The sequence below is a fragment of the Streptomyces lushanensis genome (assembly GCF_001700515.1).
Classification (GTDB): domain Bacteria; phylum Actinomycetota; class Actinomycetes; order Streptomycetales; family Streptomycetaceae; genus Streptomyces; species Streptomyces lushanensis.
Window position 1 is genome coordinate 1 of record NZ_MAUD01000134.1, and the last position, 56,865, is coordinate 56,865.

Here is a 56,865-nt window from a genome sequence, read left to right on the forward strand (position 1 = left end):
CCACGCCAGCAAAACCATCGACGCGATGATGATGGTCATTCACGACGGCAAGGAACGCACCCAGGCGGAGTTCGAGGATGTCCTGGGCAAGGGCGGCTTCAAGGTCACCCGGATCCTGCCCACCCCGTCCCTCATGTCCATCGTCGAGTGCGTGCCCGCGTGAGCGCGTGCTCCGACACGGGAGGAGGCTGCGGAGATGAGTGAAGAGGCAATCGTCGATCTGGCCGCGCTGGGACAGGACTTCGCGCGCGACCCGCATCCGACGTACGCGGAGCTTCGCGAACGCGGGCCCGTGCACCGGGTGTTGCTGCCAGAGGGTTTCACCGCCTGGCTGGTCGTGGGCTACGAGGAGGCCAGGGCGGCGCTGTCCGACCCGCGCCTGTCGAACGACTGGCGCAATTCTCCCGGTGCCGCGGACACGGAGGACGATCCGTGGTCCAGCCCGCACATGCTGATCTCCGATCCGCCCCGGCACACGAGACTGCGCAAGCTGGTGGTCAGGGAGTTCACCCCCCGGCGCGTCCACGCGCTCCAGCCCCGGGTGCAGGAGGTCACCGACGAGCTGATCGCGGCCATGCTCGCCGACCCGGACGGCCGTGCCGACCTCGTCCAGGACTTCGCGTTCCCGCTGCCCGCGGCGATCATCTGCGAGCTGCTGGGAGTTCCGTTCAGCGACCGCGACAAGTTCCACCGGTGGACCACACAGGTGACCAAGCAGTGGAACGGGGCCGAGGCGGAGGCGGCGCTCGCGGAACTGGACGGCTATCTCACGGCGTTGCTGGAGGACAAGCGCGCGGCCCCGGGCGACGACCTGCTCAGCGGACTCGTCCGCCGGCGCGAGGAGGACGAGGACGCCCTGTCCGACACCGAGATGGTGGGCCTCGCCGTGCTGCTCCTCGTGGCGGGCCACGAGACCACCACCGGGCTCCTGTCCAACGGCATGCTCGCGCTGCTTCGGCATCCGGACCAACTGAGCGCGCTGCGCGCCGACTTCTCGCTCCTGGACGGAGCCGTGGAGGAGATGCTGCGGCACAGCGGCCCGACCGGATCCTCACTGCACCGTTTCACCACCGAGCCCGTACGGATCGGGGACACGACCATCCCGGGCGGGGGCGAACTCATCCTCATCGGGAACACGCCCGCCAACCGCGATCCGAGCCGTTTTCCCGACCCCGACCGCTTCGACATCCGCCGTGAGACCGGCGGCCATCTGGCCTTCGGGCATGGCATCCACGCCTGTTTCGGTGCCCCTCTGGCCAGGCTGGAGGCGAAAACCGCGGTCCGTTCCCTGCTGGAACGCTGTCCGGACCTGGCACTCGACACCGATCCCGCCGAGCTGACCTGGTACCCGAGCGTGATGATGCGGGGCCTGCCCCGCCTCCCGGTCCGTGTGCGGTCCGCGGACCGTACCGGTTCATGACCTGCCCGAGCACCTGTCCCGCCGCACATTCGCCGACATCCGGAGGTACGCGATGACATCCGCCCTGCCCGACACCAGTGAGCTGAGCGCGCAGTTGTCGGAACACATGAACGGCTATCTCTACACCGCCTGCCTCTACACCGTGACCAAGGCGGGCATCGCCGACCACCTCACCCAAGGACCCCGCACCGCCGCCCAACTCGCCGAGGAGACCGGCCTCAGCGCCCCCCACCTCCACCGCGTCCTGCGCTACCTCGCCACCCGCGAAGTCTTCCGCGAGGACGACCACAACCGCTTCACCCTCACCCCCATGGCCGAACTCCTGCGCACCGACACACCCGGCTCCCTCCACGACCCCTTCCTCATGCTCGGCGAAGACCTCTACTGGAAGCCTCTTGCCCGCATGTACGACACCGTGCGGCAGGGACACACCGCCTTCGACGAGATCTTCGGCGCCGGATTCTTCGCCCATCTCCAGACCGTCCCCGACACGGCCTCCGTCTTCAACGCCGGTACCGCGGGGTTCTCACGGCTGTGGAACCAGCACATCGCCACCAGCTACACCTTCCCCGACGGCGCCAAGATCACCGACATCGGCGGCGGCACCGGCAGCCTCCTCCGCGAAATCCTCACCACCCACCCCCACACCACCGGCACCCTCTACGACCAGCAGTCCGTCATCGACCAACACCAACTCGACACCCCCCACACCACCGGACGCTGGACCGTCCAAGCCGGCGACTTCTTCGAAAACGTCCCCACCGGAGCAGACCACTACATCCTCAAATCCGTCCTCCACGACTGGAGCGACACCGACTGCCTCCGCATCCTCAAAACCGTCCGCGAAGCAGTCCACGACAACACCAAACTCCTCGTCGTCGACCCCGTCATCCCACCCGGCAACCAACCCCACGCCAGCAAAACCATCGATGTGTCCATGCTCGCGGTGGTGGACGGCAAGGAGCGTACGCAGGCGGAGTTCGAGGACATTCTCGGCAAGGGCGGCTTCAAGGTCACCCGGATCCTGCCCACCCCGTCCCTCATGTCCATCGTCGAGTGCGTGCCCGCCTGACCGAACCGCCGGCCCGTCGGCGCAACCGCGTCCGCCCCGAGGAGACCCCCCATGCGCGTCATGATCGTCGTGTGGCCCCTGCCGGCCCATCTCTATCCCGCACTCCCGCTGGCCTGGGCGCTCCAGGGCGCGGGGCACGAGGTCCGCGTCGCCTCGCACCCCGATCTGGCCGGTGTCATCACCGCGTCGGGGTTCGACGCGGTGGCGCTCGGTACACCGCAGACCATGCCCTCGCCCTCGGCGGTGGGCGACCTGCTCCTCTCCGAGGAGCACCGCGGGCGCCTCGCCGACGCGCTCTCCCTGTCGCCGGACGACCATGTGTGGGCGACCTTCAGTACCTACACCTACGCCTCCTCGCGGATCTTCCACCCGGAGGACGGCGCGCCGGAGGAGCTCTGGGCAGGTGTGGACGCCCTGGTCTCGACGGCGCGTCACTGGCGTCCGGACCTGATGCTGTGGGATCCGAACTGGCCCTCCGGGGCGGTTGCGGCGCGGGACATCGGCGCGGCGCACGCGCGGATGCTCTGGGGTCACGACTTCGTCGGCTGGGCCGCCCACCGGACCGCTCGGGGCCGGGAGGCGCTGAGGTCGGCCGGCCTGGCCGATCCCGTGGCAGAGCTGGTGCGGCCGAGCGCCGAACGCTACGGTGTCACGGTCGACGACGAGCTGCTGTTCGGGCAGTTCACCGTCGACCCGATGCTGCCGGACATGCAACTGCGGGCACCGTGCCGCAGGGTTCCGGTCCGTCGTATCCCCTACGGAGGGCCCGACGTGGTCCCGGACTGGCTGCACACTCCGCCCGAACGGCCGCGGCTGGCCATGTCGCTGGGCACGACACAGCGCGCGTACGACAACGACCGGGGCCTGGTCGCGGACCTGCTGGAAGTGGTGTCGGGCCTGGACGTCGACGTGGTGGCGACCGTCGACGCGTCGCAGCTGGCGGGCAGTGCGCTGCCGGACAACGTGCGCACGGTCAGCTATCTCCCCCTCGGCCTGCTGCTGCCGACCTGCTCGGCGCTCGTCCACCACGGCGGCATCGGGACCCTGATGACGGCGGTCGCACACGGAGTGCCCCAGTTCGTGGTGGCGGACGCGACGGCGGCGTACGCGGGCAACGCGCGCTACGTGCACGACTACGGAGCCGGCCTGACGGTCGGTCCGCGGACGCCCGCGACCGAGATGCGCAAGGACCTGGAGCGGGTGCTGACGGAGCCCGCGTTCCAGGACGCCGCCGAACAACTGCGCCGCGACTGGCTCGCCGTGCCGAGCCCCGACGACCTCGTGCCTGTCCTGGAAGGGCTCGTGTCGTCGCTGCGTCAGGGTCGCCGGCCCTGACGTCCGGACTGGATGCAAAGGAGACGCCATGACAGCGTCGGCGACCACGATCGAGCGGTCCCGGTTACCCTCTCTCACCGGTGCCAGGTTCCTGGCCGCCTGCATGGTGGTGGTCTGTCATGTGGGCATCGCCCTGATACCCCGGCTCGGGAGCACCGGGGCGACCGACTCCCTGCGCTACTTCGAGGCCTCGGGGAACGTCGGCGTGTCGTTCTTCTTCGTACTGAGCGGTTTCATCCTCACCTGGGTGAGCCGGCCGGACGACGCCCCGAGGCGGTTCTGGCGCAGGCGTCTCGTGAAGATCTTCCCCAACCACCTCGTCACCCTGTCGGCCGCGCTGCTGCTGATGCTGACCGCGGGTGTGTCGATCACCGCCGTCAACACGGTGCCGACGGTCTTCCTTGTGCAGAGCTGGATCCCCTACCAGGACGCGGTCATCAACTACGGTGCCAACGCGCCCAGTTGGTCGCTCTCCTGCGAGTTGCTCTTCTATCTGTCGTTCCCCCTGGTGCTGCGGCTCACACGAGGCATCCGTCCGGGGCATCTGTGGCGGTGGCTGGTGGGTGTGGCCGTCGCGATCGCCCTCGTGCCGTTGCCGGCCCCGCTGCTGCCCGATCAGCCGCGGATGCTCCTGACGAACGAGCCGTGGTGGGAGGTGTGGTTCACCTACTACTTCCCCGTCACCCGTCTCCTCGAATTCGTCCTCGGCATCCTGGTGGCGCTGATCGTCGTCCATGGGCGCAGGCTCCCCCTCGGACCCGTTCCGGCGCTGCTGCTGGCGGTGGCGGCCTTCGTCGGCGGCGCGCATCTGCCCGGCGTGTACGACCGGGTGTCCGCGACCGCGCTCCCCATCGCCCTGCTGATCGCCGCCCTCGCCAAGGCCGATGTGCTCGGCCGGAGCAAGGTGCTGGGCAGCCGCCCCATGATCGTCCTCGGCGAGATCTCGTACAGTCTCTACCTGATCCACTACCTCGTCGTCTCCTACGGACCGATCGGTGCCGTCCACCCGGAGAACTGGGCGAAGCCGGTGAGTATGGCCGGGGCGCTGGGGTACGGGTTGCTGACGCTGGCGATCAGTCTGGTCCTGGCGTGGCTGCTGTACACGTTCGTGGAGGCCCCGGCCATGCGGCGCTTCAGCCGCCGGAGACCGCCGAAGGTCTCTCCGCGTCCGGCGGAACCCACCACGGAGAGGTCGGCCCCCAGCCCTTAGGCCCTGCGGATCCTGCCGGGCCGACGCGTCCCCGCAGCTCCGGAAACCGGGCCTTCCGAGGCGCCGGGACCGGTGACCGCCCATGTCGTGGCCCGAAGTCTCCTCCAGGCGGATGGAACGAAGCTCTCTCACCACGCCGTCACGGCAGTCCGGTCACCCCGAGATCGTCAGCGCCCTGTGCGGCGCGCACGCGCAGGTCCTGTCGGCGGCCGAACTGTCGGTGGCACTGCGGGTCGAGGGCGCCACCCGGAGCGACGTCCGCGCGGCGTTATGGGAGCGGCGGCAGTTGGTGAAGATGTACGGCCCGCGCGGCACCGTTCATCTGCTGACCACCGCCGACCTGCCCATGTGGATAGGGGCGTTCAGCTCGATACCGCAGTCCCCCAGTCCGTTTCCCAAGGACGTCCAGATGACCGAGGACCAGACGGAGCAGGTCGTCGCGGCCATCGGGAAGTCGCTGGAGGACGCCGAGCTGACGATCGACGAACTCACCGACGCCGTGGTGGAGGCCACCGGCCCCTGGGCGGGAGACCTGGTCATGGAGGCCTTCCAGGGCAAGTGGCCGCGCTGGCGGCAGGCCATGACCCTGGCGGCACACCGAGGCGTCCTGTGCTTCGCCCCGAACCGGGGCCGCAAGGTCACCTACACCAACCCGCTGCGCTACCTCAGCGACGTCAGCCCGCTCGACGGGCCCACCGCCCAGCGCCGGCTCGTCCAGCGGTATCTGCACGCCTACGGACCGGCCACCCCGCAGAACTTCGCCCAGTGGCTCAACGCGCCCCGGGGGTGGGCCGGCAGCCTCTTCCGCTCCCTCGCCGGGGACATCGAGGAAGTGGACTTCGAGGGCACCACCGCCTGGGTCAACTCCGGTGATACGGCGGCCGTCTCGGCCGAGCCGCCCCGGGGCGTCCGGCTGCTGCCGTACTTCGACGCCTATGTGGTGGCCGCTCAGCCACGCGGGCTCCTCTACCCCGGACTCGCGGCCGGGCGCGCCCTCACACCGTCGGGGCAGGCCGGCAACTATCCGGTGCTCCTGGTCGACGGCACGGTGAAGGGCGTATGGCACCAGCGCCGGTCCGGGCGCAAGATCCATGTCACGGTGGAGCCGCTGGAGCCGCTGTCCACCGCGCACCTCGCCGAACTGGACGAGCAGGTCGAGCGCGTGGGAGCCGTTCTGGAGGGCAAGCCCACGCTGACCGTCGGCACCGTGACCGTGGGCGCGCACGCCTGAGCGGTCCGGTCCGCGGCCTGCGGAGGGACAGGGCGTTCGCGGTGCATCCGCCCTCAAGCCTGCGTTGAGCGCCTTCCCGCACGCTGTTGCTCCATCGTCATGACGAAGGAGTGGAGACAGCGGATGAGCAGCGCTCTGGAACAGGACAGCAGCCTGCGCCTGCTGGCGCTCGGTGACGGCTTCATCTACGCGCGGGCGCTCCATCTCGCGGCGGAGATGGGGGTGGCGGATCTCCTGTCGGACGGCCCGCGGTCCACGGAGGATCTGGCACACCTGACCGCCACCGATCCGGGCACCCTGCACAGCATGCTGCGGGCCCTGGCCGGCTGCGGGGTGTTCACGGAGCCGTCGCCGGGTCGCTTCGCGCTCACCGCGGTCGGTGAGTGCCTGCGGTCGGACCACCCCCGGTCGGTACGGACCACGATCGCGCAGTCGGGGCGGATCACGGCCCGGGCCTTCCAGCACGCGGACCACGCGCTGCGCACCGGCGACGGAGCCTTCGCCGCGGCCTTCGGCCAGCCCTTCTGGGAGTTCCTGCGGGACAACCCGGAGGAGGGCGCCGCCTTCGACACGGCCATGCAGGAGCACAGCCGGGTCGAAGGCGAGGCGATCGTCGAGGCGTACGACTTCCCGGAGACGGGCCGGATCGTCGATGTGGGCGGCGGGGACGGCACGCTGCTCGCCGCAGTGCTCCAGGCCCGCGTCCGGACGACCGGTGTGCTGTTCGACCTGCCGCACGTGGTGGAGCGGAACCACATCGGGAAGGCGGGACTCACCGAGCGCTGCGAGGTCGTGGGCGGCGACATCTTCGGTGAACTCCCCCCGGACGGTGACCTGTACCTGATGAAGTCGGTGCTGCACGGCTGGACCGACGCCGACGTGGTCACCATCCTGCGCGGCTGCAGGAAGGCGATGAAGCCGGACAGCAGGCTGCTGCTCATCGAGCGGGTGATCCCCCCGGGCGACGCCCCGCACACGAGCAAGGCGTTCGACTTCGCCATGCACGTCATGGCGGGCGGCCAGGAGCGGACCGGAGACGAGTACACGCGCCTGCTCACCGAGGCCGGGTTCGCCGTCGCCCGGCTGATCCCGACGGGCTCGGTGCAGAGCATCGTGGAAGCGGTCCTTCCCGGCTCGGGGCGCTGACGGCGTACGCGCCGGTGCCGGCGTGCGTGAGCGACACACCAGAGGGACACGAGGCGCCGCTGCGATGCTCCCCCCATGGCTGTCAACCGGAAGATCGCCCTGATCACGGGCGCCAACAAGGGAATCGGGTTCGAGACCGCACGGCGTCTGGGCGCACTGGGCGCCGTGGTGCTGGCCGGGGCTCGTGACAAGGCCCGCGGTGAAGCCGCCGTGGAGCGGCTGCGCGGTGAAGGAGCCGACGCGCATTTCCTTCATCTGGACGTGACGGACCCGGTTCTGATCGAGCAGGCCGCCCGGCGGATCGACGAGCGCCACGGCCGCCTGGACATCCTCGTCAACAACGCCGGAATCAATGTCGAGTGGCCGTCCAACGCCCCGAGCCGGGTCGGCGCCGACCAGCTCAGGACCACGTTCGAGACGAACGTGCACGGCGTGGCGGCGGTGACGAACGCCGTCCTTCCGCTGCTCCGCAGGTCGGAGGCGGGCCGGATCGTCAACGTCTCCAGCGAGATGGGACTGCCCGCGTGGCTGCACGGGTCCGAGATGCCGGCCATCACGGCGTACAGCGTGTCCAAGGCGGCGCTGAACATGCTGACGCTGCTGTACGCCAACGAGCTGCGCGACACCCCGATCAAGGTGAACGCCTGCTCACCGGGGTTCGTGGCCACGGACATCAACGACGGCGTCGGCGAGCGCACGGCCGCGGAGGGCGCCGCCGTGGAGGTCGCTCTCGCCACGCTCGACGCGGACGGTCCCACGGGCCGCTTCGTCACGGACGCGGGCGTCCTGCCCTGGTGACCGCCCGACGGCCCCACGGCCGGAACAGCACAGCTTTCCGACGATCCGACCCCAGGCACCGAACGCCCTGGTGAGAGTCCCGAGGAGTTCTGTTATGCGCGTCCTGTTCGTCGTCTGGCCCATGGCGGCGCATCTCTACCCGATCGTCCCCCTGGCCCGCGCGTTCCAGGCCGCGGGCCACGAGACCCGCGTCGCCTCGCACCCCGCCCTGCTCGACGAGATCACCGGCGCCGGCCTCACCGCGGTCTCGGTGGGCACCCCGGACACGATGCCGCCGCTGTCGGAAGTGGGTGACTACGTCCTGCCCGAGGAGGAGCGGAACCGGCTGGCGAAGGCGTTCGACGTCACCGGCGCCGACGAGCACGCCTGGTTCATGTTCAGCTACTTCGCGCTCGCCGGGACCCGGATCTTCCACTCGCCCGGCGGCGCGCCCGGCGGAGCCATTCCCGGCACGGACCATCTGGTCGACATCGCCCAAGCCTGGGGACCCGATCTCGTCCTGTGGGACATGTGGCCCGCCGCGGCCGTCGCCGCGCGGGTCACCGGAGCGGCGCACGCCCGGTATCTGTGGGGACCCGACTACTGCGGCTGGGCCCGGCAGCGGTACCGGAAGCTGGGCGGGGCGGAGGGGACGGGGCACCAGGAGCCGCTGGCGGAGGCGGTGACGGAGGCGGCCCGGCGTCATGGTGTCACCGTCGACGACGAACTCCTCCTCGGCCAGGTGACCCTGGACCCGACTCCGCCGGTGCTGCGCCTCGCCACCCCGGCCCCGGCCGTCTCGATGCGCCGGCTGCCCTACACCGGGGCGGATGCCGTGCCGGACTGGCTCCACGCGCGTCCGGGGCGCCCCCGCGTGGCCGTGACCCTGGGCATGTCGGGCCGGGAGTACGCGACCGACGGGGCGCTGGTCGCCAAGCTGCTGAAGATGGTGGACGGTCTGGACATCGAGGTCGTCGCCACCTTCAACGACGTCCAGCTGGCCGGGCAGCGGGTCCCGGACAATGTGCGGGCCCTGGACTACGTCCCCTTCAACCAGCTGCTGCCCACCTGTTCCGCGGTCGTGCACCACGGCGGCAGCGGCACGGTCATGGCGGCCGTGGCCCACCGGGTGCCGCAGCTCATCGTGGAGAAGGGGCTGGAGTCGGCGACGTACGCGCCCTATGTGATGCGGCACGGCGCCGGGCTGACCTTCGATCACGAGCGGCAGTCCGCCGAGGTGATGCGCGATCGGCTGCTGCGGCTGCTGCACGAGCCCTCGTTCCGTACGGGGGCGCAGGCCCTGCACGCCGAGTGGCTGACCATGCCGTCGCCGCGTGAGGTCGTACCGGTCCTGGAGGAGCTGACACGCCATCACCGCCTGCGTGTCTGAGGCCGGTCGGCCGGGGGCCGGGCCCCGACCGGCCGGCCGGGCGCCGACGCAGCGAGCCGCACACGTGCTGCGTGTGCGGCTCGCTCGCGCGCTCCGGGGGTATCGGGTCCGCCGGCCTCAGACGCGGGTCGACCTGCCCTCGGCACGCACACTGGCCAGCAGCCGGTCGTCCGCGTCGTAGACGTGGGAGATACCGCCGCAGGTGAACGTGTCACCGCTCAGCACTCCCGCCTGGTCGATGTCCACCCAGCCGGAGAAGACCCCGTGCTCGTCGAACTCCAGCTCCACGATCCGGAACGAGAACGTGTCCGGCCCTGTCCTGTTCCAGTACCCCGCCCCGACGGAGCCGGGGCGCGGCCCGGCCAGGATCATGGCCCGTCCGTTCTCCGTGAAGCGCAGGGTGCTGGTGTACGACCGCCCCTCCACCACGAGGTGTTCGGTCCACGTGCCGGCCGGCGTCATGGTTCCCAGGGTGCCCTCCATGCCATTCCCTCTCTCGGCTGCGCTGCGCTGACGGTTCACGGTGCGCCCTCCGGCTCGACGGGCGCTTGAGCAGGACCGGGTGGCGGGCCCGCCGCCGGTCGCCGAACGCCGTCCGGTCGACCTGATATCCAGTGGGGTTGGAGGGGGCTCGGGCACCGTTGGCGGTGTCCCGTACATCGTCGAGGGGAGTCGTCCGTGTCCCAGCCCCAGCACCTCACCGTCCCTCAGGTCACAGGGGATCTCTACGCGGAGGTCCAGACGTTCTACGCCCGGCAGATGCGGCGGGCCGACGCCCTCGACATCGAGGGCTTCGCCGAGACGTTCACCGACGACGGCGAGGTGGTGCACGCCGACGGCGGGCGGACCCGCGGCCGGGCCGAGATGACCGAGGCGATGCGGGCCAGGCTGCCCCGTTACAAGGGCGTGTCGACCCAGCACTGGTTCGGTCAGTTGCTCATCGAACCGCTGGCCGACGGAGCCCTGGGCGTCTCCTACTACACCCTCGTCGCCATGGTGGACGGGGACGGACTGTCCTTCCAGCCGACCTACACCGTGGACGACGTGCTGGTGCGCGAGCCCGGCGGCGATCTACGGACGCGCTCCAGGATCATCCGCCGGAGCGGTCCCGGCCGGCGGTGAGGACGCGGCCCGCGGGTTCATGAGAGGACTGCCCGGCACCGTGCCCGCCGCGTCAGGCGCGGCACTCGGGCAGACCTCCGTGGAACTCGCACATCTCCTTGAACGACCCGGCGACGTCGATCCGGGCCCCCGGTGGCAGTCCCTCCAGCTCGGCGTAGGCGCGGTGGAGGTTGCCGACGAGGCGTTCCGGGTCGACCAGGTCCGCGTACGGGCCCGGCCGGGCCCGCCGGGCGGCCTCGAGCGGGGAGAGCCCGGCGGACAGGCCCTCCTCCGCGATCCGCCGGCACCACCGCAGATACTCCTCGGTGAGGTCCAGCAGCTCCGGTCCGCCGACCGCGCCGTGCCCCGGCACCACCACCCGCGGTCGCAGCGCGCGCATCCGGGCGACGGCCCGCAGCGAGCCCTCCACCGAACCCATGAGCACATACGGTGTGACACCCGACCAGAGCAGGTCCCCGGCGAACAGCACATCCGGGCCGGGAACCCAGACGGCCACGTCGGTCGCGGTGTGAGCGGGTCCGAGGTGGAGCAGCTCCGCCCGGGGCCCGGTCGTGCCCAGACGCAGCGTGAGCTCGGTGCGGAAGGTCAGCGTCGGCAGCACGAGCCGGGTGTCGCCCCAGGCGACCCGCGGCCACAGGCCGCGCAGGCCCAGCCCCGCCTCCTCCATGTCGGCGCGGGTCCCCTCGTGCGCGACGACGGTCGCCCGCGGCGCGAAGAGACCGTTGCCGAAGACGTGGTCGCCGTGGAAGTGGGTGTTGACGACGATGTCCGGCCCGCTCCCGACGACCGCCCCGACCTGGCGCGCCAGGTGCCTGGCCCGGCTCTCGGTGGCGGCGGTGTCCACCAGCACCGAGGTGTCGGCGCCGACGACGAGTCCGGCGTTGTTGAGGCACCAGCCGCCCGGGGCCTGGACATAGGCGTACACGCCCTCGGCGACCCGGGTCAGCCGTCCGGGCGGGGCGACGGCGCCGGTCATGTGCCCGCCCCGGACGTGCCGGGCAGGTCCGTGTACCCGCCGCGGTGGAAGACGAGCGGCTGCCTGCCCGCGCCACCGCCGGACACGGCGAGCACCCGGCCGACGAGCAGCGCGTGATCACCGGCCTCGAACTCGCGGTGCAGCTCGCACTCCAGCCAGGCCGCCGCCGAGGGCACCACGGCGTTCCCCGTGACCCCGGGGACCGCGCCGAGGAGGCTCATCGCCGGGGCGCCCTCGGGGCGGTCCGGCAGGCAGAACTCCCGGGACAGGTCGCCCTGGTCGCTGCTGAGCACATTGACCGCGTAGCCGCCGTGCGCCCGTACGCGGGGCCGCATCCGGCCGTCCGCCTTGACGGACACCAGGACCAGCAGCGGATCCAGGGACACGGAGGTCAGGCTGTTCAGGGTCATGACGGTCAGGTCGTCGTCGCGCCCGCAGGTGAGCAGTGTCACCCCGGTGGGAAAACAGCCCATCGTCGCGCGGAAGTCGGCCACGTCGGGACGTGTCCGGGTGGTGCCTGCCTGGTTCGTCATCGTCTCGCTTCGGGTGGTGGGGATCATCAGTAGTTGCCGAGTCCACCGCAGACGTTGAGGGCCTGGGCCGTGATCGACGCGGCGGTGTCCGTCGTCAGGTAGCCCACGAGTCCGGCGACCTCCTCGGGCGACACGTAGCGCCCCATGGGGATCCGTGCCTCGAACCGGCGGCGGATCTCCTCCTCGCTGACGCCGTGGTACGCGGCGTGCCCCTGGCGGACGCGCTCGGCCATGGGGGTCTCGACGAAGCCGGGGCAGACGGCGTTCACCGTGACGCCCGTACGGGCCAGTTCCAGGCCGACGGCCTTGGTGAAGCCGACCACGCCGTGCTTGGACGCCGAGTAGGGGGCGGCCAGCGCCACCCCCTGCTTGCCGCCCGTGGACGCGATGTTGATCACGCGGCCCCAGCCGGCTTCGAGCATGCCGCCCCTGGCCAGCACCTCGCGGGTGACCCTGAAGACGCCGTGCAGATTGGTGTCGATCACATCCAGCCAGGTGGCGTCGTCGAGGTGCGCGGTCTCGCCGCCGCCGTTGCGGCCCGCGCTGTTGACCAGGACGCCGATCGGCCCGTAGGCGTCGACCGCGTCCGCCACGGCCGCCCGCACCTGCTCCGTCGAGGTCACGTCGCAGGCCGTGCCCGAGACGTCCAGTCCCTCCTCGCGCAGCCTCTTCACAAGGGCACGCACGTTCTCGGCGCCACGCGCGCAGCCGAAGACCGCCATGCCCTGGCGGGCCAGCAGCTCGGTCACCGCGAGGCCGATCCCGCTGGTCGCGCCGGTGACGAGGGCCACCCGCCGTTCAGTGCCTGTCATGCCACTCTCCCGTCCTGGGCGATCCTTCGCGCACGACCGTGGCAACCCGCGCTTGCGCGGGTCTCGAAACGGGCTGGAGGCGGCCGGTCGAGCACGGTTCGACGGTGCGTCAAGGCCCCGGCCCAAGGCTGGGTGCGTCCGCACGTGCGGGCACCACGCCGTCCGGAGCCGAGGAGTGTCCGATGCCCGAAGAGATCCCCGACGTCAGGAAGTCGGTCGTTGTGGCCGCGTCCGTGGAGCACTGCTTCGAGACCTTCACCGAGCGTCCCGCCGACTGGTGGCCGCCCTCGCACGTCCTGGTGAAGAAGGAGCGTGCGGGCCTGGCCTTCGAGCCCGTCGTCGGCGGCCGGTACTACGAGTGGGACGTGGACGGCAACGAGATCACCTGGGGCCGCGTCCTCGAATGGGACCCGCCCTACCGGCTCGCCATGACCTGGCGGATCGACGGCCACTGGCAGTCCGTTCCCGACGACGACCGGGCGAGCGAGATCGAGGTCGACTTCACCGCCACCGGCGGCGGGGACACCCGTGTGGACCTGGCGCACGTCAAGCTGCATCGGCACGGTGACGGGGCGTGGAGCATCCACAAGGCGCTGGACGGCCCGAGCCCGGGCGAGACACTGGCCCGTTTCGCGAACGCCCTCTGACCCGGACGGCCGACAGGAAGGGCACGACATGCACGAGGACACCCGACGGGCCGCCGAACCGGCCCTTCCCGTCGAGAAGTTGTGTGAGCTGGCCGCGCGGCAGGCCGGGACCGCCGACCGTGCCGGCCGACTCGCCCCGGAGGTCGTCGACTCCCTCCGGGACGTGGGATTCGCCCGGCATTTCGTGGCCGCCCGGTGGGGCGGCTCGGAGGGCTCCTTCGCCGAACTGACCCGGGCCGTCGTCGCGTTGGGTCAGGCGTGTCCGGCCACCGCCTGGTGCGCCTCGCTGAGCGCCTACTCGGCGCGGTTCGCCTGCCACCTTCCGTACGAGGGACAGCGGGCGCTGTGGGAGGGTGGTCAGGACGTCGTGATCGCCACCGGGCTGATGCCCGGCGGGCGGGCCGAGGCGGTCGGGGACGGCTGGCGGCTGCGGGGGCGGTGGAGCTACGTCAGCGGCATCGGCTTCGCCGACTGGGTCCTGCTCTGCGCCGCCGTGGACTCCGGGGAGGGTCCGCCCTCGCTGCGGTTCTTCGCGCTTCCCCGGGGAGCGTGCGAGGTTCACGAGGACTGGGACAGTGTCGGTATGCGGGCCACCGCCAGTCACACCGTCGTCGTGGAATCCGCCACCGTACCGGACCATCTGACGTTCGACCGGAGTGTCATGATCACCGGTCACAACGCGCACTCCGACGTCCCCTCCCACAACGTGCCGTTCCAGGCGGTGGGCGGACTGACCTTCATCGCTCCGGTGATCGGCGCGGGGACCGGCGCGCTGAGCGCCTTCGCCGGCCATCTCACCGGGCGCCGGCGCACCGCGCCCAACGAGTCGGCTCTGGTGCGCGCCTCGGGCCGCGTCGACGCCGCGCTCCACCTGGTCGAGGAGAACACCCGCGTGCTCGACGAACGGCTCTTCACGCCCGGCCACATGGCGCGCAACGAGCGCAACGCGACCTTCGCGGCGGAATCCGTCCGGGAGGCGGCCGGTCTCCTGGTCGCCGCGGCGGGCACCGCCGGTCTCGCGGCCCGGCATCCGCTCCAGCGGTTGTGGCGGGACATCACCACGGCGACGAGCCATGTGGCGCTCCAGTACGACACGGCGGCCAGGAAGAACTACTCGGCGGTACTGGCGGGACCGGCGGACTGAGCGCCGCACCTGCTCCGGCAGGCGGCAGGCGGCAGGCGGCAGGCTGCAGGCGGCAGGCTGCAGGCGGCAGGCGGCAGGCGGCAGGCGTGCGTACCGGGCGTCGCGGGCCGGGCGGGACTTTCGACACACGCCCTAGCGCCGTTCCAGGTCAGGTCCAGCCGCCGGCGCGAGGGTGAGGGCGGCAGCACGTCGCAGGGACCGGCACAGGCCCGAGACCACGAGGAGACCAGTGATGCACGCACCGCAGCGGACCCGGCGGGTCGACGCGGAACTCTACGTCGACGTCCTCCAGTTCTACGCCCGGCAGATGCCGCTGCTGGAGGAGCGGCGGCTGGAGGAGTTCCTGGAGACCATGACCGAGGACGGCTCCATCGAGCACGTGCCCAACGGGTGGCGGATCGAGGGCAGGAGCGCCCTGCTCACCGAGATGCGTGCCCGCCGGGGCGATCCCGACCGCCCGCTGGTCGGCGAGGTGTCGGCGCGTCAGGCACGGGCGGACGACGTGGCCTACTACGACGGGATCGTCTACCGGTACTGGTTCGACAGGATGCGCATCGAGCCGGAGTCCGACGACCTCCTGAGGGTCTCCTACCAGGCGATGGTCAGCATGACGGACGTCTCCGGCAAGGTGAGCTTCGAGCCGACCACCACGGTCGAGGACGTACTGGTCCGCCGGGACGGCGAGTGGTACACGCGGTCGCGCCGGGTCACCCACGACTCGCCCCACTGGGCCGACAAGATCCACAACCCCTCGTGACCAGGCGCCCAGCGCTCTCTTCGACGTCCCCGGCCGCCCTCCCGGCGGCGGCCGACACCAGTGGAGGTGTCCCGATCGTGCCATCGACCCAAGACTCCGAGACCTTCCCCTTCGACGGCTCCTCCTACCGGGGACCGGATCCCCGGTACACCGGGTGGCGGGCCGAGGAGCCGGTGAAACGTGTCCGTACGGCGGGCGGGGTGGACGCCTGGCTCGTCACGCGGTACGAGGACGTGCGGGCGGCCCAGGCCGACCCCCGCCTCAGCAGGGCCCTGGCCTGCGGCCCCGGCGCGCCGCGGATCGGCGGCACCATGTACACGACCCCCGAGATGATCATTTCCATGGACTCGCCCGAGCACTCCCGCCTGCGCAAGCTGGTGGCCGGTGCCTTCACGGCCCGCCGGGTGGAACGGCTGCGGCCGAGGGTGCAGTCGGTGCTGGACGGGCTGCTCGACGACATCGAGGCCAAGGGGTCGCCCGTGGACCTCGTACCGCAGCTCACCCTGCCCTTTCCGCTCACGGTGATCGGCGAACTGCTCGGCGTCCCGTCCGAGGATCTGCGGAAGTTCGAGAGGTGGGCCCGTGCCTTCGCCACCGTGGACGACCGGGCGGGCGGCGAGGCGTCGCTGGAGGGCCTGGCGAAGCTCAGCGAGTACATCGTCGGCCTGATCGCCGACAAACGCGCCCGGCCGACGGACGACATGCTGTCGGAGCTGATCACGGCCCGCGACCAGGACGACCGGCTCAGCGAGCCGGAACTCGTGACGTTCGGCTTCACCCTCATCGGCGCCGGTTTCGACACCACCGCGAACCAGCTCGCCAACTCGGTGCTGGCGCTGATCTCGCGTCACCGGGACCAGTGGGAGGCGCTGGTCGAGGATCCCTCCCGTATCCCCGTCGCGGTGGACGAGCTCCTCCGCCATGTCAACCTGTTCGCCACCGACACCTCCGGCTTCCCGCGCGTCGCGGCGCAGGACCTGGAGATCGGCGGTGTCAGGATCTCCGCCGGTGACGCCGTCCTCCTGTCGCTGGCCTCGGCGAACCGGGACGGGACCGTCTTCGAGGACCCGGACCGCCTGGACCTGGGCCGGGCGCACAACCCGCATCTGTCCTTCGGCCACGGGATCCATCACTGCCTCGGCAAGCACCTCGGCCGGATGGAGATGGAGATCGCGCTGACCGGCCTGGTCACGCGGCTGCCCGACCTGCGGCTCGCGGTGGACGAGGGAGAACTGCCCTGGCACGTGGGCGAGATCAACCACACCCTGACCTCCCTGCCGGTCGCCTGGGGGCCGTGATCCCGTGGCCGGGTGGCGGCCGGTGGTACGGTGCCGGGCGCGCCGCGGGCCCACCCGCGCACAGCTGGGATCCTGGACACCATGAGCGAGACCTCAGCGCGATTACTGAAGTTGCTGTCCCTGTTGCAGACCCCGCGCGAGTGGCCCGGGAGCGAACTCGCCGAACGGCTGGACGTCAGTCCCCGCACCATCCGCCGGGACATAGACCGCCTGCGCGACCTCGGGTATCCCGTGCACGGCACGCGGGGCGCCGTGGGCGGCTACCGGCTGGTCGCGGGGGCGGCGATGCCCCCGCTCCTGCTGGACGACGACGAGGCGGTCGCCATCACCGTCGGGCTGCGCACGGCGGCCCACGCGGTGGACGGCATCGAGGAGGCCGCCGTGCGGGCGCTGGCGAAACTGGAACAGGTCCTGCCGTCGCGTCTGCGGCACCGGGTGAGCGCCCTGGGCGCCGCGACCGTACCGCTGCCGGGTTACGCGCCCGGGGTCGCCGTCGAGCATCTGACCGTGCTGGCGGCGGCCGTCGCCGGCCGGGAGCAACTGCGGTTCGCCTACCGGTCGGCGTACGGCAGACCCGGGCCGGAGCAGGGCGGGCCGCAGGAGGCCGAGCGGCTCGTGGAACCGCACCGGCTGGTGCCGACCGGCCGCCGCTGGTACCTCGTGGCGTACGACAACGAACGCGAGGACTGGCGGACGTTCCGTGTCGACCGCATCCGGGGTCCGCGGCCGACGGGCGTACGCGCGCCGTTCCGGTCCCTGCCGGTCGAGGACGCCGCCGCGTACGTCACCCGTCAGCTCTCGGAACTCGCGCCCCTCCACCGGGCCGTGGCCACCCTGCACGCCCCGGCGAGCGAGGTCGAGGACCGCCTCGTGGGCACCGGCGACGAGCTCGAGGAACTGTCCGAACACAGCTGCCGGCTGCGCACGCAGGCGGACTCCCTCGGGTGGCTGGCGTTTCGGCTGGTGAGTATCGGATGCCCCTTTGACGTGCACGAACCGCCTGCTCTGGTGGCCTACATGCGGGACCTGGGGGCCAGGGCCAGTCAGTCGGTCGAGGGCTCCGCCGGGCCCCCGGCGGGCCGGACCAACACGGACGTCTCCTGACCTATATGAGGTCTAGCGTCTGGGCATCCGCGGACAACACCCCGAACCCTCTAGAACGTCAGGAGCGAGGACCATGAAACCTGCACAGGAGGCCCCGCCGGCCTCCGCCGAGGACCGGCGCCGATGGATCGCGCTGGCGGTGGTGCTGACCGCGTCCCTGCTCGACCTGGTCGACGCGACCATCGTCAACGTCGCGATCCCCACCATCCAGCGGGACATCGGCGCCTCGTACAGCGCGATCCAGTGGATCACGGGCGGCTACACCCTGGCGTTCGCCGTGGGTCTGATCACCGGCGGACGGCTCGGCGACATCTGGGGCCGCAAGCGGGTCTTCCAGCTCTCCGTGCTGGGCTTCACCGTGGCCTCCGCCCTCTCCGGTCTGGCGACGGACCCCGAGATGCTGATCGTCGCGCGCATCCTCCAGGGCCTCATGGCCGCCATGATGGTGCCGCAGGTGCTGTCGATCATCCATGTGACGTTCAGCCCCGAGGAGAGCGGCCGGGTCTACGGGCTGTTCGGCGCGATCAGCGGCATCGGCGCGGTGTCCGGACCGGTCATCGGCGCGCTGCTCGTCGAGTGGGACCTGTTCGGTCTCGCCTGGCGGCCGATCTTCCTCATCAACCTCCCCATCGGTGTGGCCGGCCTGATCCTGGGCCACTACTACCTCACCGAATCGAAGGCGCCCCACGCGGTCCGCCTCGATCTCGTCGGTGTCGCCCTGGCGTCGCTGAGCCTGCTGCTGCTGGTCTACCCGCTCACCCAGGGCAGGGAGGCGGACTGGCCGGTCTGGAGCTTCGCGGCGATGGCCGCGAGCATTCCCGCCTTCGTCGTCTTCGTGCTGCATCAGCGGGCCAGGATCCGTGCCGAGCGCACACCGCTCGTCGAGTTGTCGCTCTTCAAGATCAAGAGCTTCGCGGCCGGCATCGCCGTCCAGCTCACCTTCGGCACCACGTTCGGGCTCTTCTCGCTCACCGGCGCCCTGTACATGCAGATCGGGCTCGGCTGGAGCGCGATCCACGCCGCTCTCACGAGCCTGCTGTTCGGCGCCACGATGGCGCTGTCGACCAACGTCGCGATGCGGAAGCTGATGCCGAAGTACGGGCGCGCCGTGCTCCAGGCCGGTGCCCTGCTGATGATCGTCGGGCTGCTCGGCTACTACTGGGTCGCCGACAGCAAGGGAACCAGCGCGACGACCTGGGAACTGGCGCCGGTCCTGATCGTGGCGGGCTGGGCTCTTGGCATGATCATGGCACCTCTGATGAGCGCGGTCCTGTCCAACGTGCCGTTCCAGCACGCCGGATCCGCCTCCGGGCTGACCAACACCGTGAACCAGATGGGCATGGCGATCGGTCTCGGGCTGGCCTCGGTGGCCTATTTCACCGTCGTCGACGACGCCACGAAGGCGGACCAGGCCAGCGGCGCCGCCTTCGTCGACGGATTCGCGAACACACTGTGGTGGGTGATCGGCGGCATGGTGCTCGCCTTCCTCCTCATGTTCGCGCTGCCCTCGCTGAGGCCGGACCCGAAGGCGAGCGAGCCGGAGCCGGCGTCCGACGACGTCTCCGAGCCCGCGCACTGAGGACCACGGGCCGATGGGCGGAACCCGGTCGAGCGCCGGGACCCGTCCACCGGCCCGAAGCCGTACCGGCCGGACGGACCGGCCGGTCCCGCGGTGCTCCGCGGAATCAGGTACGGGACGCCGCCGCGCGCACGTCGTCGAGCAGCCGGGCCTGTTCCGGGCACACACCGTCGGCCGTGCCCCCGGCACGCGCCGCCGCCGCGAACGTCATCACGGTGTTGTACGCCTGATCCTCGGGAGGATGACGGAGGTCCCTGGGGCCCGATCCGTCGTTCAGCCGGATATGCGTCCACAGGTCGGCCGGGGGTGTGAAGGCATGGCCCACCGTGATGCTGCCGCCCGTCCCCCACAGGGCGTACACGCTGCGATAGGCGTGATCCAGGCCGAAGGAGACATGCGCGCCGGTACCGTCGGAGGCGACGAGCAACGCCGACCCGGACGAGTCGACCCGGTGTTCCGCGCCCCGCACCAGGGAGGCGCCGACGACCTGGAGTCCCGGTCCCAGGAAGTACCGGGCGGCTCGCAGCGGATACACACCCGTGTCCCACAGGGCTCCGCCGCCCAGTTCGGGCTGACGGCGGATGTCGTCCTCGGCGCGCCGGGGCACCGTGAAGTGCGCCTCGAAGCCGCGCAGTTCACCGATGGCTCCGTCCGCGAGGAGTTTCCGCACGACGGCATGCCGGCCGTGGTGAACGAACATGACGTTCTCCATCAGGGCCAGGCTCCGGTCCCTGGCCAGCTCGACCAGCCTCCCGGCCGACTCCCGGCACAGCGCCAGGGGCTTCTCCACCAGCACGTGCTTGCCCGCGAGCAGCGCCGCCTCGGTCCACTCGGCGTGCAGGGCCGCCGGCAGCGGCACGTACACGGCCTCGACCTCCTCGTCCTTGAGCAGCGCCTCGTACCCGTGCACCGCACGGCAGCCGTGGGCGCCGGCGAATTCCCGGGCGCGCGCGGGGTCACGGCTCGCCACCGCGACGACCTCGGTACGCGGCGCCCGGGCCATCGCGGGCAGCATCCTGCGCCGGGCGATGTCGGCGCACCCCATGACTCCGATGCGAAGCGGTTCCGTCACAGCTTCACCGCCCCGCTGTTGAGGGCCGAGAGCAGCGAGCGGGCCTGCACGTTCACATAACGGCTGTGCCGTACGAGCCAGTTCAGCTGCCCCGGGGTGACCCAGCGGTATCCCGGGGGCGGGACCGACAGACCGGCGACGTCGACGTCCACGATGAGATGGCGGCTGACCGCGTTGAGGAACCGGCCGCCCTCCTCCGAGTGCAGCACGTCGTAGCGGATGTCCGCGGGCCCGGCGCGCAGGACCGTGTCGAGGAAGCGCGGGACGGTGTGCCGCGCGTCTCCCGTGTAGTTGTCGGGAACACACTGCACGGTGGGTCCCAGCTCCGCGGACTCCAGGAAGCCGGCCTCGGCCCGGGCATGGACCAGCAGATGGGGCACCCCGCCGAAGCGGCCCGCCAGGAAGGCCGTCACGCCGGTCGCGACGGGCTCGAACAACGGCTGCGTCCAGCCGGACACCTCGCGGTTCGCCGCCTCCGCCCGGACGGCCACCACCCGGAAGAACCGGTCGTCCGGGCGGCGGATGGCCGACTCGGTCCGCACCCACCCGTCCGTCCCGGCGAGCGGCAGCGGCTCGGCACGCACCTGGTGCCCGGCCTTCTCCGTGGTGACCCAGGACAGCAGCTCGGTGTCGGAGAACAGCGCCTCCGGCTCGGCCCGCAGGTTCGGCGCGCACGCCAGCACCGTCCGCGCGTCCATGTTCACCACGTTGTCCCGCAGCAGCAGTTCGCCGAGCTGGCCCAGGGTCAGCCAGCGGAAGTCCGGGTCAGGCGGCACGTCCTCGCGGGTCTCGACGATGACGTTCCGGTTGGCCTTGTGCAGGAACCACGACCCGTGCTCGGACTGGAGGACGTCGACGAGGACACGGGCCGGCCGCAGGCCCGTGAAGTACGAGAGGTACTTGACGGCCGAGCCCCCGTGCGCCTTCGTGTAGTTGCTGCGCGTGGCCTGGACGGTCGGCGAGAGCTGGACCAGCCGCGGATTGCCCGGCTCCATCTTCGCCTGCATCAGGAAGTGCAGCACGCCGTCGAACTCCTTGGCCAGGATGCCGAGGATGCCGACCTCCGGCTGGTTGATGATCGGCTGCTGCCACTCCCGGGCCGCGGCCCCCTCCCCCGCGCGCACCCGTAACCCGTGCACGGTGAAGAAGCGCCCGCTGTCGTGGGCCAGGTTTCCCGTGGTCCGGTCGAAGGACCAGCCCTTCAGCTCGTCGAAGGGAATGCCGCTCACCCGGAACGGGTGGGCGGCGCTGCGCTCGGCCAGCCAGCCGGCGAAGTCCGCCGTGGACATCCCGGCGCCGGATCCGGTGGCCTCGGCCGAACGCCGGAACCGCGCGGGCAACGTGGCGTCCGCGCGCGGCCGGAGAACGGCGGTACCGGCCGCGGGGCCGCCGCTCGGCCCGGCCCGGTAGGTCCTCGCCGCGGAAGCGTCGACCAGCGCCGTTTCCGTCAGTTCACTCATGCCGGGTTCCTCTCCAGAGGGAGCCGTCGCCTTCCCATGGCGCTCACCGTAGGAGCGGGATCTGGAGACCCGGTCGTACGGCCCTCGGCCCGCCCGGCCGCCGTCGGCGTACCGCGAGGGAGCGAGTCGACGAATCCTCAAGGCGCGCATGGCACCGTCTCGGCTCAGCGGCTTCCGCGGAGCCGACCGGGAAGAGAAGGCGCTTTCACCACTAGGAGGACGAGTGGTCATCGATCGCTGCCGTGTCTGCGGCAACCGCACGCTGCTGCCCGTGCTTGACCTCGGTCCACAGGCCCTGACGGGTGTCTTTCCCCGGTCGCGCGAGGAGACCGTCCCCGTCGTCCCGCTCGAACTCGTCCAGTGCGCACCGGACGGATGCGGCCTCGTGCAACTGCGGCACGTCGCCGACTTCGGCCTGATGTACGGGGACGGTTACGGCTACCGCTCGGGCATCCGCCCCTTCATGGTCCGGCACCTGAAGGGCAAGGTGGACGCCGTCGTGAGGCTGGTCGACCCCGGCCCCGGCGATCTGGTGGTGGACATCGGCAGCAACGACTCCACCCTGCTGCGGCAGTACCCGGCCGACGGCCCGACCCTGGTGGGCGTGGACCCGGTCGGCGGCAAGTTCCGTCATCTGTACCCGCCGCACGCGGAGCTGGTCACCGCCTTCTTCTCCAAGGACGCGTTCACCGAGCGGTTCGGCTCGCGCCGGGCCAGGGCCGTCACCTCGATCGCGATGTTCTACGACCTGCCGCGGCCCCTGGACTTCATGCGGGACATCCGCGACATCCTGGCCGACGACGGGGTGTGGGTGACCGAGCAGAGCTATCTGCCGTCGATGCTGGAGGCCACCGCCTACGACGTCGTCTGCCATGAGCACCTGGCGTACTACAGCCTGCGGCAGATCGAGTGGATGGCCGAGCAGGTGGGACTGACGGTCATCAGGGCGGAACTGACCGACGTGTACGGCGGCAGTCTGGACGTCACCCTCGCCAGGACTCCCACCCGTCATCGGGTGGACGAGGCGGGGCTCGCCGCCATCCGTGCCCGGGAGTCCGCGCTCGGCCTGGACGGCCCGGCTCCGTTCCTCCGGTTCGCGGAACGGACCGAGCGGTCCCGCGACGCGCTCAGGGAGTTCATCGCCGACTCCCGCAAGGCGGGGATGCTGACCGTCGGCTACGGCGCCTCGACCAAGGGAAACGTGATCCTCCAGTACTGCGGGCTGAGCCGGGACGACCTCCTGTGCGTCGGTGAGCCCAACGAGGAGAAGGCCGGCTGCTTCACTCCCGGCACCGGGATACCGATCGTCTCCGAGGCCGAGGCGAAGAAGTTCGGGCCCGACCAGTTGCTGGTCCTCCCGTGGATCTACCGCGACGGGTTCGTCGAGCGGGAGCGGGACTTCCTCGCCGGCGGGGGAAAGCTGGTCTTCCCGCTCCCTGCCCTCAGCGTCGTCGAAGGGCGGTGACCCGCATGCGCACCCGCGCGCTCGCCGTGGCCGGCGCCTTCGAGTTCACCCCCGAGGTGTACTCCGACGAACGCGGAACATTCGTGTCCCCTCTCCAGCACTCCGCTTTCGTGGCCGCGGTCGGCCACGGCCTCACGGTGGCCCAGACCAACCACAGCAGATCGGCGCGGGGGGTGCTGCGCGGCATCCACTTCACGACCACTCCGCCGGGGCAGGCCAAGTACGTCTACTGCGCACGGGGACGGGCGATGGACGTCGTGGTGGACATCCGGGTCGGCTCGCCGACCTTCGGCCGGTGGGACGTCGTCCACATGGACCCGCGTACCTTCCGGGCGGCGTACTTCCCGGTCGGGGTCGGGCACGCCTTTCTCGCGCTGGAGGACGACACCGTGATGTCCTATCTCGTCAGCTCCGCGTACCGGGCCGAACTGGAGCAGGCCATCGACCCGTTCGACGGCTCGCTGGGCCTGCCGTGGCCGCAGGACATGGAGTTCGTCATCTCCGGGCGGGACAAGGTGGCACCCGGTCTGGCCCAGGCCGAGGCCGCGGGCGGGCTGCCGCGGTACACCGACTGCCTGGCTCTTGAGAAGGGCCGGCCGACCGCCGGCGCCGTGTCGGCGGACCGCGCCGACGGTCCGGAGTGAACACGCCCGGAGCGGCCGGTGCCGTGGCGGTCCTCGGCGGTACCGGCTGCATGGGCCGCCACATCTGCGCCGCGTTCGCGGAACGGGGCGCTCGTGTCGTGGCCGTCGCCCGCCGCCGTACCCCCGGCGTCGGCGCCCACCGGTTCCTGCCGCTGGACGCCGCCGCGTGCACGGCCGGGGAACTCGCCGCCGTGCTGGCCGCGGAGCGGGTCGGCACGGTCGTCAACGCGACACTGGGCTGGGGCCGCACCGAGCACGAGATGGGCCACGTCAACGTGAGGCTGGTGGAGCGGCTGCTCGCCGCCCTGCGCGCCATGAGCGACCCGCCACGCCTGGTCCATCTGGGCACCATCCACGAGTACGGCCCGGTGCCGCACGGCACGCTGATCGACGAGGACGTGGTGCCCCGGCCGCAGACGCTGTACGCGCGGGCGAAGCTCACCGCCTCGCGCATGGTGCTGGAGGCGGTCCGTGCCGGGCGGCTGGACGGGGTCGTGCTGCGGGTGACGAACACCATCGGCCCCCATCCGGCCCCGGAGAGCCTCTTCGGCTCGCTCGCCGCCCGGTTGCGGGACGAGGGGGCGACCGTGGGCGTCGAGTTGACCGTCGCCGACGCCCGGCGGGACTACGTCGACGTCAGAGACGCCTCGGCCGCCGTCGTCCTGGCGGCCGGGAGCGGCACGGCCGAGCCGCTGCTGAACATCGGCCGGGGCGAGGCCACGCACATCCGTGAACTGATCGACGCGCTGGTCAGAGCGACGGGGCTGCCGCCGGGGACCGTCCGTGACCGGCAGGGCGACGTGGCGGGCCGCAGCGCGGGAGCCGACTGGATCCAGGTCGACAGCTCCCGCGCCAGGCGGCTGCTCGGCTGGCAGCCGCGCTACGACGTCGACGCGTCCATGAGGGACCTGTGGGACACGGTACGGCCGGCGTCCGCCCCCGCGGCCCCGGTCCCCGGCGGGGAGAGCCGGCGGCGGTGACGCGCCGGTGCCGTACCGGGGGCGCCGCTGCACGCGGACTCGAGCCCCGTTCGACAGCGGCGCGCGACCTTGGTGCCCGGTCGCCCGGGACGTCCCGGGAATCCGGAAAGGAGCCTGTATGAGCCCGCCCCCCATCCCCTACCAGGTGCGCGTCCCCGACGCGGAGATCGCCGATCTGCGGCGCCGGCTGGCGAGCACCCGCTGGCCGGAGGCCGAGACGGTGGACGACTGGTCCCAGGGCATGCCACTGACGTACGCCAAGGACCTGGCCGCCTACTGGGCGGAGGGGTACGACTGGCGGGCGTCCGAGGCCCGGCTGAACGCCGTTCCCCAGTTCCGCACCGAGATCGACGGGCTGGACATCCACTTCCTGCACGCCCGCTCGCCGCATCCGGGGGCCCTTCCGCTGCTGATCAGCCACGGCTGGCCCGGGTCGGTGGTCGAGTTCCTGGACATCATCGGCCCGCTCACCGATCCGCCGGACCCGGCGGACGCCTTCCACGTGGTCTGCCCGTCGCTGCCCGGATACGGATTCAGCGGCAAGCCGTCCGGCGACGGCTGGCCGGTGGAGCGGATCGCGGCGGCCTGGGCGGCCCTGCCGGCCCGGCTCGGCTACGACCGGTTCGGGGCGCACGGCGTGGACTGGGGGTCGTTCGTCACCGCGGCGATGGCGGAGACCGGCTCCGGCGGCCTGGCCGGCATCCATCTGACGATGCCGTTCGCACGCCCGCCCGGGGAACAGGTCGCGCTGGACGACCGGGACCTCGCCGGGCTGGCCGCCATGAAGCGGTTCCAGGAACAGGAGGGCGGCTATTCGGTGCTCCAGAGCACCCGGCCGCAGACCGTCGGATACGCGCTCACCGACTCGCCGGTGGGGCAGCTGGCCTGGATGGCCGAGAAGTACTGGGCCTGGAGCGACCACGACGGGGACCTGGAGAAGGTCATCCCCAGGGACCGGCTGCTGGACGCGGTCTCGGTCGGCTGGTTCCGCTCGACCGCGGCGTCCTCGGCCCGCGTCTACTGGGAGAGCCAGAACAGACTGGCCCTCGCCCCGGTCCATGTGCCGACCGCGGTCTCCAACTTCCCGAAGGACGGCCGGATGCCGCGGCCGTGGATCGAGCACAGGTTCACGGATCTGCGCCGCTGGACGGACCATCCCGCCGGTGGTCACTTCCCGGCCCTCGAACAACCCGACGCCCTCATCGAGGAACTCCGCGCATTCTTCCGCACCCTGCGTTGACGCCATGCCATCAGGAGGGACAGACCCGTGACGACGACTTCGAGCGAGCCCGAGGCCGGCACCGCGCCGGAGGACAAGACCTTTCCGTATCACCGCAAGTGCCCCTTCAGCGCGCCGCCCGAGTACGGCGCGATGATCGAACAGGACGTCTCGCAGGTCGAGTTGCGGGGATCGGGCCTGCGGATATGGGCGGTCACCGGATACGACACCATCCGGGGGCTGCTCACGGATCCGCGGGTCAGTGCCTCGCGCAAGCACGCGAACTTCCCCTTCTACTTCATCGCCCCGCCGGAGTACCGCACCGAGACGTCCTTCATCGGTTACGACGGCGAGGAACACGTACGCACCCGCCGCAAGGCCGCGCTCACCTTCACCCACCGTCAGGTGCAGCGGCTGCGACCGCGTATCGAGGAGATAGTCGACGCGCACCTCGACACCATGCTGTCGCTCTCGCCGCCGGTGGACATGCACCGCGTCTTCTCGCTGGCCGTCCCGATGACCGTCATCTGCGAACTGCTCGGCATCCCGCAGGACCGGCACGACTTCTTCATCAAGCACGGAACCGCCCTGCTGGGCGGGCACAGCAGCACCGCGGAACGGCAGGCGGCGATCCTGGAGGTCAACGCCTACATCAGCGACCTGATCCGGGCCAAGCGCCGCGAGCCCGGGGACGACCTGCTCAGCCGCGCCATGGCGGACTACGAGGCGTCGGGCGAGGAGTACACCGACCGGGACCTGTTCAACATGGTCCGGTTGCTGATGAACGGCGGGCACGAGACCACCGCGAGCCAGATCTCGCTGGGCACCGCCTGCCTGCTGGAGCACCCCGACCAGCTGGAACTGCTCCGCGCCGATCCCTCGCTGGTGGATCCCGCCGTCGAGGAGCTCATCAGGTTCTCCACCATCGGGGACACGGCCGTCCCCCGGGTCGCCCTCGACGACATCGAGGTCGGGGGCAGGCTGATCCGCAAGGGCGACGGGATCCTCTGCCTGGGGCTGGCCGCCAACCGGGACCCGGAGGTCTTCCCCGACCCCGACCGGCTCGACATCACCCGGGGCAGCCGCAAGCACCTCGGCTTCGGCCACGGGGTGCACCACTGCATCGGCGCGGACCTGGCGCGTCTGGAGCTGCAGATCGTGTGGAGCAAGCTCTTCCACCGCATCCCGACCCTGAGGCTCGCCAAGCCCTTCAACAGCATCCCCCGTAAGGAGGGCGCGGTCATCTACAGCCTGTGGGAGCTTCCGGTCACCTGGTGAACTCTGGTGAACTCCCGCGTCATGCGGACGGCTCCGCCCCGGGGCAGACCTCGGGACGGAGCCGTCGGACGGTTCAGACGGTGTCGGCCGGGACGCCGGGCCGGGGCGACACCCCCCGGCAGGAGGTGTCCCGCGCGGGCAGCAGACCGTCCACCAGATAGCGGTGCACGACGGCGTCGACGTGCGGATTGCGGCCGAGCACATAGATCTCGTGCTCTCCGGAGTCCTCCACCGTCAGGGTCCTGTGGCCGAGCAGCCGCGCCATGGCGACACCGCCCGCGTAGTGGTCCATCGGGTCGCCGTCGGCCTGGACGACCAGACCCGCCGGATAGCCCTCCCGGCGCAGGGGCGTCGGCGGCTCGGCCGGCTGGAACGTACGGAACGCCCCGACCCAGGGCTGCGCCCGCAGCACCCCGTAGCCGTAGGGGAACCGCTTGCGGAAGTCGCGCATGTCGTTGTAGTAGACCTCCAGATCGGAGGGCCACTCGTGTTCGAGGGTGATGGCCTCCAGCACGCCGATGCGCCTGGTGCCCTCACTGTCCGCGGGCCGCCAGGTGCTCTGCTCCGACAGCAGTTCCTCACAGGCCCGTGGGCCCGCGCCGCCGGGCGCCGCGGCGGCCAGCACCGCGCCGACGACCTCGGCGAGCTCCGCCCAGCGCCCGCGGTCGGCGGAACGGGTTCCCACCGCTCCGTCGAGGAGCGTGCGCAGCCGGACGCCACCGGGCAGGCGCTCCAGCAGGCCGGCGGCCCGCTCGACGGCCGTGAGCACCTGGCCGTCTCCCCGGCCCAGGCCGAAGACCGTGTCACGCTGTCCGGTCCACCGGGCCCACTGGCTGACATTGCGGTGGACCGCGTCGCCCTGCCACAGGAACTGTTCGCGCCAGGTCCAGTGGGGGCCGACGCAGGAATCGAGCACGCTGCGGTCCAGGTGCGCCGGGAACATGCTGCCGTAGACGGCTCCGACGTAGGCGCCGTAGGCGTAGCCGACGAAGTTGAGGTGTGTCTCACCGAGCGTGCGGCGGATCATGTCCATGTCCCGGGCGGTGTTGCGGGTGCTGATGTGACGGCGCAGGTCGCCGCCGGCCCGGTCGCAGGCCAGTTCCCGCTGCCGCATGTCCTCCGCGAGCTGCGGGAACACCGAGTCCGGGGGGCGCGAGTCGAACGGCGCGGTAGGCGCGGAGACCTCGGCGTACAGGCGCGTCGACGCGCCGGTGCCCCGCGGATCGAAGCCGATCAGGTCGTAGACCTGGTGCAGTTCGGTCTCGGCGAACCGCTCCGGCAGGGCCGTGCCGAGACCACCGTCGCCGCCGGGACCGCCGTTGACGGCGAGCAGGATGCCGCGGCGCCGTGCGGGTTCGGCGGCGGGGAGCCGGCTGAGGGCGAGCGTGACGCGTTCCCCGGAGGGATCCGTGTAGTCGCGGGGCACTTCGAGGGTCGCGTACTCGGTGCCGGGAAAGCCTTCCCGGTCGGCGAAGGGCTCCGCCGACCAGCGCGGTCGCTGGACGGGGAACTCCGGCGGAACGAGCGCCGCGTCGGTGCCGGGCCAGTTGGTTGCCACCTCATGCCTCCGTTCGGATCAGGATGTGTCCAGGGTCACGGATGCGCCTCGAAGCACCCTGGAAGAGCGTCGGACCGCGGCCGGGAGCCGCCGGCCGCGGTCAGTGCGGGGAACGGCCGGTGCGCGCCGGTACGGCGAGTGCCGCCAGGAGGCCGAGGGCGGCGAAGCCCGCCGCGCCGACGAGGGCGTCCCCGTAGCCGGCCGCCAGCACTCCGGGGGCCGCCTCGCCACCGGTCGCCCCACCGGCGCGGGAGGCGGCGAGGGTGGCCAGGGCCACCAGCCCGATCGCGGTGCCGAGCTGGCGTGTGGTGTTCAGCAGTCCGGAGGCCAGGCCCGCGCGCTCGCGCGGGAGGCCGGAGGTGGCCGCCGTCGAGGTGGCGTTGAGCACCACGCCCATGCCGAGCCCGAGCAGCAGCGACGGTCCCAGCAGATCGGCGGCGTACGTGGCGTCCGCCCCGGCCCGCGACATCCACAGCAGCGCGGCGCAGGCCGTCCCGAGACCGCCCAGCATCACCGGCCTCGTCCCGGTCACGGGTATCACGGTGGACGCGCGCCAGCCCGCGAAGGCGATCCCCGCGGACAGGGGCAGATAGGCGAGCCCTGTCCTCAGCGGGCTGTATCCGAGCACCTGTTGCAGCAGCAGGGTGAAGATGTAGAAGGTGCTGAACAACGCCGCGACGCCGAAGAAGGCGACCAGGTTGGCCGATGCCAGCGCGCGGTTGCGGAACACGTCGAGGGGGACCAGGGGCGAGGCCGCGAACCAGCGCTGGACGACGAGGAAGAGCGACAGCAGCACGGCCCCCGCCGCCAGCGCGCCCATCACCCGGAGGGACGTCCAGCCGTGCGTGTGCGAGGCGGCGATCCCGTACACCGCGGCCATCAGACCGGCCGTGGCGGTCACGGCACCGGCCAGGTCCAGTGGCCGGCGCCGAGGCGGCCGCTCGTCCGGTGGCAGCAGCCATCCGATCGCGACGACCAGCAGCGCGCCGACGGGCAGGTTGACCAGGAGGGTCCAGCGCCACGACAGCCACTGGGTGATGATCCCGCCGATGAGCACCCCCACCGTGCCGGCCGATCCGCCCACCGCGCTCCACGCCCCGAAGGCCCTGGCGCGCGCGGCGGGCTCGGTGAAGGTGACGCTCAGGACGGTGAGCGTGGCCGGTGCCATGGCGGCGGCGCCCAGCCCCTGGAAGGCACGGGCGACCACCAGGGCCGCCGGGTCGGTGGCCGCTCCGCCGACACTGCTGGCCAGCGTGAACACGACGGCCCCGCAGAGGAAGACCCGGCGCCGTCCGTACAGGTCGGCCAGCCGCCCGCCGAGCAGCAGGAAGCCGCAGACCACGACGGCGTAGGCGTTGGTGACCCACTGGAGCGTCTCCTGCCGGAACCCGAGGTCGGAGGCGAGGGTGGGCAGCGCGACGTTCACGATCGACGCGTCGACCACGATCATGAACTGGGCGAGACAGCAGACGGCCAGGACCAGGCCGTCGCGCCGTCGTCCGGACCGTTCTGCCACGGCGGCCCGCGGCGGCTGGGTACTCATGCGCCCACCCTCGCGCCCGGCCGTCGACGGCGGGTAGCGGCCAGGTCGAGCCGGGCGGCTTCGAGGCCTTCTCGACCTCGTTCCCAGCGCCGGCCGTCACAGTGACCCGCGCAACCGGTCACGCGGGCTGCCACGAGGAGGCATCATGGCCAAGATCACGTACAAGCATCCGGACGGCACGGAGACGGTCGTCGAGGTGGCGGCTCCCAACACGGTCATGCGCGGCGCGAAGCTGAACAACGTCGAGGGCATCGTGGCCCAGTGCGGCGGGTCGGCCCAGTGCGGAACGTGTCACGTCTACATCGACGAGGGCAACAGGCTGCCGCTCCCCGAGATGCACGAGGCCGAGGACGACGTGCTGTACGGAACGGCCTCGGAGCGCCGCCCCACCAGCCGGCTCAGCTGCCAGCTGCCCGTCTCGGAGGACATCGACGGGCTGGTCGTGCACCTTCCGCCGACCCAGACGTGATGGACACCGGGCCGGTCGTCGTCGTCGGGGCGGGCCAGGCCGCCCTGGAGGCGACGGCGGCGCTGCGGGCGGGCGGCCACACCGAGCCCATCACGCTGGTCGGAGCGGAGACCGTACCTCCCTACGCCCGGCCGCCGTTGTCGAAGGGCTTCCTGACCGGGCGGGTCGGGACCGACGAGCTGTGGCTGCGTCCCGAGAGCTTCTTCGCCCGGCAGGACGTCACCTCGGTGCTCGGGGACCCCGTCGTCGAGATCGACCGTGACGCGGACCGGGTGAGACTCGCCTCGGGAGAGTGGATCGGCTACGGCACGCTCATCCTGGCCACCGGCTCCAGCCCCCGCCGGCTCAGCGTCCCGGGAGCGGGTCTGGAGGGTGTGGTGGCCCTGCGGAGCCTCTCCGACGCGGAGGAACTGCGGTGCGCGCTGCGCGAGGCCGGTGATCTCCTGGTGGTCGGCGGCGGCTTCATCGGCCTGGAGGTGGCCTCCGTCGCGCGCGGGCTCGGCCTGCGGGTGACCGTCGTGGAGGCCGGTCCGCGCCTGATGGGCCGTTCGGTCGGCGGGACGCTGTCCGCCCACCTCGCGGCCCTGCACCGGGCCGGGGGAACCCGTGTCCTGCTCGAACGGGAGCTGGTCGCCCTGCGCGGCGAGCGGGGCCGTGTCCAGGTCGCCGAGCTCAACGACGGCACACGCCTCGCCGCGGACGTGGTGGTGGTCGGCATCGGTGCCCTGCCGAACACCGCGCTGGCGGCGCAGGCCGGCCTGACGACGGGGAACGGAGTCGTCGTGGACCGGTGGCTGCGGACCTCCGGCCGGAACGTGTACGCCATCGGGGACTGCGCGCGCTTCCCCACCCCCCACGCGGCGCGTCCGGTACGGCTGGAGTCCGTCCAGAACGCTTCCGACCAGGCCCGTTGCGTGGCCGCCGGGCTCACGGGGAACCGGCGGCCGTACACGTCCGTGCCCTGGTTCTGGACCGAGCAGTGCGGCGTCCGTGTGCAGATGGCCGGCCTCACCCTGCCTCACGACCGCGCGGTCGTCTCCGGCTCTGCGGCCGAGGGGCGGTTCACCGTCTTCCGCTTCCGCGACGGACGCCTGGTGGGGGCCGAGTCGGTGAACCGGTCGGCCGACCACATGATCACGCGCCGGCTGCTGGCCGACGGCGCGGCGGGCCCGGCTCCGGACGAGGTCGCCCGCCCCGGCTTCGACATCCGGCGGCACCTGTCACGGACCGGGTGAGAGGGGCGGGGCCGGGGCGGCCGGGCACCGCCCCGGCCGCTCCCGTCATGCCGCCGCCTCCGGGCCGGGACCGACACGGACATCCGGCCCGGCACCGTCCGGGACGATGAACTCGGCCAGCCGCCACGCCTCCTCCGTCACGGCCGCGAGATCGCCCTTCGGCAGGGTCCGGAACGGGGAGACCAGCAGCCGGTGGTCCTTGACGGACCAGGTACCGCTCACGAAGCCGTCGACGAGGAAGGTGGGCCGTACCATCGCCTGCCCGGGAGAGACCAGCTTCCGGTCCTCGTCGGCGATCACCCTGCCGCGGTCGGCGTGGCCGAGAAGGAGGTTGTCGAAGGCCGGCAGGAAACGCACCGGCGCCGGGCGGTCCGGGTCACCGTGGTCCGCCTGCGGCAGGTCGAACAGTTCCCTGCCCCGCTCGTCACGGTGGACCCGGAGCCGGGGCCGGAGTCCGTCCACCACCTCCCGCAGCCGGGTCAGTCCCGACCAGGCCTGGATGTCCTTCACGTCGGCCGGACCGAACGCCGCCAGATACCTCATGACCATCGTCCCGATCCGCGGCGCCGCCTCCAGCGGGCGGCCGATCCAGTCCTCCGCGAGCACGCAGGGCACCGCTCCCCGCCGCCCCCACAGACCACTCGGCGGAGGATGGATCATCGGCACCAGGAAGTGCGTGGACACGGCGAGGGCGTTGGCCCGCCGGTCCGGGAAGTGCTCCACGAGCAGGCTCCCCAGCTCCCGCCGGGTCAGGGTCCGCCCCGCCAGCACCCGCCGGCCCACCGCCGCGAGTTCGGACAGGTCGAGGCCCTCGATCTCGTGTCGCAGGCCCGCCATCGGAGCACGGTCGAGGCGGGGCTGGAGCAGCGGACGCAGCCAGCGGAAGTCCTCGGCGAGGGCGAGGTGCTGGGTGGTGCGCAGATGGGCTCCGCGGACCACCCGGCGCTCGTGCAGCAGCGACGACAACGCCTCGTGCCGGAAGCCGGTCATCCGCGTCCAGAGGCCCACGTACGGCGCGTCGGGCTCCTGCCCCTGCATCGCGACCAGCCGCTCCACCACTGCGGTCACGGGCCACGCCACGCGGTCGAGCAGCAACTGGCGTTCCAGAAGAGACCGGTTGAGGGCGCGTGTGGAAAGTAACGGCATGCGGGCCATTATCACCCGGCTCCTCCCGCCTCGTTGACGGGCCGGAGGCGGTCCCGGCGTTCACGGACCGCAGGCCGTCCCGCGTCTCGTGAGCCGGCCACGAGCGAGGGTCGAGTGCCGCCGCCTACGTTCTCGGACTGGGCGCCCGGCGCGCCTGCGTGGCCATCACCGTTCCGACGTCCCTGGAGCTGTCATGACCGAGGGCCTGGTCGCCGATCTCACCGGATCGGACCCGAGTTACACCGCCGACCCCTATCCGCTCTTCGCCGAGCTGCGCGAGCGGGGTCCGGTTCACCGGGCCCGCGTCCTGGACGGCCGTGACTGCTGGCTGATCACCGACTACGAGGCGGCGAGGGCCGCCTTCGCCGATCCGCGGCTGAGCAACGACATCCGGTATCTCAAGGCCTGGGAGAACCTCGGCCGCAATGTCGTGGGGAAGACCCTGATGCAGGTCGACCCCCCGGACCACACCCGTCTGCGCAAGTTCATCGCACGGGAGTTCACGCTGCGCCGTGTGCAGTCCATGCGCCCGCGTGTCGAGCGGATCGCCCACGACCTGCTCGACTCCCTGCTGCGCACGGGCGAGGCGGACCTGGTGGAGTCCTACGCGCTGCCGCTGCCGCTGTCCGTCATCTGCGAACTGCTGGGCGTCCCCGAGGGGGACCGCGGCGACTTCCACCAGTGGTCGAGCGATCTGTCGGCGCCGCCGACACCCGAACGGGGAAACGCCGCGCAGGAGGCGATGACCGCCTATCTGTCCGCTCTGGTGGACACCAAGCGCAAGGAGGGCGGTGAGGATCTCCTCGGCGCGATGGCACGTGCCGTGCAGGACGACGGAGACCGGCTGTCCCCCGAGGAGCTCCTCGGTATGGCGTTCCTGCTGCTGGTCGGCGGGCACGAGTCCACGGCCAACGTCATCTCCAGCGGGACCCTCGCCCTGCTGCGCAACCCCGGCCAGCTCGCCGCGCTCCGCGCCGACTGGTCGCTGCTGGAGACCACCGTCGAGGAGGTGCTGCGGTTCGACGGACCGGTGGAGGTGTCCGCGTACCGGTACACCACCGAGCCGGTGCGCGTCGGCGACACCGAGATCCCGGCGGGCGAGGTGGTGCTGATCGGCATGGCCGCCGTCGGCCGGGACTCGGGGCGGTTCCCCGAGGCGGAGAGGTTCGACATCGGCCGGGAGTTGCGCGAGGTGCGCGCGCACCTGGCCTTCGGACACGGCGTCCATCACTGCGTCGGTGCCCCGCTGGCCCGGATGGAGAGCGCCATCGCCCTGCGGGCGCTGCTGGAGCGGTGCCCGGATCTGGCGCTCGCGGTGCCCTACGAGGACCTCACGTGGAAGCCCCCCACGTTCCAGCTGCGGGGACTTGAGCACCTCCCGGTGCGGTTCACGCCGGCCGGCCCGGCTCCCCGGGCGTAACCGGGCCGATGTCCGCCGCAGCGGCGCCGGCGCCTCGTGACGCTCCGACCCCGGTCGGCACCTGGACGGCCCGGGTGAGCAGGCCGGGAGGCGACTCGGCCGGGTCGTTCCACTTCACGGCCTGTGGACACGCGCTGCTCACCGTGGGCGGGATCGGCGCCGGAAGCTGGTCGTCGCTCGGACCGGGCGGCTTTCTGTTCCGTATCACCGAACCGGTCCTCGACGGCCAGGGGCGGTGCGTCGGCTGGGTGGACATCGAGCAGCACGCGAGCCAGCGCGGCGGGTCCTTCACCAGCCGGGGGACCTCCCGGGTCTACGACGCCGACGGCCGGCTCACCAGGACCGTACCGGTGGAGATACACGCGACCCGGGCCGGATCCTGAGCACGGCGGCGGCGACGGAACGGTGGCGGGTGCCCGAGGGCGCCCGCCACCGTCGTCGTACCCTCAGCCGGCCGCGACCCGTATGGTGACGTTGCCCCGGTAGCGGCCGTCCAGCAGCGCGAGCAGCGCCTCGGGGGCGTGGGCGAGGCCGCCCTCGACCGTGGTGTGCGGGAAGACGAAGCGGCCCTCGCGGTACCACCGCGCGAAGTGTTCGTACCAGGCGTTGATCTGCTCGGGCGTGTGGTAGCAGGCGAAGGGCCTGATCTCCAGGTGCCGGGTGATGGCCCGCATGAGATCGAGCCTCGGGTGACCCTCCTGGCCGCCGCCGATCTGGCCGGCCAGCGCCCCGCACAGGGCGAAGCGGGCGTGCGGGGCCGCCGCCCGGACCGCGGCCTCGAACTGCTCTCCGCCGACGTTGTCGAAGAACACGTTGATCCCGTCGGGCGCGAGTTCCCGCAGGCGGTCGACGACGGGCCCGTCGTGGTAGTCGAAGGCGGCGTCGTAGCCGAGCTCGTCGACCACGTAGTCGGCCTTCTCCTTGCTGCCGACGCTGCCGATCACCCGGGCGGCGCCCCGGCACTTGGCGATCTGCCCCGCGAGGGACCCGACCCCGCCGGCCGCGCCGGAGACGAAGACGACGTCCCCGGCGCCCACCTGGGCGATGTCCGCCATCCCGTAGTAGGCGGTGGGGCCCTGGTTGAGGAAGTACACGGGGCTCGGGAAAAGGCCGGTGGCGAGTTTGACGTACGTCTCGGCGGGCCCGGCGGAGTACTCCGACCAGCCGCTCATCGACTGGACCAGGTCACCGACGGCCAGTCGCGTGCTGGCGGAGCGCACCACGGTGCCCAGCGCGCCGCCGCCGAGGCGTTCGCCCGCCAGGAACGGCGGAACCGGCAACTGGCAGCCGGGCCGCATGAGATCCGCGTAGGCCGCCGCCAGGGACAGGTAGTCCGTGCGGACGAGCACCTCTCCCGCGTTCGGCTGCGGCACCGGCGTCTCGACGACGTCGAAGTGGTCGAGGGTCAGCTTCCCCTCCAGCTGTTTGGTGAGCCGGACCTCCCGGGCCGTCTCCGGTATCTCCAGAACGTTCTGCGAGCTCATGGTTCTCCTTCCGTGGTGCTCCGAGGGCAGGGGGTTCTTGCCGCGCACGGTGGCTCAGAGGGCCGGGGACGCGCCGCCCGCCGCCGTGCCGGACCGGGAGCCGCCCGGCGGTCGGCGCCGGGCGCGGCCGGGCAGCGCGAACGTGAGCACGAGGACCGCCAGGAGGAGACAGGCCAGCCATCGCAAGGTGTGGGAGAAGGCCGCGGAGACCGGATGTCCGGAGTCCAGCAGCCCCAGGAAGGTCATCGGCACCAGGCTCATGCCCAGCGCGGTCCCCAGCTGATAGGTCGTGTTGCCGAGCCCCGCGGCCGCGCGCGCGTGCTCACGGGACACCCCCGCCAGCAGCAGCGTCGACAGCGGCGCCACCGTCAGTCCCATGCCGCCGCCGAGCAGGACGAGCGCCGGCAGTATCTGCCATGGCCGGATGTCCGTGCCGTAGTGCTGCGTCTGCCAGCCGTACACCAGGGCTCCGGTCAACTGCGTGAGCGCTCCCGCCTGAAGCACCCTCCGCCCGTACCTCGGGAACAGCGCGTCGCGCGACAGTCCGGCGAAGACCGCCACCGCCGCGCCGAAGAGCAGCATGCACAGAGCGGCGAGCAACGGGGACCAGCCGAGCCCGGCCTGCATGTGGAAGCACCAGGCGAGGAGGAAGATGCCGCCCAGGACACCGTGGACGAGTTCGATCCCGATGCCGACGGCGTAGCTCCGGATGGCGAACAGGGACGTCTCCACCAGCGTGCCCAATCGCCGCCGGCTCCTGGCCCGTTCGCGGCGCACGAAGGCGGCCAGCAGACCCGTGCCGCCCGCGATGGACAGCAGGACCCACGGCGACCACCCCGTTCCCGGCCCGCGTCCCAGCGGGTAGAGGATCATCAGCAGCCCGGTGGCGGCGACGGCCGTCCCCGGCCAGTCGGGAGCGGAGGTCAGACGGTCCCGGCACTCCACGATGCACAGGCGTCCCAGGACCAGACCGGCGAGTCCGATCGGCAGATCGACCAGGAGCAGCGCGCGCCAGCCCAGGCCGAACAGATCGCTCTCCAGGAGAGCGGCGCCCGCCACCGGACCGGCCACCGCGCCCAGCCCGACCACCGCGGCGAACAGGGCCGTGGCCCTTCCCCGCCCGCCGGCGGGGGAGACGGCGTCGATGATGTAGGGCACCTGCGGGACCATGAGCGCCGCAGCCGCGCCCTGCACCACCCGGGCGGCCACCAGCGTCCCGGAGTCGGGGGCGAGCCCGCCCACCGCGGAGGCGGCGGTGAAGGCGCCGATGCCCACGAGGAACACCCTCCGCCGGCCGTGGATGCCGCCCAGCCGGATCCCGGGCACCAGCACGACGGCGAACGCGAGCGCGTAACCACCGGTGATCCAGGGCAGCGTGGCATAGGCGACGCCGAGGTCGTCCCTGATGCTCGGAAGAGCGACGTTCACCATGGTGAGGTCGACCAGGTCCATCAGACTCGCGGCCATGACCACGGCCATCGCCGACCGGCGCGTCCGGGCGGCCGCCGGTTTCGGCCCGGGTCTCTCGCCCGCCGTCGGACGGAACGTGAACGTCATGGATTTCTCCCTGCTCACAGTGGTGTGGAAACCGCGTGAGCGACGGTAGGTGCCATTTAGGCCGGGTCGTGTCCGATATGGACGGCACACCGGCCACAGATGACACACCGGCGTGCGGCACGGCCGTTCTCAGCCGTCCTGACCGCTCCCGCCCGCGTCGGTGTCCATGCCGCCGTCGACGGTGAGGATCTGTCCGGTGACCAACGAGGCCGCCGGGTCGGCCAGTCGCGTGATCCACGGCGTGATGTCGCCGACGTCCGCCACGCGTCCCAGCGGGATGCCGGAGGCGACGGCGTCGAAGAGACCTTCCGACTGCTGCTCCGTCATGCCGTTGGCCCGGTACGCCTCGGTGCGCACGAAACCGGGGGCGACCGCGTTGACGCGGACGCCGTGTGCCGCGAGCTCCGCCGCCCAGCTGCGGGTCAGGCTATGCACACCCGCCTTGCTCGCCGCGTACACCGAGCTCCCCGCCCCGGGGTTGTGACCGGCCCGGCTGGAGACCAGCACGATGCTTCCGCGCCGCGGGAGCAGGTACGGCAGCAGATGCCCGGTGACGAGCAGCGGTCCCAGGAGGTTGGTGTCCAGCACCTCCCTGACGGTGTCCGGCCCGAGCGCGGAGAGCGGTGTGAACCGGAAGACACCGGCGTTGTGCACCAGGACGTCCAGCCCGTCACCCCGGGCCCGTACCTCGTCGGCCAGTGCCTCCGCGCCGGACTCGCTCGTCACATCGGCGACCACCGGCACGACGGCCGGGTGCTCGGCCGCGACCTGTTCCAGGCGTTCCTTGCGCCGGCCGCAGATGATCACCGTGGTGGCGCCCTGTTCGGCGAAGGCCAGCGCCGTGGCCCGGCCTATGCCCGTGCCCGCGCCGGTGACGACGACGGTACGGTCCGCGAAAGTTCGCTCGGGCATGGTTCTCCCCTTCGAAGCGGTCGGCTGAGAGTGGCGGCTCGCCCTGCCGCCACGAGCCGCCGACGGTCGGACGGTCAGCGTGGGCCGCGCCGGTTGTGCTCCTCTGGACCTCGGGTGGACCTGTCCGTGCGGGCGGCACTGCTCCCGTTCGAGCCGCTGTTGACCGGCGTGCCGGAGTGTGGGCCGCGACCGAGTCGCCGATCGACGGAGCGTGTCATGTCAGCATTCCGTGACCACTCACCTCCAGGAGCGGAGGCGGAAGCGGGGACCGGGGGGCCGTTGTCCGGGCTGCGCGTCCTGGAACTGAACGGCATCGGCCCGGCGCCCTTCGCCTGCATGCTGCTGGCCGATCTGGGGGCCGAGGTGATCCGGATCGACCGGGCCGACGGCGCGCACCCCTTCGCGCAGTGGCACCGGGTGCTGGACCGGGGGCGCCGCTCGATCGCTCTCGATCTGAAGAATCCGCACGCGGTACGGGCCGCGCTGCGCCTGGCGCAGCGGTGCGACGTCCTCGTCGAGGGGTTCCGTCCCGGAGTGGCCGAGCGTCTCGGCATCGGGCCGCGGCAGTGCCACGCCCGCAATCCGTCGCTGGTGTACGCCCGTATGACCGGGTGGGGACAGCACGGCCCGCTGGCCGGGGCACCGGGGCACGACATCAACTACATAGCGCTGACCGGCGCCCTCGACGCGATCGGCCCGGCCGGGGGTCCTCCGGTACCTCCGGTCAACCTGCTGGGCGACTTCGCGGGCGGCGGGATGCTGCTCTTCGGCGGCATCCTCGCGGCCGTGCTGGAGCAGCGGCGCACGGGCCGGGGCCGGGTGGTGGACGCCGCCGTCGTGGACGGCACGGCACTGCTCATGAGCATGCTCCTGGGCATGTCGGGCGCCGGGGAGTGGGGGCCCTCCAGAGGCGCCAACCTGCTCGACGGCGGTGCGCCGTTCTACTGCGTGTACCCCTGCCAGGACGGGAGGTACGTCGCGGTGGGAGCCCTTGAGGACCGGTTCTACACGGCTCTGGTCCAGGGGCTGGAGCTGGATCCGGACCGGTTGCCGGACCGGTGGCGGAGCGCCAACTGGGACGCGCTTCGGTCGGTGTTCGCGGACCGCTTCCTACGGCGTACCCGTGACGCGTGGGCAGCCGCCTTCGACGGGACCGACGCGTGTGTGACCCCGGTGCTGAACGCCGAGGAGGCCGCCGCCCATCCGCACATGAGGGCCCGCGGCACGTTTCTGCGGGACGGGCCGGTCCTGCGGCCCGCCGCCGCGCCACGGTACGACGGTGCCCGGCCGTCCCCGCCCGCGCCGCCCCCGGTGCCCGGCCAGCACACCCGTGAGGTCCTGGCCGAACTCGGCTGGTCCGGGGCGGAGATCCGGCGGCTGCTGTCGTCCGGCGCCGCCCGCGCCGCCTCCGCCTCCGCCGACGGTGGGCCTCGGGACGTGACCAGCCGCTCTTGAGCGGCACGCGAGCCGCCGGCCGCACGCTTTCGCGTCGCGGGCCGGAGCGACTGGACCCAACCAGCAGCGGAGGACGGGCAGATGGCACGACAGGACTTCCAGCTCTACGACACGACCCTGCGGGACGGGACGCAGCAGGAGGGTCTCGTGCTGTCGGTGGACGACAAGCTCGCCGTGGCCCGGTGCCTCGACGCCCTGGGGGTGGGATTCATCGAGGGCGGCTGGCCGGGAGCCGTACCGAAGGACACGGAGTTCTTCCGGCGCGCGGCCACCGAACTGCGCCTGGACAACGCGGAACTGGTGGCGTTCGGGGCCACCCGGAAACCCGGGACCTCGGCCGCCACCGATCCCCAGGTGCGGGAACTGGTCCTTGCCGGGACCCCGGTGGTGACGCTCGTGGCCAAGAGCGATCCCCGGCATGTGGAACTGGTGCTCAGGACGACCCTGGCCGAGAACCTCGCGTCCATCGGCGGCACCGTGCGCCATCTGGTCCGCACCGGCCGGAGGGTCTTCCTGGACGCGGAACACTTCTTCGACGGCCACCGGGCCAACCGTGACTACGCCCTGGAGGTCGTGCGCACCGCGGCGGAGGCCGGTGCAGAGACCGTCGTCCTGTGCGACACCAACGGCGGTTCCCTGCCCGACGAGGTGGGCGCGGTGGTGTCCGACACGCTCAGCAGCACCGGTGTGCCGCTCGGCATCCACTGCCATGACGACTCCGGATGCGCGGTCGCCAACACGATGGCGGCGGTGGCCTCCGGCGCCCGCCATGTCCAGGGCACCGTGCACGGTTACGGCGAGCGCTGCGGCAACGCCAATCTCCTCACCCTCGCGGCGAACCTGATCCTCAAGCGCGGCGTGCCGGCCCTGCCGCCCGGCCGGCTGGGCACCCTGGCCGCCGTGGGCCGTTCCATCGCCGAGATCACGGGACGCGGGCCCGCCACGGGCGCCCCGTACGTGGGCCGGTCCGCCTTCACCCACAAGGCCGGCCTGCACGCCTCCGCGCTGCGGGTGGACAGTGAGCTGTACCAGCACGTCGACCCGCATCACGTCGGCAACACGATGCGGACCCTGGTGTCCGACATGGGCGGCCGGTCGTCGGTCCTGCTCAAGGCCCAGGAGCTGGGCTACGACGTCGCCACCGCACAGGACGTGATCGCGCGGCTGGCCACGAAGGTCAAGGAGCTGGAGCACCGCGGCTACAGCTTCGAGTCCGCCGACGCGTCCTTCGAGCTGCTGCTGCGCGCGGAGCTGTCCGCGGACCGCGCCGCGCCGCCCGTCGACGTCCTCTCCTGGCATGCCGGCACGAAGGCCGCGGGCGCCGGCCGCGAGCGGTCCAGCGCCTCGGTCCGGCTTCGGGTGAACGGTGTGGCGGCCGAAGGCGCCGAGACGGGCGGCAGCACGGTCGACGCCCTCGACCGGGCGCTGCACCAGGCCCTCGACCCGAGGTTTCCCCGGATACGGCGGCTGCGGCTCGTCGGCCACCGGGTCCGTCTCCCGGTCGGCGGGACCGACGGCCGCCCGACGGCCAGGGTCGTCGCCTCCTTCACGGACGGCCCCGACCGGCTGGACACCGTAGGAGTGGGCGCGGACACCGAGTCCGCCTTCCTCCAGGCGCTGACGGACGCCGTGCGTTACCTGTTGACGGCGGACGGCCCGGACGGTGAGGGACGGACCGCGGGCCACGAGCCGACCGCGGCGGCGTACTGACGGACCGAGCACAGGGACGGAATGACCATGCGTTTGGAAGGCATCTTCGTACAGGCGACCGGCGTCCGGCTCCCCGCCCGGCTGCGGGTGAGTGACGCGGTCGCCGCGGGCGAGTGCCCGCCGCGGACCGCGGACACCACCGGCGTCGTCTCCGTGGCGTACTCGCCCGACGAGTCGGCGGCGGAGATGGCGGTCGCGGCGGCGGGCAGCGCCCTGGACCGCGCCCGGACGCAGCCGGACGACATCGACCTGATCCTGCACGCCGACACCTACCACCAGGGCCAGGACCTGTGGCCGGTGGCCTCCTACATCCAGCGCGAGACGCTCCGGAGCACCTGCCCGGCCCTGGAGATCCGGCAGATGTCCAACGGCGGCCTGGCCGCACTCGACCTGGCCGCCGCGTATCTGAGTGCCGCGCCCGGCCGCCGCCAGGCCCTGCTGACCACCGCCGACCGGTTCTGCCCGCCCGGCATCGACCGCTGGCGCACCGACCCCGGCACGCCCTACGCCGACGGGGGTACGGCGCTGGTGCTCTCCCGGCAGGGCGGGTTCGCCTCGGTCGCCTCACTGGCGTTGTTCGCCGACTCCGAACTCGAACCCCTGCACCGCGGCGACACCCCTTTCTCCCCGGCGCCGTTCACCCATGGCATGCCCGTCGACTTCGACGCGGCCAAGCGGGCCTTCGTCGAGCGCATGGGCATCTCGTACGCCGTCGCGCGCAGCGGCGCCGGGCAGTACAACGTCGTCAAGGAGGCGCTGTCGGACGCCGGGATGGAACTCGCCGACGCCGCGTGGGTGATCCTTCCGCATTTCGGCCGCCGCCGGCTCCAGTCCATCTACTACCGGCCGTTCGGCATCGATCCGGGGCGCACCACGTGGGACTGGAGCCGGACGGTGGGACACCTGGGCGCCGGTGACCAGTTCGCGAGCCTGGACCGGCTCGTCGTGTCCGGCCTGGCCGCGCCCGGTGACCGTTGTGTCCTGATGTCGGTCGGCGCGGGATACAGCTGGGGCTGCGCCGTGGTCGACATCCTCGACCGCCCGGACTGGGCCGCCGGCTGACGTCCCGACCCGCCGCTCCCGAAACCCCGACAAGACAGACGCCGCCGCGGTGGCCCTGGTGAGAGGAAGTGTCCTGTGGCACGGAGCAGCACGGCAACCACTCATGTGACGGAGCACAGTGTCGTCGTCGCGGCGCCCGCCGCGGACGTCCACCGGCTCGTCGTCGACGCGGCCGGCTGGCCCGACGTCTTCGGTCCGACGGTCCACGCCGAGATCCTGGAGGAGACGGGGCAGCACCAGTTGCTGAGGATCTGGGCGTTCGCGAACGGCCGTGTGCGCGGCTGGACCTCCCGCCGGGTCCTCGACCCGGCGGCCCGCACGGTGGCCTTCCGTCAGGTGGTGTCCGTCCCACCGGTGGAGTCGATGGGCGGCCTGTGGCGGATCGAGGAGACGGCGGACGGCTGCCGGGTGACACTGCTGCACGACTACCGGGCCGTCGACGACGACCCCGAGGGCGTGCGTCTGATCGGGACGGCCGTGGAGGCCAACAGCACCGCGGAGCTGGACGCCCTCAGGACCACGGCCGAGCGGTCCGGCGACGCCGCCCGCTCGAAGTTCACCTTCGGCACCCATCAGGACATCGACGGCGACCCGCGCGAGGTGTTCGACTTCCTGGCCCGCGCCGAGGAGTGGCCGAGCCGTCTTCCGCACGTCGCCCGGCTCGAACTGACCGAGGACGAGCCCGGCGTGCAGCACATGACCATGGACACCCGCGGCCCGGACGGTTCCACGCACACCACCTCCTCGGTCAGGCTCTGCTTTCCCGACCGCGGGCTGATCGTCTACAAGCAGACGGCACCGCCGCCCGTGATGACCACTCACACCGGGCGGTGGGTCGTGGAGGAGATCCCCGGCGAGTCCGGCGCGCCCGTGGTGCGGGTCACCTCCTGGCACACGGTCGTGGTCGATCCGCAGGGCGTGCGGCGGGTGCTGGGGCCCGGCACGGAGTTGGCCGAGGCCCGGGCCCTGATCCAGCGGTCCCTCACGGCGAACAGCGCCGCGACCCTGCTCAGGGCCAAGCAGCACGTGGAGTAACCCACCCGGCCGGGGGGGCGGCGGGGCCCCGAGGACGCGTTCTCCCGCTCCCGCGCCGGTCCGTCACCGTCAGAGACCGCCGAAGCGTGATCCACGCCGCCGCCGAGTCCGGCTGCTTTCCAGGGGGAGCCTTGAAGAACGACCGTACGTACGGTGAGGTGATCCACGAGAGGGCGCTGACGGCTCCCGCCCGGGAGGCGCTGGTGCTCGTGGCCGAGGACGGCACGGACACACCGGCCGGGCGTCTGACCTACGGCGAACTCGACGGCCGCGCCGCGGCGCTGGCGGGCTGGCTGCGGGAGCACGGGCCCGCCGGTCAGCGCGTGCTGGTGGCGCAGCCCTCCCCCCGGCTCTTCGCGGTCGGTCTGCTCGCGTGCATGTACGCCGGCGCGGTCGCCGTGCCGGTGGCCGTGCCGGGCGCGAGCCGGTACGACGCGGAGCGGGTACTCGGGATCGTCAGGGACGCGTCGGCGGGTGTCGTCCTCACGGACGCCGTCACAGCTCCGGACCTCTCCTTGCTGCTGGCCCGTCACGGGCACGACCGGGTCAGCTGCCTCGCGGTGGAGTCGGTGCCGGACGGGAGCGGGATCCGCGCGCCGACGGCCGACGCGGACGGCCCGGCGCTGCTCCAGTACACGTCCGGTTCCGCCCGGGAGCCCCGGGGCACGGTCCTGACCCACCGCAACCTGCTCGCCGGCCAGCGGGCGGTCGCGCTGGCCCTGGGCACCCGGCCGGGAGACCGGATCGGCGGCTGGCTGCCGGTCCATCACGGCATGGGCCTGGTCACGCACCTGCTGCACCCGCTCTGGCTGGGCGGGACCGGTGTCCTCATGAGCCGGAACGTGTTCGCCCGCCGGCCGGCGGCCTGGCCGGAAGCCGTGTCGGCCCACCGGATACGGGTGAGCGGAGGTCCCGGCTCGGCGTACGAGCGCTGTGCGCGCCAGGTCGGTGACCGGGAGCCGGCCGGTCTCGACCTGTCGGGCTGGGAGACGGCGTTCAGCACACCGGGACCGGTCCGGCCCGAGGCCCTGCGCGCCTTCGCCGACCGGTTCGCCCCGGCGGGCTTCCGGCGCGACGCGCTCAGGACCTGCTACGGACCCGCCGAAGTACCCGTGGTGGTGTCCGGATCCGGGTCCGGTGCCGAGGCGGTCGACCGCACGGTGGACGCGGCCGGGCTGGAGCGCCATGGACTGCGCCGTCCCGTCCCCGGCCGCCCGACGCGCACGCTCGCGGACCGCGGCATCCCGGCCGGCGCGGAACTGCGCATCGTCGACCCGGTGACCCGAGAGGTGCTGCCGGACGGCCGGACCGGGGAGATCTGGGTCCGGGGAGCGGCCGTCGCGCACGGCTACTGGAACCGCCCCCGGGAGAGCGCCGAGGTGTTCGACGCGCGCACCGCCGCCGGTGACGGCCGCGGCTTCCTGCGTACGGGCGACCTCGGCGCCATGTCGGACGGGCGTCTGTATGTGACCGGCCGGATCGAGGACACCGTCGTACTGGCCGACCGGAGTCTGTCGCCGGGAGATCTGGAACACGCGGTCCGGCAGGTCAGCGATCTGTTCGGGGCCGGCGCCGCCTTCGGTGTCGGCGCCCAGCGGGAGCATGTGGTGGTGATCCTGGAACTGCGGGGGAACGGCTACTACGGCGTCGATCTCCCCGCGCTCGTCTCCGCGGTGCGGGAACGCCTCGTCGCGGAGTTCCAGCTCAGCCCGGCCGCGGTGTTCCTCGTCCGGTCCGGGACGGTACGCCGCGGCGCCGGCGGCACGGTCGGGCGCGGCGAGTTGCGCCGGCTCCTGCTCGGCGGCGAACTCAAGGCGATCCACGAGGTGGTGGGGCACGACGTGCGGGAGCTCATCGGCACCGGGGAGGCGTGAGCCGCCCCGAGGCGAGCCGACGGCCGTGCCGCCCGGGAGCCCTCAGGGAATCCATCCCGCCTGCTCCGCGATCCGGATGGCGTCGACCCGGTTGCGCGCGTTGAGCTTGGTGACGATGGAGGTCAGATAGTTCCGTACGGTCCCCTTGGAGAGGTACAGGCGCCTGGCGATCTCGTCCGCCTCCGCGCCCTGCGCCGCCAGCCTGAGCACTTCGAGCTCGCGCCTGGTCAGGGGGGTGTCCTGGACGTCCCAGGCCGACAGCGCCAGTTCGGGATCGATGGCCCGCTGTCCCGCCGCCACCGCGCGAATGGCCTGGGCGAGCCGGTGCGGGTCGGAATCCTTGAGCAGGAAACCGGAGACCTTGGCGTCCAGCGCACGGCGCAGTGTGCCCGAGCGGCCCATCCCGGTCAGCATGATGGTCCGGCAGTTGGGCAGCCGCCGGTGGAGCTCCATCGCCGCGCTCAGCCCGTCGATCCCGGGCAGGCTGATGTCGATGACGGCGACGTCCGGCTGCGTCCTGAGGGCGGTCGGCACGATCGCGTCCCCGCGCCCGACGGCCGCCACGATCTCCAGGTCGCATTCCAGTTCCAGGAGGGTGACGAGGGCCTCACGGAGCATGGAGACGTCTTCGGCGATGAGCACTCTGACGGGCAACGTGAACCTCCAATCTCCCTCTCAGGAGGCCGGTCGGCCGGAGCCGAGCGATATGGCCAGGGGGACCTCGCACACCAGACGGAACCAGCCGTCGTCCCTCACCTCCGTGTCGATGTGGCCGCCGATGACATCGAACCGGCTGGCCAGATTGGTCAGGCCGCTGCCGTCGGAACAGTGCGGCCCGGCCGCCGGGCCGGCCACCCCGTCGTTGGCCATCACGAGCCGGACCTTCTCCCGCTCGTCGACGACCCGGATCGTGACGTGCCGGACGTGGGCGTGTTTGAGGGCGTTGGTCACGCCCTCGCGGACCGCGGTGGCCAGGACGGTGTCGACGGCGGGCGGCAGGCTCCCGCACCGGATGTCCACGTGCACGACGACACCGAGGGAGTCCAGCACCGACTGCACGGAGGACGTCTCGCTCTCCAGGGACATCCCGCGGTAGCCCCTCGCCACCAGTCTCACGTCGGACAGGGCCTGCCGGGAGATGTCCAGGATCTCGTCGATCTCCTTGCGTGCCTGGTCCGGCCTGCTGGGCACCAGACGGTAGATCAGCTCACTCTTCAACGCGATCGACGACAGGCTGAAGCCGAGCAGGTCGTGCAGGTCCATGGAGAAGCGGAGCCGCTCGCTCACGACCGCCCTGCGGGCCGCCTCCGCGCGCGAGGCCCACGCCTCCGAGACGAGATGGGTGAGCCGGGCGAGACCGAGGACGAGGAGGCCGCCGAGACCGGAGGCCAGGGCGAGACCGATGGAAGGCAGCAGAGGTGACTCGTGGGCCATGGCCCGTACGGGCAGGACCGCCACGACGAGTACGAAGACACTCCACGCCCGGATTCCCGTGAGCAACAGCAACGCCGAACCGGCCAGCGGGCCCGCCAGCCCATTCCAATTCGCGCCGCCGAACGCGACGACGAGATAAGTCGCACCCGCGACAAAAAAGAAGGCGGAAACCCTGCACACCGACTTCCATTGCTGGTACGAAAGAAAAGGAAGAACAGCCTGGAAACCGAGAAGGGGTATCGCGCACAGCCCATAGGCGATCACTTCACCCGTTCCGTGGGCACGCTGCGCGACGTCGGCCAGGACCAGCACGCCATGGGTGAGCACCAGGGCGACGATCAAGGAGCGGGCTATCTGGAGAGCCACCCTCGTGTGGTCCGATGGCCTCGTGTTGCGGGAATCGCCACGAAAAAGAGCATCCACCTGTCCCCCGTATACCTGAGATCCAATGCACTGTCGTCACATTGCAAAAGCCACCGGCATATCGGAGCGATAATAACAGGAGGTGGTTCTGGGACAACCGGTGCCCACCGCGCGATCACAGTCAGTGATTCACATCTGCACAAAATCAGCCTCTCCGGACGCGGTGATCACTTCACCGGCGCTGCCGATCGTGAACCCGGAGGCCCGGGGCGCATGCCCCGCTTCGAGCGGCAGAAGGGAACCGCCCGCTCCGGCACGATCCGAAACGTGGCTGGTTCACGGCGGTGTATCGCTACCGGAAGACGCCCGGGACCCGTCCCGCGGTCGCCGCCCGACGGCTGCTCCTTGCCTTGACAATCGTCACCTGCAGTGACCTGTGCGGCACACCGCCACGTACAGATTCTCGGTGGGACTCTGTGACTCATGGTAGTGCGGCTTTCACGCGCTCGGTATGACATATTCACAACGCCGCTCGTGTCTGTCTCACTGTGCCCCGGTCAACCGAAGTGCGAGGCTCCACCACTGTCGTACCGGTGTACGAGGGGAGCGCAGATGGAAATCAAGGTGCTGGGTCCGCTGAGCGCCGAGGAGCACGGGATCTCGGTGGTCCCGAGTGCGGCCAAGCCCAGACAGATCCTCGCCGTGCTCGCCCTCCAGGCGGGGCGCGTCGTCACGGTGTCCACGCTGATGGAGGAGATCTGGGGAGAGGCGGTGCCCCGCAGTGCCGCGACCACGTTGCAGACCTACATCCTCCAGTTGCGCCGCAGGATCGCCGCGGCACTCCCGGAGGAAACGGGACGCGGCGCGAAGGACGTCCTGGTCACCCGGCACGGCGGCTACCTGCTCGACATACCTCCGGGCCAGGTGGACGCCCAGGAGTACGAGCGCTACGCGTCCGCCGGCCGGGCCGCGCTCGACGCGCACGACGACCACGCGGCGTCCGAACTGCTCGGCAGGGCCCTGGGGATGTGGCGGGGACCGGCCCTGGTCGACGTACGGATCGGCAGGGTGCTGGAACTGGAGGTGCTGCGCGTCGACCAGGGCCGGCTGGCGGTGCTCGAACGGCGTGTCGGCGCCGATCTGCGGCTGGCCCGTCACTGCGAACTCGTGCCCGAACTGACCGTACTGACGGCCCGTTACCCCATGCACGAGAACTTCTGCGCCCTGCTCATGCTGGCCGCCTACCGTTCCGGCAACGCCTGGCGGGCTCTTCAGGCGTTCCAGCAGCTACGCGCCACGCTCGTCGAGGAGTTGGGCCTCGAACCGTCCGCCCGGCTGCAACGGCTGCACCAGTCGATACTCGTCGGCGACCCGGCCCTGGAACTGCAGGTCGCCGCTCTCTGAGCGGCCCGCCCACCCCGGCTCCTCCCTCCGCGCGCCGCGCTCCATGTCGGCACGAGCGTTCGTCGAGGGGGCCGCCGAACGATGAACCGGATCGCCGCCGGTGGCACGTCACAAGCGCACCACCGGGCGATTCAGCGGGCGGGACGCGACGACAGAGACCCTGCGCCGTCTCGCACGCTGGCCCACCGGACCGGATCGACGAGAGAGGGACCCCACAGTGACTGGCACAGCTCGGCCCGGACCACGAACCCGAAGCAGCTCGGTCCTCGCGGGAACGGGGTGAAGACCATGCGCAGAGTCGCCATCACGGGCCTGGGCACGGTAGCCCCTGGAGGCAACGGGGTGAAGGAGTACTGGGAACTCCTCACCTCCGGCCGGTCCGCCACACGCACCATCAGTTTCTTCGACCCCTCGCCCTTCCGCTCGCGGGTGGCGGCCGAGTGCGACTTCGACCCGGTGTCGGCGGGCCTGACGCCGCAGGAGATCCGACGGCTCGACCGGGCCGCCCAGTTCGCCGTGGTGAGCGCCCGCGAGGCACTCGCCGACAGCGGCCTGGACGTCTCGCGTCTCGACCCCGGCCGGACCGGTACCTCGATCGGCAGCGCGGTGGGATGCACCACCAGCCTGGAACGCGAGTACGTGGTCGTCAGCGACGGCGGGCGCAAGTGGAACGTCGACCACGAGTACGCCGTCCCCGAGCTGTACCGGCACTTCGTGCCCAACACGATGGCGGCCGAAGTCGCCTGGGTCGTCGGGGCCGAGGGTCCCGCCGCCGTGGTCTCGACCGGCTGCACCTCGGGGCTCGACGCGGTCGGTCACGCGGTGGAGCTGATCCGCGAGGGAAGTGTCGACGTGATGGTGGCGGGCGCCACCGAGGCTCCCATCTCCCCCATCACCTCCGCCTGCTTCGACGCCATCCACGCCACCACCCCGCACAACGACGAACCGGACCGCGCGTGCCGGCCCTTCGACCGCACCCGCGGCGGACTGGTGCTGGGGGAGGGCGCGGCGGTCATGATCCTGGAGGAGTGGGAGAGCGCCCGCGCACGCGGAGCGCACATCTACGCCGAGATCGCCGGATTCGCCGCCCGCTGCAACGCGTACCACATGACGGGGCTCAAGCCGGACGGGCGCGAGATGGCCGAAGCCATCGACGCCGCCCTCCAGGAGGCCCGTCTGGCACCGGACTCCATCGGCTACATCAACGCGCACGGATCCGGCACCAAGATGAACGACCGCCATGAGACGGGCGCGTTCAAACGCAGCCTGGGCGACCACGCCTACAACGTACCGATCAGTTCGATCAAGTCGATGATCGGTCACTCGCTCGGCGCCATCGGCTCGCTGGAGATCGTCGCCTGCGCGATGGCGATCGAGCACGGTGTGCTGCCGCCCACCGCCAACCTGCACGAGCCCGATCCCGAACTCGACCTCGACTACATCCCGTTGACCGCGCGCAGGCAGCGGGCGGACGTGGTGCTCACCGTCGGCAGCGGCTTCGGCGGATTCCAGAGCGCCATGCTGCTCACCGCTCCGGACGTGCGCTCATGACGGCCGCCGTGGTCACGGGCCTCGGGGTCGCCGCGCCGAACGGTCTCGGCACGGAGGCGTTCTGGAAGGCCACCCTCGCCGGGCGGAGCGGTCTGGCCGCGCTGACCCGCTTCGATCCCGCCCAGTACCCGTCCGTGCTCGCCGGTGAGATCAAGGGCTTCACCGCCGAGGACCACATCCCCAGCCGGCTGATGCCGCAGACGGACCACATGACCCGGCTCGCACTGGCCGCCACGGACTGGGCCATCGGCGACGCCGGCGCCGATCTGCGGCAACTGCCCGAGTACGGCATGGGCGTGGTGACCGCGGCCTCCGGCGGGGCCGTCGAGTTCGGCCAGCGGGAACTGGAGAACCTCTGGAGCAAGGGCAAGGAGTACGTCAGCGCCTACCAGTCCTTCGCCTGGTTCTACGCGGTCAACACCGGCCAGATCTCCATCCGGCACAAGATGCGCGGTCCCAGCGGGGTCCTGCTCACGGAACAGGCCGGCGGCATCGACGCCATCGGCCACGCCCGGCGGCATGTCCGCAAGGGCACCCCACTCGTGGTGTCCGGCGGGGTGGACGCGGCGCTCTGCCCCTGGGGATGGGTGCCCCAGATTGCCTCCGGCCGTATGAGCACCGTCGCGGACCCGGACCGCGCCTATCTGCCCTTCTCCGCCGACGCCTGCGGATATGTCGTGGGTGAGGGAGGCGCCGTCGTCATCCTCGAGGACGCCGCGTCGGCGCGGGAGCGCGGTGCTCCACGGGTCTACGGCGAGGTCGCCGGCTACGCGGCGACCATGGATCCGGCGCCCGGCACGGGCCGGCCGGCCGGTCTGCGCCGCGCGGCCGAGAACGCCATCGCCGACGCGGGCCTCACTCCGGGGGACATCGACGTGGTCTTCGCCGACGCGGCGGGCGTACCCGAACTGGACCGGACCGAGGCGGCGGCGATCACCGGGCTCTTCGGGCGGCACGGGGTGCCGGTGACCGCTCCCAAGACCATGACCGGCAGGCTGCTCGCGGGAGGCGCCGCCCTCGACGTCGCCACCGCCCTGCTCTCCCTGCGCGACGGGGTGATCCCCCCGACCGTCAACGTACGCGCTCCCGCACCCGAGCACGGGCTCGACCTGGTGACCGGAGGGCCCCGCGACACCGACCTGCGGTCGGCCCTGGTGCTGGCTCGCGGATACGGGGGCTTCAACGCGGCCCTCGTCCTGCGCCGTACCGACGGCTGACCGTCCCCCCGACCGACGAGTCCCCCATCCCACGAGAGGACCCTGGCATGTCCACCGGCTCCACGGTAACCCTGGCCGACCTCACCCGGATGCTGCGTGAGAGCGCGGGCGAGGAAGAGGGCGTCGACCTGGACGGGGACGTCCTGGACGTCTCCTTCGACGATCTCGGCTACGACTCCCTGGCCATGCTCCAGGTCGTCGGGCAGATCCAGCGCGAATACGGCGTCCGGCTGCCGGACGAGACGATCGCCGACGCGGAGACCCCGCGCGCCCTGCTCACGCTGATCAACACCACCGGAGAGATATCTCAGGCCGGGTGAGGCGGCGCGTGCCCGTGGCCCGACCGCCGCCGGCACACGCGACGAGAGGAGAGACACAGATGCTCTGCACAGCTCTGACCGTGGTCACGCTGGAGCCGACCGTCCCGGGGAGAGACCCGGCGGGGCCGCCGCCAAACGACCGGCAGGACGTCGTCACCACGCTCGCGGCCCACGGCCTCACCGGACCGTCGGCGCGCGCCAGAACCGTCGTCCTCCTGGTGGGCGGGGACTCCTCGCCGCCGGACGGCCCGGTCGTGGAGGGTGTCGTCGTGCGCACGGCGGATTCCATGGTCCGGGCCCTGGTACTGGCGCACGCCGCGCTCACGGACGGCACCAAGGACGTGGCGCTGGTCCTGGACCGTGCCGGTGGGCCCGGCACCGTCCGGGCCAGCCGGGTGACCCTGCGCGGCGTGCCGTGGCAGGACCGTACGGCACCCGGGCGTCCTCCGTCGCGGGGCCCGGTGGCCGACACCGGGCGGTTGCTGCTCTGGTCCGGCCGTCGCGCGAGCGACGAGACGCGGACCCGGGCCCAACTGCGTTCGGCGGTCGGCCCGATGACGGACGACACCTTCCGCGCCCTGCCTGCGGTGGTGTCCTGCGGACCGGGCGCGGGCCCCGTGCGGGCGGCGGCCCTGTGCCGCGGTGAGGACCCCACCGCCGCGCTGGACGCCGCCAGGGCGGTCGTGGCCGACGACCCGCGCCCGGTGGCCCTGCTCTTTCCCGGCCAGGGTTCGCAGCACACCGCGATGGCCGCCGGCCTGTACACGCACGAGCCCGTGTTCACCGAGGCCGTCGACACGGTCCTGGACCTCATGGGCGACGAGGGCGCGGCCGTCCGTGCCGACTGGCTCGGCCCGCACGAACCGCACATCGCCGTCGACGACGTCCGGCGGGCGCAGCCGCTGCTGTTCGCGGTGGACTACGCGCTCGGCAAGATGGTCATGAGCTGGGGAATCCGGCCGACCGCGCTGCTCGGTCACAGCGCGGGCGAACTCGTGGCAGCCACCTTCGCCGGTGTGGTGTCCCTCCAGGACGCGGTCATGATGATGCGGGCGCGCGTCCGTCACGCGCTGTCCGTACCGGCCGGGGGAATGCTCGCGGTCGCGGCGTCCGAGGCGCGGTTACGCCCCTACCTGATCGGCGAGGTGGCCGTCGCCGCGGTCAACACGGGCCTCCAGACGATGCTGGCCGGTCCCGCGGCACAGCTGTTCACGGTCGAGAAGCGGCTGCGGGAGGACGGCCACACGGTCGTGGCGGTGCCGGCGACCAGCCCCTTCCACTCCCCCGCGATGGCTCCGGCCGCCGACGCCGTCGAGCGGGACTACGCGGGCATCCGCTTCCGGCCCCCGGACCTCGCGCTCTACTCCGGCTACGCGGGGGAGCTGATGAGCGAGCGGGACGCGCTCAGCCCGCGGTTCTGGGCCCGGCAGATCACGGACACGGTGTACTTCGGCCCGGCCCTGGACCAGTTGCTCGCCGCGGAGGACATGCTGCTGGTGGAGGCCGGGCCGCGGCAGACCCTGGCCTCGTTCGCGCGCCGGCACCCCGCCGTGCGGAGCGGGGCGAGCGCGGTGGTGGCGATGCTCCCGGCACGCCCCGACGGTCCGGCGACGGACAGGCGGACCGTGCTCGGCACGGTGGCCCGGTTGTGGACCGAGGGCCATGACCTGGACGGCTCCGCGCTCGACCGGTTGTGGGCCGATGGCTCGGAGCACGCCGCGCTGCGGTCGCCCGTGGCGGCGGGGCGGTCGTGATGATCCTGCGACTGCTGCACGCGTTGTCCCGGGCGATGATCGCCGCGGGAGGCATCTGGGTGTACGTCCCGCCCACCCGCCGTCTCGACGAGCCGGGTCCGGGACATCCCGAGAAGGTCGCTCGCGGTGTTTCCCTGAGCGATGTCGAGCGGGGCCTGGAGCGCACCCTGCTCGGCGAGAGCGAGTGACGGCGGCTCCCGCCCGGTCCCCGGACACCGGCGCGGGAGCCGTCGGCGCACGACCGTGGCCGACCCGGTCTCCGATCGGGTCGGCCACAGACGTTCCACCGGACGGTCCGGGGGGCGGTACGAGAGCGATGCGGGGCGATCGGGGGCCGCGGGAAAGGTCAGTACGGTCCCTGGAACCCCGCGGCGACGTCCGCCAGCGCGGGCAGCTCTCCCGGCGCCTGCCCGCACAGCCGCAGACAGGCCTCCACTATGCCGCCGGCGCCGGGGTGGAACGCCTCCTCCAGCGGCCAGGACACCGGCGCCGGACTGTCCGGCAGTGCCAGCCGCCGTACCGGGGCCGTCAGGGCCTCGGGTATGTTCTCGGCCACCACCGCGGCCACCTCCGCGCTGAATCCGTACCGTGCCCAGCTGGTGTCGGCCACCACCAGCCGTCCCGTCTTGGCCACCGATTCGCAGATGATCCGGTCGTCCAACGGCCGCAGGCTGCGCACGTCGACCACCTCCACGCTGATCCCCCGCTCGGCCAGTTGACCGGCCGCCCGCTCCGCCTCGTGCACCATGAGGGAGGTCGCGACCACGGTGACGTCGCCGCCGCGCCGCGCGATCCTCCCGACGCCGAAGGGAATGCCGGAGGCCTCCGCCGGCACCTCGCCGGTGAGCGGGTACAGGTTGCGGTTCTCCACGAGTACGACGGGGGTGTCGCCGGTCAGCGCCTGGACCAGCAGTCCCTTGGCGTCGGCGGGTGACGCCGGTGCCGCCACATGCAGTCCCGCGTAGTGGGCGAAGGTCGCGTGCGGGCTCTGCGAGTGCGTCGCGCCCTGCCCCCAGCCCCGGCCGACGACACCGCGCGTGACGACGGGGACCCCGCCCTTGTCGCCGCCGTACATGTAGCGCCACTTGGCGGCCAGGTTCACCAGCGGGTCCAGCGCCAGGAACATGAAGTCGGCCCGGGTGTGGATCAGCAGCGGCCTCATTCCGCCCGCCGCGGCGCCCACGGCGAACCCCGCCGTGGCGTTCTCGGAGTTGGGCACGTCGATCACACGGTTCGGGCCGAACCGCGCGAACGCCTCCTTCGTGGTACCGAAGGTGCCCTTGATGTCGTCAACCCCCTCCCCCGCGATGAAGATGCTCTCGTCCGCCGCCATGCACTGCACGGTGGCCTCGCTGATCGCCTGCCAATAGGTGAGAGTGCGCACGTGTCCTGGTCCTCCTCGTCGAGTGCACCGGGTCAGCGGGGCACGGGCTGGTAGGCGCCGTCGAGCAGAGCTGCGACGTCGGGGAAGGGCTGCTCCTTGGCGTAGGCGATCGCGCCGCGGATCTCGTCGCCGAACAGCGCCCGCCACTCGGCGACCGTCCGGTCGATGCCGGGGTCCTGTTCACGCAGCACGTCGGCGGCCCGCACGATGGGGCAGCGGGCGATCCATGCCTCCGTCTCCGCCGCCGGCCGGTACCCCTGCCCGTCGCCGTGGTCGAAGCCCGGCCCCACGTGTTCCCGCCACCGGTAGGTCGCCAGCTCCAGCAGGTACGGGCCGCTGCCTTCGCGGCAGTGCCGCAGAGCCGTCCGCGCCGCCTCGTGCACGGCGAACACGTCGTTGCCGTCCACCTGTACGGCCGTGACCCCGGCCGCCTCGGCCCGGTCCCGGATCGTGGGGCCCGCGGGCTGCCGGGCGCCGATCGGGGAGGAGATGGAGTAGAGGTTGTTCTCGCAGACGAAGAGCACCGGGGCCCGGCGCACCGCCGCCAGGTTGAGCGATTCGGCGAACACGCCCTCCTCCGTCGCGCCGTCGCCGAAGAAGGTGACCGCGGCCCGCGCCTCACCACCGCGCGCGAAGGCCCAGGCGGTTCCCACCGCCACCGGGATCATCTCGCCGAGGATGGCCGCCGAGCCCGCGAAGCCGGCCGCCCGGTCGATCAGGTGGATCGAGCCGCCGCGGCCGTGCGAGCAGCCGGCCTGCTTGCCGTACAGCTCGGCGACCATGGCCTTGAGGTCGCCTCCCTTGGCCAGGTAGGGGGCGTGGGAGCGGTGGGCGGTGTAGACCCAGTCCCTGGTGTCCGTGGCGGCGCAGACACCCACCGCGGTCGCCTCCTGGCCGATCGAGAAGTGGGTGGGGGTACGCATCTCCTGCTCGTCGCGGTAATGGTCGGCGAGCGTTTCCTCCACCACGCGGATACGCACCATGTCTCGGAGCAACCGGGTACGGCCGGACGTCATTCGAGCCTCCTCGCAACCAGTTTCGGGACGCCGGGGTCTCCTCACGCGCGGTGCCGGGCCGACCTCGCCCACAGGAGTCGCGACGGCATCGGCTGCCGCACTTCGCCACCGGTGCGCGGCGCGATCGGCCTTTCTCCCCTCTCCGAACGATGCCGCGCAGCCGGACGGGCGCCCCTTTCCCGGTGCCCTATCGTCGGAGCGTCCCCTAGAGGACTGGTGAAGCCCCCCTGGACACCCGGGCGTGGATACCCGGGCGCACCCGGTCACGGGCGAACGGCCGTCGAGGATCCT

The 56,865-nt window shown here is 71.9% G+C and carries 51 protein-coding genes; 35 read left to right on the plus strand and 16 right to left on the minus strand.

What is annotated here, in order from left to right; genetic code table 11:
• The first annotated feature begins 196 nt into the window (after positions 1-196).
• The 8 genes from BFF77_RS12580 to BFF77_RS12615 all read left to right on the plus strand — a co-directional run bounded on the left by BFF77_RS12580 (position 197) and on the right by BFF77_RS12615 (position 9,581).
• Positions 197-1,420, plus strand: a complete 1,224-nt coding sequence (locus tag BFF77_RS12580) for a cytochrome P450 family protein (RefSeq protein ID WP_066947877.1) — start codon at positions 197-199, stop codon at positions 1,418-1,420.
• Positions 1,421-1,472: 52 nt separating this feature from the next.
• Entirely contained in the window at positions 1,473-2,492 is a 1,020-nt protein-coding gene (locus BFF77_RS12585) for a methyltransferase (RefSeq protein ID WP_066947996.1), read from the plus strand.
• A 51-nt stretch (positions 2,493-2,543) separates the two neighbouring features.
• Positions 2,544-3,827 carry a nucleotide disphospho-sugar-binding domain-containing protein gene (locus tag BFF77_RS12590; protein ID WP_066947880.1) on the plus strand — a complete coding sequence of 428 codons (1,284 nt, stop codon included), beginning with the start codon at positions 2,544-2,546 and terminating at the stop codon, positions 3,825-3,827.
• Positions 3,828-3,855: 28 nt separating this feature from the next.
• Positions 3,856-5,037 (plus strand): acyltransferase family protein, encoded by a 1,182-nt coding sequence (locus BFF77_RS12595; RefSeq protein ID WP_066947883.1) that lies wholly within the window; start codon positions 3,856-3,858, stop codon positions 5,035-5,037.
• Between the two features lie 112 nt (positions 5,038-5,149).
• Complete coding sequence (locus BFF77_RS12600) at positions 5,150-6,268, plus strand: winged helix DNA-binding domain-containing protein (protein ID WP_245703378.1); 1,119 nt, start codon at positions 5,150-5,152, stop codon at positions 6,266-6,268.
• Positions 6,269-6,391: 123 nt separating this feature from the next.
• Positions 6,392-7,414, plus strand: a complete 1,023-nt coding sequence (locus BFF77_RS12605) for a methyltransferase (RefSeq protein WP_066947889.1) — start codon at positions 6,392-6,394, stop codon at positions 7,412-7,414.
• A gap of 75 nt (positions 7,415-7,489) precedes the next feature.
• Positions 7,490-8,212, plus strand: coding sequence for an SDR family oxidoreductase (locus tag BFF77_RS12610; RefSeq protein ID WP_066947892.1), 723 nt, complete (start codon positions 7,490-7,492; stop codon positions 8,210-8,212).
• A 94-nt stretch (positions 8,213-8,306) separates the two neighbouring features.
• Positions 8,307-9,581: a nucleotide disphospho-sugar-binding domain-containing protein gene (locus BFF77_RS12615; protein WP_066947894.1), complete on the plus strand. Its 1,275-nt coding sequence runs from the start codon at positions 8,307-8,309 to the stop codon at positions 9,579-9,581.
• A gap of 117 nt (positions 9,582-9,698) precedes the next feature.
• On the opposite strand, the gene BFF77_RS12620 is transcribed toward BFF77_RS12615, so the two are convergent.
• Positions 9,699-10,043, minus strand: coding sequence for a hypothetical protein (locus tag BFF77_RS12620; RefSeq protein WP_141698425.1), 345 nt, complete (start codon positions 10,041-10,043; stop codon positions 9,699-9,701).
• A gap of 216 nt (positions 10,044-10,259) precedes the next feature.
• On the opposite strand from BFF77_RS12620, the gene BFF77_RS12625 reads away from it, so the two are divergent.
• Positions 10,260-10,703: a nuclear transport factor 2 family protein gene (locus tag BFF77_RS12625; RefSeq protein ID WP_066947900.1), complete on the plus strand. Its 444-nt coding sequence runs from the start codon at positions 10,260-10,262 to the stop codon at positions 10,701-10,703.
• Between the two features lie 52 nt (positions 10,704-10,755).
• Here BFF77_RS12625 and BFF77_RS12630 read toward each other — a convergent pair whose 3' ends face one another.
• Genes BFF77_RS12630 through BFF77_RS12640 form a run of 3 tightly spaced genes read right to left on the minus strand, consistent with a single transcriptional unit; the run spans position 10,756 to position 13,024 of the window.
• Positions 10,756-11,679 carry an MBL fold metallo-hydrolase gene (locus BFF77_RS12630; protein ID WP_066947903.1) on the minus strand — a complete coding sequence of 308 codons (924 nt, stop codon included), beginning with the start codon at positions 11,677-11,679 and terminating at the stop codon, positions 10,756-10,758.
• Entirely contained in the window at positions 11,676-12,212 is a 537-nt protein-coding gene (locus BFF77_RS12635) for a flavin reductase family protein (RefSeq protein ID WP_066947998.1), read from the minus strand. The genes BFF77_RS12630 and BFF77_RS12635 overlap by 4 nt, the downstream gene beginning before the upstream one ends.
• Positions 12,213-12,238: 26 nt before the next feature.
• Complete coding sequence (locus BFF77_RS12640) at positions 12,239-13,024, minus strand: SDR family NAD(P)-dependent oxidoreductase (protein WP_066947905.1); 786 nt, start codon at positions 13,022-13,024, stop codon at positions 12,239-12,241.
• A gap of 182 nt (positions 13,025-13,206) precedes the next feature.
• Here BFF77_RS12640 and BFF77_RS12645 point away from each other — a divergent pair, with 182 nt between their 5' ends.
• The 6 genes from BFF77_RS12645 to BFF77_RS12670 all read left to right on the plus strand — a co-directional run bounded on the left by BFF77_RS12645 (position 13,207) and on the right by BFF77_RS12670 (position 19,553).
• Positions 13,207-13,671: an SRPBCC family protein gene (locus BFF77_RS12645; protein ID WP_066947908.1), complete on the plus strand. Its 465-nt coding sequence runs from the start codon at positions 13,207-13,209 to the stop codon at positions 13,669-13,671.
• Positions 13,672-13,699: 28 nt separating this feature from the next.
• Complete coding sequence (locus tag BFF77_RS12650; protein WP_066947911.1) at positions 13,700-14,815, plus strand: acyl-CoA dehydrogenase family protein; 1,116 nt, start codon at positions 13,700-13,702, stop codon at positions 14,813-14,815.
• A gap of 232 nt (positions 14,816-15,047) precedes the next feature.
• The gene (locus BFF77_RS12655; RefSeq protein ID WP_066947914.1) at positions 15,048-15,572 is read left to right on the plus strand and encodes a nuclear transport factor 2 family protein; all 525 of its coding nucleotides are present in this window, start codon (positions 15,048-15,050) and stop codon (positions 15,570-15,572) included.
• 77 nt (positions 15,573-15,649) lie between these two features.
• Positions 15,650-16,870 carry a cytochrome P450 gene (locus BFF77_RS12660; protein ID WP_066947917.1) on the plus strand — a complete coding sequence of 407 codons (1,221 nt, stop codon included), beginning with the start codon at positions 15,650-15,652 and terminating at the stop codon, positions 16,868-16,870.
• 81 nt (positions 16,871-16,951) lie between these two features.
• Complete coding sequence (locus BFF77_RS12665) at positions 16,952-17,974, plus strand: helix-turn-helix transcriptional regulator (protein WP_066947920.1); 1,023 nt, start codon at positions 16,952-16,954, stop codon at positions 17,972-17,974.
• A gap of 73 nt (positions 17,975-18,047) precedes the next feature.
• Positions 18,048-19,553: an MFS transporter gene (locus BFF77_RS12670; protein ID WP_066947922.1), complete on the plus strand. Its 1,506-nt coding sequence runs from the start codon at positions 18,048-18,050 to the stop codon at positions 19,551-19,553.
• 106 nt (positions 19,554-19,659) lie between these two features.
• Here the strand turns inward: BFF77_RS12670 and BFF77_RS12675 are convergent, their stop codons facing one another.
• Complete coding sequence (locus BFF77_RS12675; protein WP_245703379.1) at positions 19,660-20,625, minus strand: Gfo/Idh/MocA family protein; 966 nt, start codon at positions 20,623-20,625, stop codon at positions 19,660-19,662.
• Positions 20,622-22,085: an NDP-hexose 2,3-dehydratase family protein gene (locus BFF77_RS12680; RefSeq protein WP_079125096.1), complete on the minus strand. Its 1,464-nt coding sequence runs from the start codon at positions 22,083-22,085 to the stop codon at positions 20,622-20,624. Before BFF77_RS12680 ends, BFF77_RS12675 begins: the two co-directional genes overlap by 4 nt.
• Positions 22,086-22,308: 223 nt before the next feature.
• Between BFF77_RS12680 and BFF77_RS12685 the strand changes: the two genes are divergently transcribed.
• The 5 genes from BFF77_RS12685 to BFF77_RS12705 all read left to right on the plus strand — a co-directional run bounded on the left by BFF77_RS12685 (position 22,309) and on the right by BFF77_RS12705 (position 27,671).
• A complete protein-coding gene (locus BFF77_RS12685) occupies positions 22,309-23,550 on the plus strand; it encodes a class I SAM-dependent methyltransferase (RefSeq protein WP_066947925.1) in 1,242 nt (413 codons plus the stop codon).
• A 5-nt stretch (positions 23,551-23,555) separates the two neighbouring features.
• Entirely contained in the window at positions 23,556-24,194 is a 639-nt protein-coding gene (locus tag BFF77_RS12690; RefSeq protein ID WP_066947927.1) for a dTDP-4-dehydrorhamnose 3,5-epimerase family protein, read from the plus strand.
• Entirely contained in the window at positions 24,191-25,174 is a 984-nt protein-coding gene (locus BFF77_RS12695) for an NAD-dependent epimerase/dehydratase family protein (RefSeq protein ID WP_211280214.1), read from the plus strand. Before BFF77_RS12690 ends, BFF77_RS12695 begins: the two co-directional genes overlap by 4 nt.
• A gap of 118 nt (positions 25,175-25,292) precedes the next feature.
• Positions 25,293-26,414: an epoxide hydrolase family protein gene (locus BFF77_RS12700; RefSeq protein WP_066947930.1), complete on the plus strand. Its 1,122-nt coding sequence runs from the start codon at positions 25,293-25,295 to the stop codon at positions 26,412-26,414.
• 27 nt (positions 26,415-26,441) lie between these two features.
• The gene (locus BFF77_RS12705) at positions 26,442-27,671 is read left to right on the plus strand and encodes a cytochrome P450 (protein WP_066947933.1); all 1,230 of its coding nucleotides are present in this window, start codon (positions 26,442-26,444) and stop codon (positions 27,669-27,671) included.
• Positions 27,672-27,744: 73 nt separating this feature from the next.
• Here the strand turns inward: BFF77_RS12705 and BFF77_RS12710 are convergent, their stop codons facing one another.
• Positions 27,745-29,229: an alpha/beta fold hydrolase gene (locus tag BFF77_RS12710; RefSeq protein WP_066947935.1), complete on the minus strand. Its 1,485-nt coding sequence runs from the start codon at positions 29,227-29,229 to the stop codon at positions 27,745-27,747.
• A gap of 100 nt (positions 29,230-29,329) precedes the next feature.
• Complete coding sequence (locus BFF77_RS12715; RefSeq protein ID WP_066947938.1) at positions 29,330-30,772, minus strand: MFS transporter; 1,443 nt, start codon at positions 30,770-30,772, stop codon at positions 29,330-29,332.
• A 145-nt stretch (positions 30,773-30,917) separates the two neighbouring features.
• On the opposite strand from BFF77_RS12715, the gene BFF77_RS12720 reads away from it, so the two are divergent.
• On the plus strand, positions 30,918-31,241 hold the full coding sequence (locus BFF77_RS12720; protein WP_066947940.1) for a 2Fe-2S iron-sulfur cluster-binding protein: 324 nt from the start codon (positions 30,918-30,920) through the stop codon (positions 31,239-31,241).
• Positions 31,241-32,476, plus strand: coding sequence for an NAD(P)/FAD-dependent oxidoreductase (locus BFF77_RS12725; protein ID WP_066947943.1), 1,236 nt, complete (start codon positions 31,241-31,243; stop codon positions 32,474-32,476). The genes BFF77_RS12720 and BFF77_RS12725 overlap by 1 nt, the downstream gene beginning before the upstream one ends.
• Before the next feature lie 45 nt (positions 32,477-32,521).
• Here BFF77_RS12725 and BFF77_RS12730 read toward each other — a convergent pair whose 3' ends face one another.
• A complete protein-coding gene (locus tag BFF77_RS12730) occupies positions 32,522-33,622 on the minus strand; it encodes a winged helix DNA-binding domain-containing protein (protein ID WP_066948008.1) in 1,101 nt (366 codons plus the stop codon).
• A 193-nt stretch (positions 33,623-33,815) separates the two neighbouring features.
• Between BFF77_RS12730 and BFF77_RS12735 the strand changes: the two genes are divergently transcribed.
• Together BFF77_RS12735 and BFF77_RS12740 are read left to right on the plus strand one after the other, a co-directional pair.
• Complete coding sequence (locus BFF77_RS12735) at positions 33,816-35,042, plus strand: cytochrome P450 family protein (protein WP_066947946.1); 1,227 nt, start codon at positions 33,816-33,818, stop codon at positions 35,040-35,042.
• Between the two features lie 74 nt (positions 35,043-35,116).
• Positions 35,117-35,425 (plus strand): hypothetical protein, encoded by a 309-nt coding sequence (locus tag BFF77_RS12740; RefSeq protein ID WP_066947948.1) that lies wholly within the window; start codon positions 35,117-35,119, stop codon positions 35,423-35,425.
• 63 nt (positions 35,426-35,488) lie between these two features.
• On the opposite strand, the gene BFF77_RS12745 is transcribed toward BFF77_RS12740, so the two are convergent.
• The 3 genes from BFF77_RS12745 to BFF77_RS12755 form a co-directional block, all read right to left on the minus strand.
• Positions 35,489-36,526: an MDR family NADP-dependent oxidoreductase gene (locus BFF77_RS12745; protein WP_066947951.1), complete on the minus strand. Its 1,038-nt coding sequence runs from the start codon at positions 36,524-36,526 to the stop codon at positions 35,489-35,491.
• A 54-nt stretch (positions 36,527-36,580) separates the two neighbouring features.
• Positions 36,581-38,083 (minus strand): MFS transporter, encoded by a 1,503-nt coding sequence (locus BFF77_RS12750; RefSeq protein ID WP_066947954.1) that lies wholly within the window; start codon positions 38,081-38,083, stop codon positions 36,581-36,583.
• Between the two features lie 129 nt (positions 38,084-38,212).
• Complete coding sequence (locus BFF77_RS12755; RefSeq protein ID WP_066947957.1) at positions 38,213-38,995, minus strand: SDR family NAD(P)-dependent oxidoreductase; 783 nt, start codon at positions 38,993-38,995, stop codon at positions 38,213-38,215.
• Between the two features lie 216 nt (positions 38,996-39,211).
• Here BFF77_RS12755 and BFF77_RS12760 point away from each other — a divergent pair, with 216 nt between their 5' ends.
• From BFF77_RS12760 to BFF77_RS12780, 5 genes are all read left to right on the plus strand, one after another.
• Positions 39,212-40,450: a CaiB/BaiF CoA transferase family protein gene (locus tag BFF77_RS12760; protein WP_066947959.1), complete on the plus strand. Its 1,239-nt coding sequence runs from the start codon at positions 39,212-39,214 to the stop codon at positions 40,448-40,450.
• An 81-nt stretch (positions 40,451-40,531) separates the two neighbouring features.
• On the plus strand, positions 40,532-42,160 hold the full coding sequence (cimA, locus tag BFF77_RS12765) for a citramalate synthase (protein ID WP_066947962.1): 1,629 nt from the start codon (positions 40,532-40,534) through the stop codon (positions 42,158-42,160).
• Between the two features lie 27 nt (positions 42,161-42,187).
• Entirely contained in the window at positions 42,188-43,222 is a 1,035-nt protein-coding gene (locus tag BFF77_RS12770; RefSeq protein WP_066948011.1) for a ketoacyl-ACP synthase III family protein, read from the plus strand.
• Between the two features lie 75 nt (positions 43,223-43,297).
• On the plus strand, positions 43,298-44,257 hold the full coding sequence (locus BFF77_RS12775) for an aromatase/cyclase (protein ID WP_079125098.1): 960 nt from the start codon (positions 43,298-43,300) through the stop codon (positions 44,255-44,257).
• A gap of 131 nt (positions 44,258-44,388) precedes the next feature.
• Positions 44,389-46,131, plus strand: a complete 1,743-nt coding sequence (locus BFF77_RS12780; protein ID WP_066947968.1) for an AMP-binding protein — start codon at positions 44,389-44,391, stop codon at positions 46,129-46,131.
• A gap of 42 nt (positions 46,132-46,173) precedes the next feature.
• Here BFF77_RS12780 and BFF77_RS12785 read toward each other — a convergent pair whose 3' ends face one another.
• Together BFF77_RS12785 and BFF77_RS12790 are read right to left on the minus strand one after the other, a co-directional pair.
• A complete protein-coding gene (locus BFF77_RS12785; RefSeq protein ID WP_066947971.1) occupies positions 46,174-46,785 on the minus strand; it encodes a response regulator transcription factor in 612 nt (203 codons plus the stop codon).
• A 21-nt stretch (positions 46,786-46,806) separates the two neighbouring features.
• Positions 46,807-47,931 (minus strand): sensor histidine kinase, encoded by a 1,125-nt coding sequence (locus BFF77_RS12790; protein ID WP_066947974.1) that lies wholly within the window; start codon positions 47,929-47,931, stop codon positions 46,807-46,809.
• Positions 47,932-48,540: 609 nt separating this feature from the next.
• Between BFF77_RS12790 and BFF77_RS12795 the strand changes: the two genes are divergently transcribed.
• The 6 genes from BFF77_RS12795 (at position 48,541) to BFF77_RS12820 (ending at position 54,362) form a co-directional block, all read left to right on the plus strand.
• Positions 48,541-49,332 (plus strand): AfsR/SARP family transcriptional regulator, encoded by a 792-nt coding sequence (locus BFF77_RS12795; protein WP_066947975.1) that lies wholly within the window; start codon positions 48,541-48,543, stop codon positions 49,330-49,332.
• 288 nt (positions 49,333-49,620) lie between these two features.
• Positions 49,621-50,883, plus strand: a complete 1,263-nt coding sequence (locus BFF77_RS12800) for a beta-ketoacyl-[acyl-carrier-protein] synthase family protein (RefSeq protein ID WP_066948014.1) — start codon at positions 49,621-49,623, stop codon at positions 50,881-50,883.
• A complete protein-coding gene (locus BFF77_RS12805; RefSeq protein WP_066947978.1) occupies positions 50,880-52,100 on the plus strand; it encodes a ketosynthase chain-length factor in 1,221 nt (406 codons plus the stop codon). Before BFF77_RS12800 ends, BFF77_RS12805 begins: the two co-directional genes overlap by 4 nt.
• A 47-nt stretch (positions 52,101-52,147) precedes the next feature.
• A complete protein-coding gene (locus BFF77_RS12810; protein ID WP_066947982.1) occupies positions 52,148-52,420 on the plus strand; it encodes an acyl carrier protein in 273 nt (90 codons plus the stop codon).
• 59 nt (positions 52,421-52,479) lie between these two features.
• Positions 52,480-54,174 (plus strand): acyltransferase domain-containing protein, encoded by a 1,695-nt coding sequence (locus tag BFF77_RS12815; protein WP_066947985.1) that lies wholly within the window; start codon positions 52,480-52,482, stop codon positions 54,172-54,174.
• The gene (locus BFF77_RS12820) at positions 54,174-54,362 is read left to right on the plus strand and encodes a DUF6059 family protein (protein ID WP_066947988.1); all 189 of its coding nucleotides are present in this window, start codon (positions 54,174-54,176) and stop codon (positions 54,360-54,362) included. The genes BFF77_RS12815 and BFF77_RS12820 overlap by 1 nt, the downstream gene beginning before the upstream one ends.
• A 158-nt stretch (positions 54,363-54,520) precedes the next feature.
• Here BFF77_RS12820 and BFF77_RS12825 read toward each other — a convergent pair whose 3' ends face one another.
• Together BFF77_RS12825 and BFF77_RS12830 are read right to left on the minus strand one after the other, a co-directional pair.
• A complete protein-coding gene (locus tag BFF77_RS12825; protein WP_066947991.1) occupies positions 54,521-55,558 on the minus strand; it encodes an alpha-ketoacid dehydrogenase subunit beta in 1,038 nt (345 codons plus the stop codon).
• Between the two features lie 32 nt (positions 55,559-55,590).
• Complete coding sequence (locus BFF77_RS12830) at positions 55,591-56,574, minus strand: thiamine pyrophosphate-dependent dehydrogenase E1 component subunit alpha (RefSeq protein WP_066947993.1); 984 nt, start codon at positions 56,572-56,574, stop codon at positions 55,591-55,593.
• Between the last annotated feature and the right edge of the window lie 291 nt (positions 56,575-56,865).

Excerpts from the sequence above, each read along its gene's own strand:
- BFF77_RS12580 (WP_066947877.1), top strand. The coding sequence starts at position 197 with ATGAGTGAAGAGGCAATCGTCGATCTGGCCGCGCTGGGACAGGACTTC.
- BFF77_RS12585 (WP_066947996.1), top strand. The coding sequence starts at position 1,473 with ATGACATCCGCCCTGCCCGACACCAGTGAGCTGAGCGCGCAGTTGTCG.
- BFF77_RS12590 (WP_066947880.1), top strand. The coding sequence starts at position 2,544 with ATGCGCGTCATGATCGTCGTGTGGCCCCTGCCGGCCCATCTCTATCCC.
- BFF77_RS12595 (WP_066947883.1), top strand. The coding sequence starts at position 3,856 with ATGACAGCGTCGGCGACCACGATCGAGCGGTCCCGGTTACCCTCTCTC.
- BFF77_RS12600 (WP_245703378.1), top strand. The coding sequence starts at position 5,150 with ATGGAACGAAGCTCTCTCACCACGCCGTCACGGCAGTCCGGTCACCCC.
- BFF77_RS12605 (WP_066947889.1), top strand. The coding sequence starts at position 6,392 with ATGAGCAGCGCTCTGGAACAGGACAGCAGCCTGCGCCTGCTGGCGCTC.
- BFF77_RS12610 (WP_066947892.1), top strand. The coding sequence starts at position 7,490 with ATGGCTGTCAACCGGAAGATCGCCCTGATCACGGGCGCCAACAAGGGA.
- BFF77_RS12615 (WP_066947894.1), top strand. The coding sequence starts at position 8,307 with ATGCGCGTCCTGTTCGTCGTCTGGCCCATGGCGGCGCATCTCTACCCG.
- BFF77_RS12620 (WP_141698425.1), bottom strand. The coding sequence starts at position 10,043 with ATGACGCCGGCCGGCACGTGGACCGAACACCTCGTGGTGGAGGGGCGG.
- BFF77_RS12630 (WP_066947903.1), bottom strand. The coding sequence starts at position 11,679 with ATGACCGGCGCCGTCGCCCCGCCCGGACGGCTGACCCGGGTCGCCGAG.
- BFF77_RS12635 (WP_066947998.1), bottom strand. The coding sequence starts at position 12,212 with ATGACGAACCAGGCAGGCACCACCCGGACACGTCCCGACGTGGCCGAC.
- BFF77_RS12640 (WP_066947905.1), bottom strand. The coding sequence starts at position 13,024 with ATGACAGGCACTGAACGGCGGGTGGCCCTCGTCACCGGCGCGACCAGC.
- BFF77_RS12645 (WP_066947908.1), top strand. The coding sequence starts at position 13,207 with ATGCCCGAAGAGATCCCCGACGTCAGGAAGTCGGTCGTTGTGGCCGCG.
- BFF77_RS12650 (WP_066947911.1), top strand. The coding sequence starts at position 13,700 with ATGCACGAGGACACCCGACGGGCCGCCGAACCGGCCCTTCCCGTCGAG.
- BFF77_RS12655 (WP_066947914.1), top strand. The coding sequence starts at position 15,048 with ATGCACGCACCGCAGCGGACCCGGCGGGTCGACGCGGAACTCTACGTC.
- BFF77_RS12665 (WP_066947920.1), top strand. The coding sequence starts at position 16,952 with ATGAGCGAGACCTCAGCGCGATTACTGAAGTTGCTGTCCCTGTTGCAG.
- BFF77_RS12670 (WP_066947922.1), top strand. The coding sequence starts at position 18,048 with ATGAAACCTGCACAGGAGGCCCCGCCGGCCTCCGCCGAGGACCGGCGC.
- BFF77_RS12680 (WP_079125096.1), bottom strand. The coding sequence starts at position 22,085 with ATGAGTGAACTGACGGAAACGGCGCTGGTCGACGCTTCCGCGGCGAGG.
- BFF77_RS12690 (WP_066947927.1), top strand. The coding sequence starts at position 23,556 with ATGCGCACCCGCGCGCTCGCCGTGGCCGGCGCCTTCGAGTTCACCCCC.
- BFF77_RS12700 (WP_066947930.1), top strand. The coding sequence starts at position 25,293 with ATGAGCCCGCCCCCCATCCCCTACCAGGTGCGCGTCCCCGACGCGGAG.
- BFF77_RS12715 (WP_066947938.1), bottom strand. The coding sequence starts at position 30,772 with ATGAGTACCCAGCCGCCGCGGGCCGCCGTGGCAGAACGGTCCGGACGA.
- BFF77_RS12720 (WP_066947940.1), top strand. The coding sequence starts at position 30,918 with ATGGCCAAGATCACGTACAAGCATCCGGACGGCACGGAGACGGTCGTC.
- BFF77_RS12725 (WP_066947943.1), top strand. The coding sequence starts at position 31,241 with ATGGACACCGGGCCGGTCGTCGTCGTCGGGGCGGGCCAGGCCGCCCTG.
- BFF77_RS12730 (WP_066948008.1), bottom strand. The coding sequence starts at position 33,622 with ATGCCGTTACTTTCCACACGCGCCCTCAACCGGTCTCTTCTGGAACGC.
- BFF77_RS12735 (WP_066947946.1), top strand. The coding sequence starts at position 33,816 with ATGACCGAGGGCCTGGTCGCCGATCTCACCGGATCGGACCCGAGTTAC.
- BFF77_RS12745 (WP_066947951.1), bottom strand. The coding sequence starts at position 36,526 with ATGAGCTCGCAGAACGTTCTGGAGATACCGGAGACGGCCCGGGAGGTC.
- BFF77_RS12750 (WP_066947954.1), bottom strand. The coding sequence starts at position 38,083 with ATGACGTTCACGTTCCGTCCGACGGCGGGCGAGAGACCCGGGCCGAAA.
- BFF77_RS12755 (WP_066947957.1), bottom strand. The coding sequence starts at position 38,995 with ATGCCCGAGCGAACTTTCGCGGACCGTACCGTCGTCGTCACCGGCGCG.
- BFF77_RS12760 (WP_066947959.1), top strand. The coding sequence starts at position 39,212 with ATGTCAGCATTCCGTGACCACTCACCTCCAGGAGCGGAGGCGGAAGCG.
- cimA (WP_066947962.1), top strand. The coding sequence starts at position 40,532 with ATGGCACGACAGGACTTCCAGCTCTACGACACGACCCTGCGGGACGGG.
- BFF77_RS12770 (WP_066948011.1), top strand. The coding sequence starts at position 42,188 with ATGCGTTTGGAAGGCATCTTCGTACAGGCGACCGGCGTCCGGCTCCCC.
- BFF77_RS12795 (WP_066947975.1), top strand. The coding sequence starts at position 48,541 with ATGGAAATCAAGGTGCTGGGTCCGCTGAGCGCCGAGGAGCACGGGATC.
- BFF77_RS12800 (WP_066948014.1), top strand. The coding sequence starts at position 49,621 with ATGCGCAGAGTCGCCATCACGGGCCTGGGCACGGTAGCCCCTGGAGGC.
- BFF77_RS12805 (WP_066947978.1), top strand. The coding sequence starts at position 50,880 with ATGACGGCCGCCGTGGTCACGGGCCTCGGGGTCGCCGCGCCGAACGGT.
- BFF77_RS12810 (WP_066947982.1), top strand. The coding sequence starts at position 52,148 with ATGTCCACCGGCTCCACGGTAACCCTGGCCGACCTCACCCGGATGCTG.
- BFF77_RS12815 (WP_066947985.1), top strand. The coding sequence starts at position 52,480 with ATGCTCTGCACAGCTCTGACCGTGGTCACGCTGGAGCCGACCGTCCCG.
- BFF77_RS12820 (WP_066947988.1), top strand. The coding sequence starts at position 54,174 with ATGATCCTGCGACTGCTGCACGCGTTGTCCCGGGCGATGATCGCCGCG.
- BFF77_RS12830 (WP_066947993.1), bottom strand. The coding sequence starts at position 56,574 with ATGACGTCCGGCCGTACCCGGTTGCTCCGAGACATGGTGCGTATCCGC.